This window comes from Pseudomonas sp. LBUM1663 (genome assembly GCF_059695905.1).
In genome coordinates, this window is sequence record NZ_CP166792.1 from 2,682,126 (window position 1) to 2,739,796 (window position 57,671).

The following is a 57,671-nucleotide window of genomic DNA, read 5'->3' on the forward strand; positions in this document are numbered from 1 at the left end:
TGATTGCGTAGAAAATAAATCTGTCCCCTATTTTCCTTTTTTCGCTTTTTTTGGAAGATTATTGGAGGGTGTCTTCTCCCTTTTGGAATTCCAAAAGAGGAAAAAATGTCTTTCCATTTTCTGCTCTAAGTTGCGACTCCACGATCTATTCCAGGTTTGATTATCAATAAATAGTCTACTTCTCGGTTTCGGCAGCGTTCGACAAATGCTAGTGCTGAAGCTGGATTTTTTATATATGTGTCAAAAGTGCTCTTATCAATTTCGAAATACTCTTCATAGTCAACCATTCGGTTGCTTACTGGTATCGAAACATAGAATTTTCCTGATTCTTCTTCAATTCCTATAGAGAACCGTTCGTTTTTGCTGAAAAAAATATCATTGAATTTCATTGTTTTGCCTATAAGTCCAGCGGTGATACTTCTAGTTTTGGAGGATGAATACCTCCAACATCAATTACTGCCTCGCTATTTCCGTTTGGCAGTTTACCACCAGGAATCCAAAACTCATTGGCACCCGCCTCATTTCCTGACGGAACTCTTAAGTTAAGCTCTCTAGGGTTGGTGATGTCAATTCGAACTAGCTTATTGCTTTCTAGAAAGCCTGGTGATAGTCCAAGTGAGTTTTCTAATGCTGACGCATTCCCTTTAGTAGAGGTCAGTAATTTATCCGCCTCCGTCTTAGGCATGATGAAAGACGTACCATCACGCTGACCGATACCATATTTGTCTAGATTCGATTGAGTCATAAATCTGGTAGCGCCGCTGTCAAACTGAGCCACGTGATTGGATATGTACTCCGACGAAAGATACTCGCTTGGATTTGGTCGAGACCCTTTCGGAATCGCAGTAATTTCCTCAATTTGTGACTGTGTCAGCGTAGGGGAGGCATCCGGACAGTCCCCCTTTACACACATCAACCCCAACGGATCCACCCACCCCGTAGGGTTAGGCACGTACTGGTAGTTATTCAACCCCCCAGCCAGCTTGATCGGATCCGGCGTCAGATACCGTCCAGTGCCCGGATTGTAGTAGCGATGCCGGTTGTAATGTAAGCCTGTTTCCCCATCGAAGTACTGACCTTGGAAGCGCAGCGGGTTGTCGATTTCAGCAATGTCGAGGGTGGCGAGGTTGCCGTAGGCGCGGTATTTCGCCGACCACATGATCTGGCCGCTGTAGTCGGTGAGTTCCTGCGGGGTGCCGAGGTGGTCGAGTTGGTAGTAGAACGGCTCGGCTTTGAGCGGGCCTTCGCCATCGAGCATGGCCAATGGGCGGAAGGTGCCCGGTTCGTAGATGTAGCTGCGATAGCGGTTGTCGGCGCTCTCGGCGATGAGGCGTTCGCCTTGCCACAGGAATTGCGTGGTGTGGCCATCGACGGTTTTGGAGATGCGGCGGCCAAAGGCGTCGTATTTGTAGGTTGCATTGCTGCCGCCGGGGAGGCTGACGCCGATCAGGCGGTGCTGGCAGTCGTAACGGTATTCGGTGACGAGTTTCTGGCCGGCTCCTCGACGTTCGCGCGCCAGGTTGCCGTAGGCGTCGTAATCGTAGTGGCGGTCGCCCTGCATGAGCAGGCGGTTGCCTTTGACGTTGGCCAGGTTTGCGGTTGGCTGGTCGCCCTGGCCCAGGAGGTTGCCCGCCGGGTCGTGGGCAAAGCTTTCCGGGGTGGTGCCGCGGACGTTGATCAGTCGGTCGAGCGGGTCGTAGTGGTAGCTGCGATTGCCTTTGCGGCTGTCGTCGATGCCCGCAAGGTTGCCATTGGCATCGTAGGCGTAGCGCCGCTGGAACAGGTTGCGATCTTGCTGACCCACCGTGTGGGCTTGCAGTCGGCCTTGTTCGTCGTACTGGTATTGACTGAGCAGCAGGCCTTGTTGACGTTGCTGCTCGCGGCCGGCGCTGAACTGGTGAGTGGTCAGGCGCGAGCCGTTGAGGTCGATGCTGCTCAGGCGACCGCCGGATTGGTGGCGGTAGTCGAGTTTGCTGCCGTCGGGGAGGCGGCAGTGGCTCAGTTGGCCGAGTTTGTCGTACTCGTAACGCGTGGTGCCCCAGCCTTGGTGTTCGGTGATCAGTCGGTCTTGCAGATCGTATTCGTAGGCGAGAGGCCAGTGGCCGTCGTCGACGTTAACCAGGCGACCCAATGCATCGTAGCTGTAGTGAATTTCTTCGCCATCGGCCAGGGTTTTTACCAGCAGGCGGCCCGCGGCGTCGCGCTGGTACTCGGTAATCAGTTCGCTACCGTCGTCGCCAAATTCGGTTTTCTTCAGCAGTTGGCCGTTGAGGTCGTACTCGTAAGCGGTGCGGCGACCGTCGAAGCCGGTTTCCTGCTGGATCAGGCCGTTGGGGTAGTAATCGAGATGGTAGTGCTCGCCACGTTCGTTTTCGATCTCGCTGAGCAACAGGCGCGAGTTGTCGTAGTGGTAACGCAGTTGGCTGCCGTCCGGGTTGATGCGACGGCTGACCAGATGCAGGTTATCCGCATACTCGTAGCGGGTGACGCGGCCCAGTTCATCGCGTTCGGCGGTGACTTTGCCGTAAGCGTTATAGGTGAACGCACGGGTTGCACCGCCGGGCAGAGTGATTTGCGCGAGGCGGTTCGCGGCGTCCCATTGATAGTGGAGGCCTCCTTGGAGGACGTCGGTCAGCAGCCACAGTTCGTTCCACTTGATTTTCGTGTGTTGGGTCAGGGCTCGGAAGTAGCCACTGACCAGCAACGGCTGATCGCTTTACCTTCGACCAGTTGGAAGTCACTGCGGTGACGATCCAGGTTGCGCTTCGCTAAATATTTGCCGCGCTCGCGGTCGATGAAACGTCCTGGTAATTACCGACATTTTGAAAGGCTTTGTGTGGGACTTTGTTGTAAGGGCAGGGGATGTTAATGTTCGGCCTTTGTCGCATTTTATAAGGATATTTCCAGTGCTACGTCAGCTCGTACTTGCCCTGCCAGCCATGATGTTTTTAGTCGGTTGCGAGGCGGAATCCGGTCCTTTGCCAAATAGCAAGAGTCTTGCGCCAGAGAAAGTATCCGCCATCGCTGCCACCATTGCGAAGACGTACCCTGATCTATCCAGCGAACTGCGCGGCAAGGTACTCAACACCGTCGTGCAGTCCATCGACAATATGGTGTTTGTCGAGGGTGGTCAGTTTGATATGGGAGACTTCGGTTGGATTTGTGAGTACGACGAAAAGGATGTGTGTACTTGGCCTTGTGGGCAAGATCCTGAGCAGATGTGCAATATCAGCCCAGATGGTAACGACGACTTTGTTCATCCGGTAAAACTAAGTAGCTATTATCTATCGAAGTTTCAAACTAACTTAGGTGATTTTGACCTGTTTTTTACCGCGCAGGGTAAGCCGGTGTTTGATATAAAATTCCGAGACAGAGCAGATCTACAAAATATGTATACGCCGAATTTACCGGCTCCTACAAAAAGCTGGCAGGAGGCCAAGGATTACTGTCAATGGGTTGGCCAATTGAGCGGTTATCCAATAGACTTGCCCACAGAAGCACAATGGGAGTATGCCGCCCGCAACCGTGGCGAGCATGTGCTGTTTCCTACAGATACCGGTAGTCTAGACTATGGGAAAAACTTTCCAGTAGAAGGCGGAGGCGAGACGTTTGCTGTTAACAGATTCACCCCAAATCCTTTAGGTATATACAATTTGTCAGGTAATGCTACTGACTGGGTTAATGACTGGTACGGTAAAGATTATTATCAAAACTCACCTCTAGAGAATCCGCAAGGACCTGCGACGGGAACAGAGAAAGTAAAGCGTGGCTCGAATTATCCAGAGGCCCCTTTATTTGCTGCTCCTATCGTACGGCGTTGGCCAGATAAACCTATCCAAAAAGCGTACTATCCAGGCACTGGTTTTCGCTGCGCTATTCAGTCAGGTAAACCGCTATAGCTAGATAAATAATAAGGGCGCCAGTGGCGCCCTTATTTAAATTGTAGAATCAAGCCAAGCCGTCAAACAGATTACTGCGTCGTGCGGCGACTAATACATCTTCTTTGCGCCATGATGGACCCGGCGTCCACGCCAGCATGCCACCTGAACGCGATGAAGTATTGTCGTTGACCGCTAAGCTTCCGATAAACTTATTGAATTCGCGTTGTTCTTGTCCATCTAATAGGGCATTGATACGACTCAGGCTATCCATGGCTAGGACTTTTTCACCACCCTTCGAGCAGTGTTCTAATACTTCGAAGAAGTGCCGCCAGCTGTGCAAATGAGACAGCAATAGTACGACTGCCTTTTGCTGGTCTTCAGCCCAGCTTTCAACAAAGCTTTCGGTTAGTAGATATACCATCGGTCCAATGGTTTCTGGTGGCAGCATCTTGAGCGGGATTTTTTTGTCATTCACGTTAATGGCTTGGTTTCTGAGCAGATACCTCGCCAAATTTTGTGCTTCCTGTTTAGTAGCCTCACGTTGTTTCCACCAAAGGCCCATGCTACGGGATCCATCCTCAAATGCCTTGCCCGCTGCTTGCCCTGGATTAGTTGCAATTTGGAATAGACCCCTGGCCATGTAATTGAAAGCATCCTGAGTCACCGCAAGCTGGTAGTGAAAATCCGCTTTCGACAATGCACTGCAAAACACATATGCCAGGTTACCGACCTGCTCTAAATCGACCGCCGTTCCAAAACCACCACCGGCCCCTGGACCAAATACCAGGCTGGCCTTGCAGTTAATTTCCAAGCGATCACTTCGAATGATAATGCTGAAATCAAAACCTGCTCCAACGCCAAGCGCCACATTGCCTTCAGCCTTGACCTCAACCAGACTCGCCCAGTCTGTACTGCCACTATCATTCGCCTGGCCCGCGACAATTTTGCCGCCCCCTTGCTTGGCTGGATCAAGCCACTTCAACGTTCCGGTCACTGTGCCGCCACCTTGTACACCGGCGAAGGCGTTGCCCTTCAAACCTACGCTGCCTCCGCGCTTTTTATCCACCGCAATGCTCGGCGTGCTGAGCAACGCTGTAGCCCCCGACGCCTCAACTTCTTTGGGTTTATATTGCGCTTTGACGCCAGCCTGGCCTTGGGCTGTCGCCCCGGCGAAGCACGACAATTCGACCTTGCCGTCAAGGCGGAAAATGCCGATGTCACTCACCACTTCTTTGCCCTCGGCATTGCGGTAAGGCATCCGCACCACGTAACCGCCCTGATCGGGGAAGAAGCTCTTGAGCGCAACAGAGCCTTCCGCCAGCGAGATCGCTGCACTGCCTTTCACGCCCACTTCGATGTTGCCTTTGCCGGGCTCCCAGCTGTTGATGCCGGCGCTGGCGGTGGCGGCGAAACGGAAGGCGTGGGCTTCGGCAGAGACGGCGTATTTCGTCGAGTCTGCCTGGTTGGAAGTCCAGGAGCATTCTTTATGCAGGGCATTAAGCAGATTGTCGTCTTTGCTCGTCCAGCTCGTAAACTTGGCTTCCAGACTACCAAGGGGGCTGGTTTTTCGGCTTTCATTGACGGCGGACTTGATGTCCTTGAACAGCTCTTTAGCCAGGTTTTTATCGAGTGGCTTGCCCTGCATTACCTTCGTGCTGACCTTCACTTTCCAGTCAAGTTGTTCCCGGTAACTCATCGGTATGTAGTGCCGGCGGCTTGGGTCGCTGAACGAGATGACTTCGATAACGGTAATGCCAGTTTTTACTTGTCGACCTTTTTGGCTTTCGGTGGCTTTTCCCTTGCCATGCTTGATGTCCGGCGCAGCGCTGTTGGCGCTGGTGGAACTGTCGCCGGCTTCGGCCTTTCCTTGCGCTGCGATCTTGGTTCGCAGTGATTCAATCTCGGCGTTCAATTCGAGTACTTTTTTGGCTTGCAGCTGTTTCCAGTTGCTCTCCAGGTAGTTGCCCCCAAGCGAAACTTTTGGCGTATAACGCTGATACCAATCACGTGCCTGCTGCACTGTTGCCAACTGACCTTGCAAGTCTTCTTTGCGCGTAACCGCCTTTGTGGTCGCTTTTTCCGGCGGTGGCTCTGATCGCTGCACCAACCCGGCATCTTCAGCCTTGGCGTTCCAGGCGTCTTTGACACATCGCGAGCAGGCGCAACTGGTCTGAGGATTTGATGCCTTGGTACATTTGCTCGCTTGGGTGGCCTTGGCCAGGTTCTGGTGCAGCTCGTCCATAAGGTTCTTGACGAGGTCAGTCTGCGTTTTGAGTGCTTTTGACTCTTTTTCCGTCAGAACATAAAAAGTGTCTTCACCGGTGATATGCACCACGTCCACCAGTTCGTCCTTGCATTGAGCTTCGCCCTTGACACTGGTGGTGCTCTGGTTGTCCGCATGCTTGGGTGGCGGCAACACTTTAGTGGCTGGTAACTGCAGCACCCAACCGGCTTTGATGTGGTTGGGGTCGGTAATAATGGGGTTAAGTGCCCGTAGATCCGCCACAGAGCATTTGTTTGCGCTAGCAATGTTGCCGAGGATATCGCCGCTTTTGACGGTATAGGTGTTGCTCATTGCTCATCGTCCTTGTGATTCAGAGGCTTTCCAGCTGAGTCAATTTTTCACCCAGCGCCACGTCGTTACGAGCCAGAAGTTCTGCATCCGGGGCAGTCGCCCAAAAGGAATCTCCACGGCTTATGGCGAGGCGTAGCCAGCGCTCCTGATCTGCCATTTGTTGGTAGCCCGCTTGTTGTCCGGCAAGCAATTGACGATGTACAAACTCGACAGTGTCTTGGGCAGGCAACACTTCGCGATAGTCTTCGGCAAAGCGTGCTGCAATGACCTTCAATCGACCTTGCTCAATCGACTCTTCGCGCTCCGGACTCAGGTACAGCCAAGCGGGCGGTTGCAGTGCGGCCGCTAGGCTCTGGGCCGCCCTGGCGTAGTACCGCCAGCCCATTTCGTTACGCCAGGCCATGGCGGTGAATGGCCCAATAAACTGGTTGCGCTCAGTTTCATTAAGGCTGCGCAGCAAGGGCTCTAACCATCGCGGATCGAAAAACCGCATCATCTGTTGCGGCGCGTCGTCGGTGCGCACAGTGAGCAGGCTTCGCCAATGTTCAACCCCGTTGTCCAAGTCTTGCTCGTTGCTCAGCCAGGCCACACAGCCGGCATCGGACTGCTCCAGCAGGGCACTGGCATACGCCGTTGATTCGCCTTTTGCAGGGCACACGACAACGTAAGGTCCAGCCGGTTGAAGTTCGGCATATGGCGTATTGAGGAACAGTGGAATACACCGAGGGCGAGATTGTTCGTCACCCTGAAACAGACGCGCCAGCAAATCCGCATCAAAGCTGCCATCCAGAATCAAGCACATCGTGCCCGGTGACGAGGGTCGTTCGAACGGCGAAGGAATAGACTCCATCATGCTGATTTCCCCGGCTGGTGAATGGGGCAATGGCCGGAAGCATCGAGGTGGCATGAAGGGGTAGGTAGTAGCACCCCCGTTTTTGCTTGCGCTTTATACGAAGCAAGGGAAGGGGCAACGACTTGCCCAGCCTTATCCGCATCCGCCTGCTTCAACACCCCCGGCAACAACGGCGCAGCCCCCGTCCCGCTTCCCGGCCCACCCCCGGAGTTCATGTTGATCACCGGCCCGCTCATGGTCACGCCGCCGGCATCGATCTTGATAAAGCTGCCACCGCCGATCAGTGTCAGTTCACTGCCCGCTTCAAGCACGACTTTCATGCCGCTGCTCAGGTGAATCTCCTGGCCGGCGTCGATGAATTGCCCGGTGCCGATCTTGATGTGCTGGTTCACGCCCACGGTCAGGTGGTCGTTCGCCCGGGCCTCGACTTTGCGGTCGGCGTAGACGGTGTGGTGTTCTTCGGCCTTGAATTCGCTGTAGCTGTTTTGCTCGACGGTGTCGTGGCGTTCGTTGCCGACGCGGATTTTCTGGTCGTGCTCGACGTTTTCGTCCCAGTCGCGCTGGGCGTGCAGGAAGATTTGTTCCTGGCCTTTCTTGTCTTCGATGCGCAGTTCGTTGAAGCCGCCACCGCCCTTGGAGCTGAGGGTTTTGAAGGTGCTGCGGGTTTTGTTCGCCGGCAGCGGGTACGGGACGACGTTTTCCTTGTGGTACAGGCAGCCGCTGATCAGCGGTTGGTCGGGGTCACCTTCGAGGAAGGTGACGAGCACTTCCATGCCGATCCGCGGGATGGCGATGCCGCCGTAGTGGGCGCCGGCCCAGGCGGAGGAGACGCGCAGCCAGCAGCTGGTCTTGTCGTCGGCTTGGCCTTCGCGGTCCCAGTGGAATTGCACTTTGACGCGGCCGTACTGGTCGCAGTGGATCTCTTCGCCTTTGGGCCCGGTGACCACGGCGCTTTGGCTGCCGAGGATGCGCGGCTTCTTTTGCGTCAGCGGCGGGCGGTTTGGCACGTCCCACGGGGTGGCCTGGAAGCGGTTGCGGTAACCCTGGTGGAAATCGCCCTTGAGGCTAGTGGTGTCGCTGGTTACCGACTCTTCCAGCACCTGCGGCTGTTTGCCTTCGTGCAGGACTTCAGTCAGCAGCCACAGGTCGTTCCATTTGGCTTTCGGGTGTTGGGTCAGGGCCAGGAAATGGCCGCTGACCAGCAACGGCTGATCGCTTTTGCCTTCGGCCAGTTGAAAGTCGCTGCGGTGACGTTCCAGGTTGCGCTTGGCCAGGTGTTTGCCGCGCTCGCGGTCGATGAAACGACCGGGGTAGTCGTAGTCTTCGAGGTCAGGCAGGGCGTCGCCGCGATTTTCGCTTTCGAGGGTAATGCGCGGTTTTTCGAAGTCGTAGTCGCGGCGGGTGGTGCGGCTGGTACGGGTTTCCAGGCGCAGGTCGAAGCGCTTGATCACCGGGTTGTTGGCGACCATGCCGGAGTCTTGCTGGTAGGCCACGGGGGCGAGTTTCGGGAACACCGTCTGGTCATCGCCGAACACCAGCTTGTGGGCCGTGGCGCTGTGCTGGAAGTGGTAGTGGATACCTTCTTCCTCGCACAGGCGCTGGATGAACTGCAGGTCCGATTCATCGTACTGAACGCAGTAAATGCGCTCGGGATAGATCGCCCCGACTTTGAATTCATAGGCATTGCTTTGGATGCCGTGCTCTTCGAGGACCATGCCGATGATTTTCGGCACGCTGAGGTTCTGGAAGATGCGTTGGTTGATGCGGTGCGCGAGGTAGGACAGTTGCGGGCGCAGGGTCACCGCATAGCGGGTCAGGCGTTTGCCGGAATCACCTTGGGCGGCGCGATAGATCTGGCCATGGATGCCGCTGCCGTCAGGCGAGAGCTGCAAAAAGGCCGGTTTGTGCAGCAGGGTCTCGAGGTCCAGGGACGGCTGTTCACTGACCAGCTCCACCTCAAACACAAAAGGCTGGCTGATGGCTTCCCGACCTTGCAGGGAAAAGACCTGAAAGTCGCTGGAAAGACCTTCGATGGTCAGGGCAAAGTGAGTTTGATTGGCCGGCGCGAACATCCCTTGTTCCTCGTGCAGTGCTGCGGCATGCGCTGACACCCGGAAACCGGGTCAACGGACGCGAAATTCTGGAAGGGCGGAAACAACATCGACCAGCAGAGCTGGCCGATGCTTGTGACGGTCGGCCTGACTTAGGCGACCGGCTGACGCCAGTCATCGGAACCCGAAGTACCGGATACTTCGTGGGTCCAGGTGATTTTGCGGTAAGTGAACTGTACTTCTTCCAGGTGGGTGAAGTGCGAGTTCGACGGATCCTGGCAGTTGTGCATGTAATCCTTGATGTCCACGATGATCGCGTTTTCCAGTTTTTTGTAAAAGTTCAGACTTGATCTAACGGTTATCGGGCCACCTGATTTTTGGCAGTTATATAGCTCAGCTATTTGTTGATTCTTCTGCCTTGCTTTCGTTTAGGTTTGCCTTGAAGTACGTCATAAAATCCTGCCCTTGAGCAAAGGCTTTTTCGATTTTCGAGCTTTGCTCTTTAAGCGCTGGGCTTGGCTTGGCCCATTGTTCAGACGGAAGAGGTTTGGACCACTCGGCAATGGAATCAGGTAGAGACTTCATACTGAAACGATGGTCCCACTCCGCCACCCAGTATGGAAAGCGCCACCAAGTGATCAGGTGTGTCAGGTACCACCAACCAACTCCTAAAGCGGAACGTTCGTTGTGCTGGTATTCCTCGTGAATGTCCTGTCGTTCTTGATCGAAAGTGTGGCGACCCTCGTAGGGTGCTTTGCCAGGGCAGAACTCTGGACCTTTTTCCATATAGATCCGTATGGCTTCCCACTTACCCAAGGCATGAGCAGAAGTCATCACGCCTTGTCTCACAAAATGCACTACGTCAGCTTTGGAATCGTCGAACGCCATACCAAATGTATAGGCGCTTGTTACTCCTACTCCAGTAACACCTGTACTGATTGAAAGCCAAGATACTGTCTCTTCCCATGGTTGAATGACGGGGACGTCAGAACCTTCGGGAAAGAAACAGACTTCACTACGTTGGCGGTTGAATCTAATAGGACGGGTGCGCGACTTCGCTCTGGTAGTGCTCAAGATAACGTAAGTACCCAAGAGCGCCGCTATTCCTCCTCCCCAAATACTAAAGGTCACACCGAAATGGAACATGCCTGCTGTTCTGTCCCAAAAGGACTCGGAAAATGGGTTTCCCCAGGTAGTAGATCCTGCAAGCAAAGGCAGAACAATGAGGCATGAGAAAATGAACATCATACCGAGCCCAATCATTGCCCTAGCTTGGAAAGCCTTGCCGAAATTACTACTGCCTACGTCGAGGAATGTGTCATTTACCTCAACAAAGCTTCCGCCCAAATCCATGGGGGCATTGCCCGTTGGTATCGGAAGCGGGGAGAGGAATAATGCTTCACCTGTCGCGAATCTGCGCTTCTCACCAGCCACGGGCCGCATTTTTTTGAGATTGAGATCGTCGCTGGATTGCTCATTTATTGAAGACATTAGGTTTGCCCGGCTTGTTTTGATGATTCGAGCACAGTCAGCGTGTCGGTGGTCACAATGACTGCTTGAGCGGTTGTATTTCGTGCGCTAAGAAACCCAGTTGTTGAGAATTCCTTCCCGCTTCCAACGTTCAGTGTCTTGGTTTCAAACATTATTTCCTGGTGTTTTTGGACTCCAGGGAGTGGATGGTATCGCAACTTTATCGCAAGACCATGCTGGGCGTTGGCCTCATGTGCAAAAATTGCTAACCCCAATTCGAGTGGCGCGTCTGGTGGGCTCAGTAAATTGAGTTGATATAGCAAAGGTTCAGTCCAAGGCTCCCAGTCATTGCGCTGGAGATTGCTTGACCAATACGCGGTGAGGCCAAATCCAACATCATCCAGCTCTCGAATCGTTATATTTGGAATGCTTATCACTGCAATAGGTCTGTTGTTTATTTGTCTCAGACGGACCTGAGGGGTTGAAGTGATCTCTGCCAATTGCATGCGGTCTTCTTGGAATCCGCGATTTTGGTTCTTCTTTCCCCACGCGCCCTGCTGAAGCCAGTTATCAAGCTTCGTTTTATTATTTCGGTTGTAAATCCACTCGCCACCTAGCTGCAACACCGTCAAGCCTAACCCTATTAAGTTGGCTCTCGCAGCAACGCTCAGAAGTTTGCCACCTGCTGTGACCCAAGCGACAGCTCTTGCTTGGCTAACATTTGAAGCCGCTTCAAACATATATTGCCCTGTTCGTGCAACTGCCCAACCGTTAACGACGAACTGTCCAGAGTCGCCTGCGATTGTCATGCTGGCACCCGCCAGCTTTGCACTATCTCCCGACCTCAAGGCTTCAGTCCAACGAGCGACAGACCCTTTTTCCCCATACAGACTTGTGACTGCCGCCGCCATACCGAACCCGTAAGCGGCTAGCCCCAGCCCCCCCGTGAGCTTTCCCATGCGCGCGGCTAGCTGAACTTTGCCGGCTGCACTTGAATAGTTGTTTTTGACTACGTTTAGAGTAGTAGCTGATATCCCCTGTGCAGCCGCGAAGCCTCCTCCGCTTGCAGAGAAGAAAGCATTGCCAAATGCAATGTAATCAGTTTTATCCCAGCTGGGTTTTCTTCTTAGCTCTGAATAAACAGTGACGAAGCTAATTAATTGCACGACAAATACAGCTGATGCGAAGATGTCGCCTCCCGCAGATTGAAATATATCTTTTCCTAATCCTCTTACCTTGTCGCCTGTGTTTAAGCGGTGATCTTCGGCCATTCGGTGGAATTCTGCTTCTTGGGCGCTGGTTAGGCCTTTAATTTTTATACTTGCTTTACTCGGGCCTTCGCCAACAGAAATCATTGCAGGCGCGATTTTTTTCTCTAACGGGGCGACGGATAGCTGAACAGATTTACGCTGTGCGACCAAAGATCGATAGCTTCCCTTGGGGGCTCGACCTTTTCGCTCGTTAGCCAATGTCTCCCTGATCTTGTTTTTGAGCGAGGACATCTGCTGGCGAAGTTCGGTGAGTTTCGCCATGTCAGCTTCGAACGCATGAAGCTGGCTTGCAGAAGCAAACTCAAGAGTAATTCCTTTTTTGCCAAATGTTCTTAGTACGTCGATCCATGCTGAGCCGGGAATATTTCGCAGAACTTTAGATGGGTCTATTGCCCGGCCGTTGCGTAGTCCTTCTATAGCTTCTTCTAGAGCATTCGCCAAGCGGAGTTGTTTGGCAGGTTCGTAAACTGTGTTTCGTGCTTGATCGAAAGTTATACCATCGTTGCTTAGATTGATTGATGCCGCGAGATCTTGGGTCAGGAGTGTTACGAACTCTCGACTAGTTTTTTGCAGTCCTTGGAAGTCCTTTGCTGAAAGGGGTATATCCCGAGCCGATTTTATTAATGAGCCAATTTTCGCAAACAGATCCTTCTGGTCGGTCAAACTTGCAGTAAAGAAAGTTGGAACTGTAAAACCTGGCTCTTTTTCTATTAGGTCTGCAATCGCTTCGGTAGCCTTGTCGGTGCGACATATATCTCTCATGCACGCGTATTCAGTAGCAAGAGCCGATTCAAGTTGGGTTCCAAATTTCGGATCAAAATACCAAGCAGATTTATAGAAGCGTTTTTCGCATACTATTTTTATTCGATCTTCAGTTATCAGATCCAGTCGCTTATTCCAACGGCTTAATTGTGCTCGCTGTTGTTTAAGAAAGGCTTCCATAGCCGGTCGGTCAATCAGGTCGTTGATACCTTCTTGTCCCATTTTTGCGCCATTGAGCGCTTCATGCGCATTGTCTTCGATGGTCTCGATCAGGTCTTCGTACTTGGAATGCAAAGGTCCAAGACTCGTACGCATCCGCGACTTTGAAGCTGCAATAGCCCCACGATGCGTACCAGCGCCTGAATACTGAGTTTGATTTTTAACGTTGACGTAATCGACGATGGCTTGCCGTTGCTCTTCGCTTGTTTCGTCCTTGAGTTTGGCAAAGCGTGGATCGCCTTGCGCAGCATTCAGGATGGTATCGCCGGTGACTGTGTACAAGGATTCGATGTAGCAACCAAATACATACTTCTTTTGGTTTGCCTCCGCATCACTCCAGTCACTGATCCATCCAGTTACCAAATCCTGATGTTCGGCGAGGTCGCGCAGCACACCGATGTCATCCTGTATGACCATATACAGATGGTCACGCTCGTTTTCTGCCTTGACCTGTTTTTTCAGCGCACCCAGCTGAGTCTTTTTGAAGTGCGATGCTTGCTCCCAGAGATAGTCTTTGCTTTCTTCGGGTTTGGCGCCCGTCGGCGCTGGACCTTTACTCGGCTGTTCTGCAATCTCCGCAATCCACCTTTCCGCCTGACTTGGAGTCAGTAGATTAGCTGCGCCTTTCTCAGGGTCTGCATTGGTGAGATCGACCTTTTGCATGAAGTACTCACGTTCAGACTTGTGCTTGATGACCTGCGCGCATTTGGCGGCGGTCCATTGCACCTCGGAGTAGTTGACATAGAGCTTGCTCAAACGCGGGAAGACCAGCACGGCTTCGCCCACGTTGCTTTCGCGTTTGTTGGCGGTGATTTCGCCTTTTTCCCACAGCAGTTGGGTCACGATGCCGTTCTGGATTCGGTATTCGTGCATGACGGCTTGAGGTTTTTTGTCGACGATGACGTAGAGCCAACCGTCGCGCATCAAGCGAATGCCTAGTGGGCGAGAAGTGGTTTTGTACGGCATCGCCAGTGCGCTGGATGGGTCTAGTCGTTCGACTAGACCGTAACGCAGTGGGATGAGCTGGATTTTAGCCTTCATCAGCGAGCAGCCGCCCATCGCACACTTGCCGTCGTCCCGGCTTTTTGCAACGTTGTTCGGGCTTTTGCCGGTCAATGTTGGCGTTGTCATCCTTGGCTCCTCAGCGGGGTTTCAGCCCGTTCCTGGGCAATATCAGCAACCCGTTCGAGTCGCTGAGCGGGCGTTTGTTCCGATGGGGTCTTGAGTATTGCATCCAGGTCGGGATGTTCCTCCAGCGCTCGCTCACCGAGAAATCCGTGAATGTTGGCATAAAGTGTGATGTCGAGTTCGGTGTTGAAGCCGCGATCATACGAGGTCGATGCCATTGCGTGCAGATGTTCCCAGCGCTGCAACGGCGTCGATTGTGCCTGATAGGTCGGAAAGTATTCGTGCATGTGTTGGTCGAGGCGCAGGACGATGCTTCGGAAATTCACTTCGTCCAGTTGGCTGAGTTGCTCGTCGCTCAAGCGGTAGCGTTTGCTGTGGTTGGGCTGGGAGGCTTTGCCCGGTCGCTGGTTGATGTGCCAGCAGCCCAGCGCCGCGTCGGCGGCGACGATCTGCGAGCAAGGGCCGAACAGGGTAGGGTCCTTGATGCTCTCGGCGTGGCTGAGCAATGCGTGGGTTACGGCAGGGTCGGCGACGCGCAGCAGGACTTCTTCACCCTGAGGGAGCATGACGCTGGTCAGCCAGCGGAAGTGCTCGACCATTTGTGCCCAGGGTTGATCGCTGAACACCAGGTAGCCCCATTCCTGGCGAGGCTCAGCCAGAAATTTTGCGAGGATGGGATTGTTCTGCGCTTTTATCTGAATCAGACACGGCGAAACGTCGCCCAATGCAGTCCATTGGGTACCGAGATAGAGAGGCTCGAACACCGGATCGTCCGACCATTGATAAAGGTGCTGGGGCAGTTTTTCGACGCTGACGCCATCCAGCAGCAAACCGACCGTGCTATTCCACGGCAATCCTTGAGGCAGCCCATTTTCCAGGGGCCAATCGGACTTAAGCATTTTGCGCCTCCAGTTTGGCCTTCTCGCAGATCGCGCAGATTGGCTTCTTCTGCATCAATGCTTGCCGTTGCGCAGGGATCAATAGTTGCCCAGCCTTATCCGCATCCGCCTGCTTCAATACCCCTGGCAACAACGGCGAAGCACCCGTCCCGCTTCCCGGCCCGCCGCCGGAGTTCATGTTGATCACCGGCCCGCTCAGGGTCACACCGCTGGCATCGATCTTGATGAAGCTGCCACCCCCGATCAGGGTCAGTTCACTGCCCGCTTCCAACACGACTTTCATGCCGCTGCTCAGGTGAATCTCCTGGCCGGCATCAATGAACTGCCCGGTGCCAATCTTGATGTGCTGGTTCACGCCCACGGTCAGGTGGTCGTTGGCGCGGGCCTCGACTTTGCGGTCGGCGTAGACGGTGTGGTGTTCTTCGGCCTTGAATTCGCTGTAGCTGTTTTGCTCGACGGTGTCGTGGCGTTCGTTGCCGACGCGGATTTTCTGGTCGTGTTCGACGTTTTCGTCCCAGTCGCGCTGGGCGTGCAGGAAGATTTGTTCCTGGCCTTTCTTGTCTTCGATGCGCAGTTCGTTGAAGCCGCCACCGCCCTTGGAGCTCAGGGTTTTGAAGGTGCTGCGGGTTTTGTTCGCTGGCAGGGGGTAGGGGACGACGTTTTCCTTGTGGTACAGGCAGCCGCTGATCAGCGGTTGGTCGGGGTCGCCTTCGAGGAAGGTGACGAGCACTTCCATGCCGATCCGCGGGATGGCGATGCCGCCGTAGTGGGCGCCGGCCCAGGCGGAGGAGACGCGCAGCCAGCAGCTGGTCTTGTCGTCGGCCTGGCCTTCGCGGTCCCAGTGGAATTGCACTTTGACGCGGCCGTACTGGTCGCAGTGGATCTCTTCGCCTTTGGGCCCGGTGACCACGGCGCTTTGGCTGCCGAGGATGCGCGGCTTCTTTTGCGTTAGCGGCGGGCGGTTTGGCACGTCCCACGGGGTGGCCTGGAAGCGGTTGCGGTAACCCTGGTGGAAATCGCCCTTGAGGCTAGTGGTGTCGCTGGTTACCGACTCTTCCAGCACCTGCGGCTGTTTGCCTTCGTGCAGGACTTCAGTCAGCAGCCACAGGTCGTTCCATTTGGCTTTCGGGTGTTGGGTCAGGGCCAGGAAATGGCCGCTGACCAGCAACGGCTGATCGCTTTTGCCTTCGGCCAGTTGAAAGTCGCTGCGGTGACGTTCCAGGTTGCGCTTGGCCAGGTGTTTGCCGCGCTCGCGGTCGATGAAACGACCGGGGTAGTCGTAGTCTTCGAGGTCAGGCAGGGCGTCGCCGCGATTTTCGCTTTCGAGGGTAATGCGCGGTTTTTCGAAGTCGTAGTCGCGGCGGGTGGTGCGGCTGGTACGGGTTTCCAGGCGCAGGTCGAAGCGCTTGATCACCGGGTTGTTGGCGACCATGCCGGAGTCTTGCTGGTAGGCCACGGGGGCGAGTTTCGGAAACACCGTCTGGTCATCGCCGAACACCAGCTTGTGGGCCGTGGCGCTGTGCTGGAAGTGGTAGTGGATACCTTCTTCCTCGCACAGGCGCTGGATGAACTGCAGGTCCGATTCATCGTACTGAACGCAGTAAATGCGCTCGGGATAGATCGCCCCGACTTTGAATTCATAGGCATTGCTTTGGATGCCGTGCCCTTCGAGGACCATGCCGATGATTTTCGGCACGCTGAGGTTCTGGAAGATGCGTTGGTTGATGCGGTGCGCGAGGTAGGACAGTTGCGGGCGCAGGGTCACCGCGTAGCGGGTCAGGCGTTTGCCGGAATCACCTTGGGCGGCGCGATAGATCTGGCCATGGATGCCGCTGCCGTCAGGCGAGAGCTGCAAAAAGGCCGGTTTGTGCAGCAGGGTCTCGAGGTCCAGGGACGGCTGTTCACTGACCAGCTCCACCTCAAACACAAAAGGCTGGCTGATGGCTTCCCGACCTTGCAGGGAAAAGACCTGAAAGTCGCTGGAAAGACCTTCGATGGTCAGGGCAAAGTGAGTTTGATTGGCCGGCGCGAACATCCCTTGTTCCTCGTGCAGTGCTGCGGCATGCGCTGACACCCGGAAACCGGGTCAACGGACGCGAAATTCTGGAAGGGCGGAAACAACATCGACCAGCAGAGCTGGCCGATGCTTGTGACGGTCGGCCTGACTTAGGCGACCGGCTGACGCCAGTCATCGGAACCCGAAGTACCGGATACTTCGTGGGTCCAGGTGATTTTGCGGTAGGTGAACTGTACTTCTTCCAGGTGGGTGAAGTGCGAGTTCGACGGATCCTGGCAGTTGTGCATTTTGTTGTTGATGGCGACGATGATCGCGTCTTCCAGTTTGGTGGTGTAGTAGTGCTCTTGGGTACCTTGAGCCGAAGTGCGGTACCACTGGATAACGATTTCGCTCATGCGCTCGCCGGAGGTCAGAGCAGCTTGCAGCAGTGGCGAAGCCTTGTCGTAGACCTTGGTGATCACGACTGGCTTGTGAACGCGCTGACCGGTTGGCTGGCCGGACTGTGGGTCACGCGGGATGATCACGTCGTGGCTGAAAGCCTGAACCATGACCTGGTCTTCGTGACCTTCTTGATAAGTGTTGCCAACCGAGTCGGCGGTGAACGCGCCGGCAGTGATCAGACCTTGTTTTTCGCCAGTGACGGAAATGTACGCTGGAGTAGCCATGGATGTGCTCCTTGCTGAATAAAGTGAGGTGCCCGGGAGGCGGTATCGCCCGGTGGGTGCCTGACTGTTATCAAGGTCCGTGCCAGAAATGTTGAGGGCTAGGTAAACCGGGTGGATGGCCGAGGTTTTCAATCGCTTAAGTGATTTTGAAGGGAAAAGCCCCCTCAAAGTGCGCAACTTCTTGCGCACCTGGCTGGAGGCCTTGGAGGCCTTGGCGGGCTTGTCGCTCAGCGATGCAGTAGGTTTTTTTGCGAAATAACTGCGCAACTTCTTGCGCATAATGGCTATTAGGAATCAGTGGGTGATGATGGTGTAGCCAAGCTGTTGCCGCTGGCCGAGCATTGACTTGATAACGGCTGTCCTGCCGGCTGAAAACTGTCCCAGGTATTCAATTTGCGCCCTTTAGCTTTCGAGTAGATGGCACGGCTCACCGGACTCGAAATCAGCAACCTGCCCTAGCTCAAATCACGATAGACAGGGTCGGTCAGTTTTAAATCCGTGCCGAGCCCCTCACCACAGACAGCAATCGGCCAGAAGCTGCCATTCCGCACCGAGATTCAGGCATCGGATGATCCAGCACGCCTACACAGCAAATGCCTCGAAACATATACAGAGTCGGACGTCGGCTTGGACAGCGTGGATCAATTTCATAAATACCCTACCGCTCCCAGAGCCTCAATCAAACGCAACATTGCTGGTTTTTCGGCTGGTTTTTCGCCGATGCAACACACTTCTGGGTCGCTGAGAGAGCACCAAACCGACACCGGGTCGCCTACCTTCAGCCCGTATGAGGCTTTACGGAGAGTTGCAGTTGACCAAGCGTCAATGGTTTCGTTGAGAGACTTGTGAAATCGCTTCCCATTGGCGCTATAGCTGAAGCTCATGAACTGCGCTCCGACCCACGATCCCTCACTCCCTACAAAGGTTACGTAGCCTCGTACCACTTGCCCCACAGGTACGTCGCCAGCGCTCATAAATTATCTCCTGAGAATGTGCCCGAAATGCAGGGACGACGCGGTCACCTATGTTCCGCTGCCAACATTGACCTGAACTGAGAAATGATCTCTGAAGATAGACCGGCACTTTCGAACACTGCGCAGGTGAAGCTAACGGGGGCGGCGCCTGGAGCAGTAATGATGCGGTCTGCAATCACAGCTACTGAACTGCTTCGATAAAGCGTGCGGCCTTCATAACTTACGGCATTCTGTTGTAAGAAGTCAGCGCTGTTCGAGGTATGAGGAACCGTGTCTAGAAGACCTGCCCTCGCAAGTGCCAGCGTTCCCCCACAGATACCGGCAATTGTCGCTCCACTTGAACGACTAACATGAAGAAAGTCTCGAATATCCGGTGCTTCTGCACGTTCCCAGACCATTCCTCCAATGACGACGACAACGTCCGGTTTCCAGTCCAGACATTGCTGCAAGCTGTTATCGACAGTTACAGCCAATCCACCCTGCGAACGAAACTGCCCCGTAGCAGAAGCGAAAAACCTGACGTCGATCCCGTAAAACGGGGACGCAGTTCCAGCAATGAAAGCATATTCCCAGTCTGCAAAACCGGGTGTCAGTATCAATCCCACACGTGCCATCAGTCAGAATCCTCCATGAATGCCAATAACATTTGGCGACAACAAACATACATCAAGGGTTGCTTTGGGTCGATTGAAGCCCCTTGCAACAGGCAGCGATCGGCCAGAAGCAGACCATGGACACGCAGCTAATACGTCAGTAATGTGCAAAGTAATATGTCGCTTTTCCCCTTCTTGATGTCGCGTTTACAGACTCGATTTTTTGATTGCTCAAGGGATTACGCATGAACATGGAATGTTATGTCGAAAGCCGTTCGGCACCTCAAAGTTGAATTTAAGGAGCAATAAAGTGGAAATCAAGCTTGATATATTGGGTTCTCCAACAAAAAAGGATAAAGGAGTTCTGAATAATAGGTTTTCAGAATATCTTCGAATTCAATATCCAAATCTACCACCAGAATCGGAAGATAAAATATTTATGGTGGTTGCACACGATGAAGTAGGCGACTACATCGGTGCAATAAGCTGTAATTGTTACTGGGATGGCTTAGAAATTGACACCTTTTGGGTTAAGGAATCTCATCGCGGTAAAAAAGTAGGATCGATGCTTTTGGAAAAAGCAGAAGCGATTGGTGCCAACAATGGGGCAGTAGTTGCATTCTTAAAAACCGTTGATGCTAAACAGTTCTATGAGCGGCATGGGTATGAGATTTATGGTGTTCTTGAGGATCGCCCAATCGGGACTAACCTGTATCATTTAAAGAAACGGCTAGTAAAACATGCATAACAACTGGTTCAAATCGTTCGCTTCGCTCAATGGGACGGGCTAAAGTCCCCCTCTTAACCAAATGCTGGTCAGAGTCCGCTTTGGGCGTTTTCAGCCGGTGACGACAGGTAGAAACGGCCAAAAGTGGACGGTGGACACGGTGATGGCAAATGGATAGCTTCGTTCGAGGGCTGCAGTCCTTGCCGTCAACCATGCTGCGTTTCTCCCAGAGCAATGTCGCATTTGCCGTGACCACTTCTAAACTACATAACCGTTACGGAGCATATAAGACATGTCAAACATCGTCGCATGGACCCTGTTCTCCTTGGGTGTGCTCCATATTCCATTCGGTATTTTCAAGTTCAAAGCAGCATTCGCCGCCGCTGTAAATACTGGCTTCGTTGACCAGTTCAGGGCGCACGAAGATCGGCGTGCAGCCCTCTGGTTTACCATGCTGGGGCCGCTTTTTATGCTCGCAGGGCAGACAGCGATCCACGCCGTAGCCGTTGGCGATCTCGCGCTACTTAAAATGGTTGGCATCTATGTGCTGATGATCTCGATCATTTGCGTCATTGCTGTTCCAAAATCTGGGTTCTGGGCAACGCTCCTGGTTTCTCCGCTGATCATCGCGGCAGGGTATGGCTTGTATGCTTGACAAACGGTACATCCTTCACGACAGGCAACAATCGACCCATAGCAGACATCAGTTTACAGGCCACTGGTATAGATGAGCCAGGCTATGAAAGCCGCGAATGGAGAGAGCAGTATCAAGCCGCCGACTGCGACTGCCCAGCCCCAGGCAAAACCACTTTCTCCCTTGAAACTGCCGCAACTCAGCAAGCCCAGCACGTAAACGCCAATGCGATGAGCTACCACATCTAAGATGAAGTCCATTTGTCCTCGTGTCTCCTTGTCGGTTTTCCTAGGCGCATCCGAATGATTTTTTCTGGCCGATTGCTGCCTGTTGTGAAGGGCTGCCATCGACCCAAATCTGACGCTAGCCAACGATGGGTGTCAGTCAGAGCCGGAGAGTACGCATTATGAGTGAGTGTGCTTCTCCCCTTTGCACACAACTACATCTCACCGCATTTCTTGAGTTTCTAGCCGTACTCATAAGGGCAGGGCTCGTTTCGGCCGACCAGGGCTATGGATAAGGCGTCGCGGGAGGTACTGAGAAGACGGGGGCGACCAACTTATACAAACCGCCTCGCACTGTAATTAATAACAGCAAGAAAAAAATCTTTGACAGACCATGCCCATCCACCGAGTAGTACACACGCAACAAGAACCGAAAAATACATATGGAAACCTGAATATGGACGTTTCACTACACTTACCCCTACTAAGGCGAGTATCAAAAGACATAACAAAAAGAAGCCAAATAGCCTTAAAAAAAGATACCCGATATCTGCGCAAGTTATCGTGCTAACCCAGCTTTTCGCAGGCTCGGAAAAAATGGCAGCCAAAATCAAGTGGAACAGGCTAGCGTATGAAAAGCTAGCCAGCTGATAAATCGCCATATCAGTACCTGAATTCAAAAAAGCCCAAGAATATAGGTTGTCGAGTTTCATCGCTAAGTGACCTAGAACATCGACCCATGGGTATAACGCGACCCCACCAGTCAGGTATATAATTAGCAGTATTATTTTTCTCATTTCCAGACTCCTTTGTTATTTACCTTCATGCTTTTTACTGAGTTTTATGACATGCAATACTGGGGTCAACGCCTGCTATGGAACATGGCGACATACAGACTGAATCACCCCGACTTCGTAGACGCAACTGAGTGCCTGTTTTTGGCCGGGAGCCGCCGATAAATGACCGTCCGCTCCTGGCCGTTTGCTGCCCCTCAAAGCCGTTAGTTTTACGGCAAATAATTTATCCCTTCGCTAATAAAAGTTAACGAATATTCATAGCTTAGCGTAGGCGGCGTCAAAATCCTTAAGAGCTTGATTGACCTTGTATCGAAGCATCAGAGATGCGGAAAGCTTGACCATTGACTCGAAAAGCACGTGACCTGATTGAATTTCACATTGACCAACGCATAGTCCACCATATCCGCCGGGCTCATATGCATAGACAGTATAGAAAACACCTCGAGACTCTCGGTTTAATCCGGCCGTGATATGCGTTACAGGGCTACCCTCGGCAGGACCGTTTGGCAGCGAAAACTCCAACACATCTTCAAAAGGAATGAACATAGCAGAAGCAGACATTACAAATAGACTCGCGATATCCAACGCCTCCTCAACTATTTTAAGCTCAGGAGTTTCGTATTCGTGTTCAAGAATATTCCGCATGCTAACTGCTTTACGCAAAAGACTCGGCGCCAATAAGCCGAGTGCTCTCAACTTCCCTATTTTTTTTCGGCACATTCCATCTGAATGACGGATAACCAAACGAGATCAACAACTGGTCAAGCTGACAGACAATCGCACGTTTAATATTAGTCGTTGCATTGACAAGGGCTGACAAACCGCCACGTTCAAAATCGTCTTCCGCCAAGCTCAAGAATTCGACAGGCGAAGTTTTCAGATCCGTCAACTCGAAGCTGCCACCACCTGATGCTACTGCGCATTTTCTCATATCGAATCGATGAGCGAGGCCAAACTCTTTGATATCCATTTCTCGGCCCAACTCATTGGCTGCCCAAAGGGCTGCTGTAGGAATAGTGTATCAGCGACGCCACAGGGATGATCGAACTGAGACGTGCAGACAGATTGGGAGGGGTTACCCGCCGGAGGGCTATATCCCATCAACGTCCTGCTGAAGTCAAAGCGCTTGCACCATTTTCCTCTTAGCATACGGCACTGCGGCTGTTTTTTGCCGGTTGCCGGCAGCTACGGGGCGCTTTCTGCCTCTCGTTACGGCCAGCAATAGGTCAAAAAACAGACGTTTAAACCAAGGAGTATAAAATTCTGTTTCCTTTCCGAATCGTCGTCCCAGCAGTGAATTGCTAATGCGCGGCAGCATAGGTTACGTCAGCGTGATTATGCGGACGAAATTCAGCGTGATACCGAATGACCTCTTCTGCCAACCCGAGATTACTTACCAGACTAATCGAAAACAGACTGGCGAGTTCTCTTTCTCTAGCCAGAACGACATCGACTGGCTCGCTGATATCTAGATTGGCCTCATCTGACCAGACTCCATGCTGCACTCGCTTGATATAGATGTTTACTGCGGGTGCCAGTTGAATTCGCCGCAACACCTGGCGCAGGCAAACACCTTCCACTACATAGCCTTCAAACTTCTCCAGCGTAGCCTTAAGCTTCAGGTAGTCGATGTGCTCAACATACCCTTTCATATCTTTCTCAAGGAAGGAGTCGAGGCTTATACAAGGAAGTCCAAGGGCTTCAGAGACTTCTCGGGCCAGCGTTGACTTGCCCGCGCCATCTATTCCATCAATGCCGATACGCGTTGTGCTCATTGTGCGGATCGCATTTACCACTTCCTGTGAACTTATGCAGTACGTTATATCGAGCCCGCTAACATGATGTGTTGCTGCCAGTGGACTGCTTTGGAAGAAGAGGGCGCGGTGAAAGAATTGATTAAATACGCCACTCCTGGAGATGCCTTCTCTGGCAGTGTTCAAGCTTACCTAAAGCTAGTGTCGGAGAGAGTAGCTCAAAATCTCCGTCCCAATGGCCCGTAACGACAGTCTGCTTTTGGCCGTTTTCAGCCGGTCGCGACGGGCAGAAAACGGCCAGAAGCTGCCAGTCAGATGTGTCTATAGATCCTGGGCAATTCAGGTTTCTGGAAAATTAGTATTGTTGCGTGGTGTGAGCTTTTCCGGGCATCTGATCTGCTTTTTTTAGTCTTTTCTGCCGCTGTTTTTTGGTCTGCCCGGCGTGCATAGTCGTCGCACCGCGACGATGAGGACGCCTTGCACGTATCGCTACGACGAGTACGATCGCGCGCTGGTGCGCGAGCGTGCTGCCCGTTCCGCGATCAGATGGAGCGGCGTATCGCAGGTCAACTGAGCGAGGAAGAGTTTCTGCCTCTGCGCCTGCAGAACGGCCTGTACTTGCAAAAGCATGCCCACATGCTGCGCGTTGCGATCCCTTATCTGTTACGTACTCGTCTGGGCTGGCGCGGTGAGCTGCGCGCAGTGGGTGATGTGCTGCGCGACCAGTTAACGCACATGCGTCAATGTGGTTTCGACGCTTTTGCCGTGCGTGCCGACAAGTCGCTGGGAGATGCGCTCAAGGGGCGGGCCGGGCTGAGTGTGCTGTATGGGCGCTCGGCAATCTAGCCGCGGCCGCTGTTTCGCCGTGAGCGCCTTAAGGGAGAATAAAGGCCGTGATGAAATTCGATTCGCTCAGAAGACGGAGCTGGAGCTGTATAGGTTTTTACGAAGCAATGCCGAAGTCGAGCTATTTTGGAGCCGCCAAAAAGCAGCTCTCTCAGAAACCGACTTTTTCAACACAACAGGTCGCTAGGTGACGCCTGAAACGAACTTATTCTGGCCGTTTGCTGCCCTGAGAACAGCCGATAACTGGTCGACGACTGCGTAGACGCTGCACGCTATTAATCTACAGGAAATTGTATATGAAAAACCTCAGCGTCAAGTTGAAGCTGGCTCTAGGATTTACAACCGTTGTGCTGTTGCTTGTGATCGTCGCTGGCAGCGGAGTCCTTAGCTTGGACTCGCTCACTGATCGCGGTGGGAAAGTCAAAACGGTCTCGGAACTTCTCAATCAGGCGAATGATATTCGCTATGCACAGATGGTGTATGACGCTACCGGTGATTCAGATCAGATTGGCAAGATTGATAGTGCGGTGCGCAAAATTGTGGACACGGTTGAAAAGCGCAAGGCAAACTTTACCCAGCAAGAAGACGTACGCCGGCTCGAAAGCATCACCTTAGCGGCGCAAGAGTATCAGCGCGGTTTTAAGCAGAAGGTTGGGTTGCGCGAAGCCAAGATAGCCAAGCGCGCCAGTTGGGTGGCGGCCGGTAATACGGCTGATGAGGCTGTTACTGCCATGGAACGCAGTCTGGTAGGTACGCCGACTGCACCGCAGATTCCGTTAGATAAGACTGAAGCTGGACTTGCGCTCTACGCGGCGGAACTGGGCAAGCAGAACCGCCTCATGCGCTATTCAATACGTGGCTACTTGATGGACGAGTCGCAAAAGTCATTGGATGTTCTGACGGCGCAGTTCGTCCAAGTGCGTGCGGCGGTGAAGCCGCTGGTAGGGCAGCTACCCGGGGCCCAAGCTGCACAACTTGAAACTTTTCAGAGCAACGTCGAACGCTATATCACTCTAGTGCAGGAATTTCCTCAACTGGTCGCCGGCGAAAAGGAAGTTCAGGGACAAATGGCGCAACAATTCGCCAGCTTTTATGAAAACACCGAAGCTATTGTTGAAAATCAAAACCTGAAAAGCATCAGCGAAGCGTCTACCAGCAAGCTGAGAATGATCGCCTTGACGGTGCTCGGCTTTGCCTTGGCCGCCTTGATCGGTTGGCTGATCGTCCGTCAGGTTACGCGCCCGTTGCAGGAGGCCCTGCAAATCGCCGAGCGCATAGGCGGCGGCGACATGACCGAGCACCATTTTGAGCAGCGCAATGACGAGTTCGGGTTACTGCTTCGCGCCATGGACAAGACCCGTCGTAACTTGCGTGAGCTGCTGTCGCATGTCAACGGTATCACCATCCAGCTCGCCTCGGCGGCGGAGCAACTTTCGGCAGTTACCAAGCAGACCAGCGCTGGTGTGACTAGCCAGCGGCTGGAGACAGATCAAGTCGCCACTGCGATGAATGAGATGGCGGCAACCGTCCATGAGGTCGCACAGAACGCTCAAGAGGCCTCGGTTGCAGCGCAGAGCGCAGACAAACAGGCAGTCCAGGGGAACGCCGCCATTCAGCGGGCACTGATCCAGATTGATAAGCTCTCCGAAGAAGTCAGCCGCTCCGCCGACGCAGTTGCCCACCTTAACAATGAGAGTGTAGGTATCAGCACTGTGCTGACCGTCATCAATGGCATCGCCGAGCAGACGAATCTGCTGGCGCTAAACGCTGCCATCGAGGCTGCTCGCGCCGGTGAAGCCGGGCGCGGCTTTGCGGTGGTCGCTGATGAAGTCCGTGGTTTAGCACAGCGCACCCAGCAATCTACCCGTCAGATTGAAGAACTGATCAGTAACTTGCAGGCGGGTGCACAGAACGCCGCGAACATGATGAGTGCCAGTAGCACGCTGGTTGATGAAACAGTGAACCGTGCCCATGAAGTGCAGACCGAGCTGGCAGCTATCACTCAAACTGTCTCACTTATCCAAGCCATGAACATGCAAATCGCCACCGCGGCGGAAGAGCAGAGTGCAGTGGCCGAGGAGATCAACCGTAGCGTATTGAATGTGCGCGATGTTGCGGAGCAGTCTGCGGCGGCATCCGAAGAAACAGCAGCCTCCACGATGGAGCTGGCACGGCTGGGCAATGAACTGCAGCAGCAGGTCGGACGTTTCAAGGTTTAAGCAATCATACGCGGGCTCATCTCGTTACTCTCCCGGTCGAGCGTTCTGGTAGGGAAATGTGCGGCGCCCATCCAGAACTTCAGCGTACCGACCGTGTGAGCCCAACGTTCAAGGCAGCGACTGGACTGAATATGATTGAATCGCCCCTAGTTTCGTCGACACTCGATGGCTGCTTTTGGCCCAGAGTGTGTAAAAACGCTTAGTCAAAATTGAAGTCTGCGCTTCTATGTGAAATCTGAAGTTATCGGCTGGTTAGCAGGCCTAGATTTTGCGTAGATGCGTGATTTTCAGCCCTGATTTGGGCGCCGATCTCGCTGAAAAACGTTTTTACACACTCTGGGCCGATTGCTGCCTGTCACCACCGGCTGCAATCGACCCATAGCGGTCATCCAGAGCAAGTGACTATTCCTGTGCTTTCTTCAGCCCTTTCAAGCGCACATTCGCCCTTTGCACCGCGGCCATTTTTTCAGGCCGCTTCATGCGTTTCCACTTTCTGATGTCTTCCTTGCTTCGCCCGCAGCTCACACACAGATCACCACTGAGCTGGCAAACTGAGATGCAGGGATTCTCGATTTCTTTAGCCATTGTCAGCCACCTTTGGCCATACGTGATTGAGTCAGGCGGATTTTCCAGTCGCCTCCGTGAGTTCGCTGACACTCCTCCTCAGAGTCGAAGCGGACACTGTGGTCTGAAGGGATCAGGTAGATGTTGGCGTCATTCAACGCGATGGACGTCAACTCAAAGATGCGCGCCTTAGCGTCAACCAGGGCGAGCTTTCTGCAGCCAGGGTCTCGAATACTCAGATTACCTTTAGGGTTTCAGCCAACGCGTTCAGGTCAGCGATGTGGGTGAGCCAAGCAAAGCCTTTGATTTCACCCTTTGCTGTCTCGCATGCTTCGGTAAGCGTGGTTATCAACCGACGTTCGATTCGTGCCAGTTCACGTTTCCCTAGAGGCATTGCGGGTTCCTTTGGAGACAATGGTGGGGAGGCGCTTAATCAGACAGGTCGAAACTCGACCGTCAGATGGCTGACTTCGTGAACCGGCTTGAGACGTTCACGAATGCTATCGGCGTTCGCAGTGGCCTCACCAAGGACGCTGACGATGGCCGCATGGGCTTGCGGTCCAACCCGCCAGACGTGCAAGTCCGTGACAGTGGCATCCCCCGGTTTCTCAACCAGTTCGCGGATTTCCTCGGCAACGTGTGCATCTGTCTGATCCAGCAGTACTCCTGCGGTGGCCCCCATCAAGGTCCATGCCCAGCGCGCAATAACAATGGCGCCGACAATGCCCATGACCGGGTCCAGCCACACCCAGCCGAGATACCGGCCGGCGAGCAATGCAGCAATGGCCAGAACGGAAGTCAGCGCGTCTGCAATGACGTGGACGTAGGCCGATTTCAGGTTGTTGTCGTTCCCGTGATGGGCGTGGGCATGGCCGTGATCGTGATCGTGCCCATGACTGTGCCCGTGGCCCAGCAGCAGGGCACTGACAATGTTGACGATCAAACCGGCAATCGCGATGAGCGTAGCGGTGCCGAACTGAACTTCCGTTGGCTGCAAGAGGCGCATGACAGACTCAACGCCAATTCCCAGGGAGACCATACCGAGAATCAGCGCCGAGGCGAATCCGCCCAAGTCTCCAACCTTACCGGTACCGAAACTGTAGCGCTGGCTGGAAGCGTGGCGTTTTGCGTATCCATAAGCGGCCGCCGCGATGCCCAATGCGCCGGCATGAGTTGCCATGTGAAAGCCATCAGCCAGTAACGCCATCGAGCCCGTGATATAGCCAGCGGTGATCTCGCCAACCATCATCACAACGGTCAGCGCCACAACCCAAAGCGTACGCTTGGCATTTTCGTCGTGTGCTGAGCCAAGGAACACATGGTCGTGTGTGTAGTTGATGTTCGTGCTGTTCATGAGCGTGTTCCTGGATGCGTTCACTTGGAGTAACGGCGAATGGCTTCAAGAAGCTCCTCGACGCCTTTGTTACGCTCTTCTTCGCTGAGAGCAGGGTTCGCGACATGCTCCCGCGCGTGTTCCTCGATGATTTCCTCCATCAAGCCATTGATGGCTCCGCGAGTAGCGGCAACAAGGTGCAGTGTTTTGGCGCAATCGAGGTCCGAGTCCAATGCCCGCTCAACGGCTTGGATTTGTCCGGCGATGCGTTTTACGCGTTTGAGAAGATCGTCTTTGTTTGCTGCAATATGACCCATTGGATACCCCCCCTACCTATGCATTGCGCATGATAGGCATACCCCCTATACCTATGCAAGGTTCGGCGGACGGAGGGATTATCTACGCGCCCTTGCGGGAAGGAGAGACTTCAATTTCGAGGGGAGAGCGAGGGGGTTTGGAGGGTCCGTATATGGACTCCTCCTCGTTGGGAAGCTTCCTTCGCTTTGGCGCCCGTGCCGACTGCACACGTATATTCGGCCTCTTGATACACCATCGTTTCGATGCAGGGCCATGATGGGCTATTCGCGCGTCAGCTCCCAATCGCTTCTACGTGCTTCGCGCACTTGGACGCTTGAGGGGTTTGCTGACGCCGGTTCGACCGGTTTGCCATCGTTAGGGTTGCTTCGCAATCGTGGGAGGCAGTTTTTTACTCGTTAGCATTTAGGTCTGTGGGTCAGGCGGCGGCCCTGTCCGGTTGGTAATCAGTGTCGTTGCGCAGCATTGCCCAACCCATACGCGCAGTTTTGTTGGCCAGCGCGATAGCGGCCACATTGGGATGTGAGCGCTCGGCTAAACGGACAGCCCACTGGCTGAGACGGTCGTATTTGGATTTGGCCGTGCGTAGTGCCGATCGAGCACCATGGACCATCAACGTTCGCAAATAGGCATCTCCTCGCTTGCTGATGCCAAGTAATCGGTCCTTTCCGACAGAACTGTGTTGTCTGGGTGTCAGCCCTAGTGAGGCCGACAATTGTCGGCCGTTGGCAAACTGACTGGCATCACCGATGGCAGCAACCAGCGCGGTGGCAATCATCGGGCCGACGCCACGCAGCTGTTGCAAACGGACCGCCGTTGGCTCACTTGCCGCGATCGCAGATATCTCGCCATCGAGTTCGCTTACGCGCTCATCAAGTGCGTACAGGTCATTCCACAAGCCATTCAGCAGACGACGAAAGCGTGCCGTCAAACCGTTATCTGCATCTTCTAGCCAGCACGGTATTGCGCGACGCAGCATCAGTAATTCCTTCGGCGCAATGAGGCCGTACTCGGCGACCAGCCCACGAATCTGATTGGCTTTGGCCGTCCGCTGTTCGATTAAGCCGGCCCGGATGCGATGCGTCGCCTGGATATCCTGTTGTTCGATGGTCTTGACGGCGACGAAGCGCATGCTGGGGCGGCTCATCGCCTCACAGATCGCCTCGGCATCGTTGGCGTCGTTCTTGTTGCTCTTGACGTACGGTTTGACGAACTGCGGCGCGATCAGCTTCACCCGAAATCCGCGTGCTTGTAGTTGCCGCGCCCAATGGTGCGCACCACCGCAACTTTCCATGCCGATCTAACATCCGGGTTCGATCTTTTCCAGCACCGTTTGCAGCCAGCGATCGCGCGATAAACGCTGCCGCCAGACGGGTAGCTCATGACAATCCACGCCATGGATCTGAAACACGTTCTTGGCCAGGTCGACCCCAATTCGCATAAGCTTCATGTGTGGACTCCTTCTCACCGTTGACTGTGATTCGCACTTTCAGTCTGGCACTTAAGATGCCGAAGTGAGGAGGAGTCCATCCCATTGCTTCTGGCCGATAGCTACCAACTTTGTTGGATTACCGAGGTTTTTAAATAAGGTTTTTCGGAAAGTAGACAGTGAACGTCGTACCTTCCTCGGCGCTTGAGCTGACCGAAACATCTCCACCATGTGACCATGCGATTTCCCTCACGATAAACAACCCAAGTCCTACACTACGCGAATCGCTGTAGGTCTTCGTGCCACGGGTCATAGGCTCGAACAAAGTGGCCATCAGCGACTCTGGGATCACCGCACCCTGGTTACACACCGACACCACGGCTTGATCCTCTTCGAGTCGTGAAGTAACAATAATCGGCTGTTTCAAATCACCATAAGCCACACTGTTGGCCACTAGATTGCCAATAATCTGCTGCGCACGATCCGCATCAAGATAAGCGCTACCCGACCCACTGCGCTGATGCAGCAACGTGGCGTTAGGAAACGCAATGCGCAATTCATCGACGCTCAGGCTGACGAGTGCGTGTAGATCAACCGAAGCAGGAGTGATCGAAATCCCGCGTCCGACTCTGGCCATGGCGAAGTCCAGCAGGTCGGCAATCATCCGTTGGGCGCGGTCCGTCGACTGACTGATGTGGCCGAGCATTTTGACTTGCTTGGTGGTGTGTTCGCCTCGGGCGAGGATGTCAGAGGCCATTTTGATCGCGGTCAGCGGGTTTTTTAGGTCGTGGCTAACGATGGCGACCATTTGTTCGGCGAACAAGGCGCGACGTTTGGCTTTTTCATAGGCCTTGCTCAGTTCGCCTTGGGCTTGCTGGAGCGCAGTTTCAGCGGCGGTTTTCTCCCGCAACAGACCTTCGGCGATTTTGCGGGCGCTAAGCAGTTCACGCTCGTACTTGTCGCGGTCGGTGGTACCGAACAGCGCCAGCTCATAAAACGCGCCACTGGCGTGCTCGCGCCTTACACCGTTGAGCAACATGGTGATGGAGCGTTTATCTTGGTGAACCAATTCTAGTTTCACCTCGGCCACAGAGCCTTGCATACGCATCAACGGCGCCCAATGGGTTTGATGGAAAATGCGGCCGCCCATGGTCAGCAGGTCTTGGAAACGCCGGCCGATCAACACGTGGGAATCGAAGCCGATCCAGTGACTGAAAGTCAGGTTGGCGCGCAAGATCGTGCCATCCTCTTTCGTCACTACCAGGCCGCAAGGCGCGCCTTCAAATAGCGTCTGCGGGTCGGGCAGTGGCGGCTCATCAGTCGACACGAGCGCCTACCCACGGTGACAGGAAGCTGTCCATGGCTTCGGAACAGGCACTTGGTGCGCTCATGTGCGGGCAATGACCGACGTTGGCCACCAGGCAGAGCGTGCTGTTGGGGAGTACAGCGTTTAGGTATTCACCCACGGCAACGGGCGCGATGAGATCGTCGGTGGATTGCAGGATCAAGGTTGGTGTAGTCAGGCCCGCGACGTCCTTGCGGTTGTCCGACATGAACGTCACCCGCGCAAATTGCTTGGCGATCTCGGGTTCGGTACGGCAGAAACTGTTTGTCAAATCTTCGGCCAGCGCCGGTTGACCGGGCGCACCCATGATCACGGGTGCCATGGTGCTGGACCAGCCGAGGTAGTTGCTGTCGAGGGTGTCGAGCAGAGAATGGATGTCTTCGAGTTTAAATCCGCCCACGTAGTCGCCTGAATCGATATAGCAGGGAGAAGGACCAATCATCACGTGAGCGGCGATTCTTCCAGGGGACAGGCGGTCTGCCAACGCACCGATCATGGCGCTGACGGAATGGCCGACCAGAATCACCGGGGCAGTGGCGAACTGATCGATGATTTCGCTTAGGTCTTGGGCGTACCCAGCCAGCGAGTTGTATTTTATTTTGTCATACGCACCGAGATCGGACTGACCCGCACCGACCAGATCATACAACACGACTTTGAACCGCCCTGTGAAGTGGTCGACGATATAGCGCCACATGGTTTGATCGCAGCCAAAGCCGTGGGAGAAGACCAGCGTAGCCGGCCCGTCGCCCTTCACGCGTGCGTTGTTGCGGTATTGAAGGTCCATGCGCGTTATCCCGAGCGTGCTGAAGGTGTTTTTGACGTCTCAGGCAGTGTAGATAGTGAGGCGGTTGCGGTCACGTAGAACCGCCGATGGGAATCGATAAAAGGCAGTTCCGGGCTGTCATGTCCTTCGGTCTCTCTTTTACGGTGTCGCGTATTTAGGAGAGTTGGCGTCTAGATCGAGCCGGGCGGATGATTATGCCGAGGAATCAGTCTTCCCGAGTGCTGCTTTTGGCGACTGACTGCTTCTGGCCGATTTCTGCCTGTCGCGACCGGTTGAATCCACAACCCAAAGCTGCCTCATCTACGTCTACTTTCGGCCCAGAAACTGCCGCCGCTGGAATTCGATAACTACACCCGCCTGGCCACTCCCCCAATTCACGCTTACCATACTCGCAACTCGTATTACCGCGGCTGCTGAACCCGGTACTCACGAGGACATGATCATGGAAAGAACCCGCGCCTGGAGACGCACACAGGCCCGTAAACGCGGCAATGACAAAGCGGTTCGTCCGCTGAAGTTCAAGCCGGAAAAGAACTGGAAGCTGATGTACAACCGCGCCGACAAGCTGGTCAGGGCACGCCAACTCGGCATGAGCTATCCCATCCGCACCACCCGCCAATTGTTGGATCAAGTGTGACTAACCTCCTGTTCGTCTGCAGCCGTAACCAATGGCGTAGCCCTACTGCGGAAGCAATCTGGCGCCGTCGACCTGGCTTCAGTGCCCGCTCAGCGGGCACTAGTCCGAACGCACGCCAACCCATCGACGCAGCGGATAATCGTTGGGCCGATGTCATTTTTGTCATGGAGCGCAAACACCTGAATCGCCTGCAGGCCGAGTATGCTCGTCTGCTTGAACACAAGCGGATTCACTCTCTGGATATTCCCGACGACTTTCGCTACATGGATCCTGAACTGTTGGGCATGCTCGAGGATTCAGTGAATCCCTACCTTTCTTCTTAGCCTCGCGCTTCGGAATCCGCACCGGCCCACAATGAAACATGGCGCTGGCCATCCGGCAGATGATTTCCCTCCCAGAGTTGTCGGTGAATCGGGTGTTGGATCAGGTGGATCCGCAGGATTAAATAAGGCCGTTGTTTCAACGCGTCACGCAGTAAAAAGCCCACTGCACCGGTAACGGTCAGTGGGCTTTTTGTATCCGGTTGTCAGATCGATCATCCGCCACTGACCTTCCAGTGTTTGACGTCATCCGCAAACACCATCTGCTTCATCTCATGCGCTATGCCATAGGCCAGCGATTCATGTGCGGCGATAACCTTTTCCTCCGCGGACAAGCAATGAAAAATATCGAGTTTGGTCGCTGCATCAGCGGTTTCGATCATGAAGATTTGCACGTAGCGCGCGAGGTCATTGTCGAGGCTGGACAGATATTCCCTCAGCCGTTGGTGGTCGACGGATTTTTGGCTGAAGTACCAGTTCATCGGGTGAATCAGAAAGCGTGCATGAGGTGATGTGATGCGCCGACCTGCCGCCAGGAACATGATGATGCCCATCGACTCGATATTGCCGGCGTTGATTGCGCAAAGTGGTACTGGCAAGGACTTCAGGAACGTGTAGAGCGTGAAGCCAAAATTGGTGCTGCCCCCGCAAGTGGACAGGTTCAACAAAAGGGAGGTGGCACCTTGGTCGATGGCCTCAAGGCAGCAATCCCTGAAGCGTTCGGTTGTTGCCTGGTCGATCTGGCAATGAAAATGCACGATGTGTTCAGTCATTGATTGACCTCCTGAGTGCGATGCAGGGAGGGCTTGCAAGCGCTATTCAGTCTAGTAAACATCGATTATCTGGTGTGAAAAGCCATCGTAAGGTGGCATCGACGAATGGGACAGCCGTCAGTCGAATGAGCGCCATTTCAATGGAACCAAACGTTCAAATCCGCTCGTCGTGAGCCCCGTATTTCCGTTCAAACTTTCCCTTTTGCGTGTCCTCCGAATTGTACGGGCCCATGCTCGTGCCAACGATGTAGAGGTGAACCAAAATGGCCAATACAGGAAACAACAATCCAGGCAATTTTTCCAATGACCGGGACAAGGCTTCAGAAGCCGGCAAGAAAGGCGGAGAAGCGTCTGGCGGAAACTTTGCCAATGATCCACAACGGGCGTCTGAAGCAGGCCAAAAAGGTGGTCAAGCTTCCGGCGGACAACCATCGCGCGATAAAGACCGCATGTCCGGAGGTGGGCAGGGTACAAATCGCGGAGGGGAATTTGCCGACGATAAGGAAAACATGTCCAAGCCAGGCCAAAAAGGCGGCCAGGCTTCCGGTGGACAGCAGCCCAACAAGGCTGATCAATCGTCCAGCGGCGGGCAAGGAACCGGACGCGGTGGCAATTTCGCCGATGACCGCGACAAGTCCTCTGGAACAGGGCGCAAGGATGATGGGATGAGTGGAGGTGGAGGACGTAAATCCTGATGTCGTCTGACCCATCAAGCCCCGAATTTTTCGGGGCTTGATTTCTATGGTGCTGCTCGTCTTATTTTGCATAAGTTGTCGTTTGCGACTGGAGGAGGGGAGTCGAGTTACGTCGAGCTGGCCGCCTAGCGATTAAGGATTTTTGATCATTGCACGTCCATCTGTGCGGCTGTTTCAACGCGCCTCTCAGTAATACGCCCACCGAACCGGTTACAGTCAGCGGGCTTTTTTGTGGGCGCTGGTTTTCAAGGAGAAAACTCATCTCGGCGCATATGCCTGCAACCCAAAGTAAATGTTCAAGAGAGGCACCGCATGGCTGGGAATCCGTGCGATGGCGATTATTTCACTGCTACGTAAGGTCAAATCGCTCTAACGCATAATCCTTACCTGCCAAAGTAAGTTCAAAAATGGTGGCGCCAAACGTACCTCGGGTCACTTTTTGCGTCACGAGACGTTTAGCCTGGAGTTGCTTTAGACCGGCTTCAACTTCTAACGTGCTGAGTGAGACAAGTTTGCAAACCGAGTTCAGGTTGGCAACTTTTCTGAAGTTCGCATGGTAGGCTAAAACTTCCATCAGTAGCGTTTGGTTATCTGTCAACCTTGGAAACTGAGGGTTGTTCTTTTTGTAAACCTTTCGCTCTATCTCGTGTAACTCGCCGTCAGTTCCATCAGGGAGGCGGACGTAGTAAATCGCTACAGACAGCGTGCTGATTAAAATCGCGATAATCATCAGCAGCGACCAATTTGGCATTGGCGTTTCCAGCAAAAGCCAATCCCCCAAACGTAGCAGCCAGCTCGTGGTATCGGCCAACAATGTCAGTTCGAAATAAGTTTCGAGCGAATTTATGGCAACCCAAGCGACAACGAAAATACCAGCCAAGTAGGCCATGGCCTTGAGCGTGAACGAGGATTGCTTGCCTTGTACTGCCATGCTACTCGTCTCGATCGCAGAAACAGATGCTATCAGCATAGCAGTGGAATAGCGGCCGTCTGGCAGCTCACCTGCAAGGTCCAGCATTTGGCCTCATCAAACAAACTGACTCCCACGCATCCCCCGCGCCGGATCATCCAGCAACCTGAATTGCTCCACCATAAAATCAATCAACATCCGCATCGACGGCAGCATCCCATGCCGGTTCGCAAACACCGCATAGATCATCTCAGTCCGCGGCGCCCAGTCAGGCAATACCACCACCAGTTGCCCGCGCTCGATAAAGTCATGCACCAGCGACATCGGCATCTGCGCAATGCCAACGCTGTCTATCGCCGCGCAGCGCAGCATTGGCAGTCCCTTGGTGATTAATTGCGGACGATGCTGGATCGTAAATTCCGCGCCATCTTGATGGAACAACGTCCAACTGTAATCACGTTGCGGGCTGCCGTGATGGACGCTGGGGAAACGTGCCAGCTCTTCCGGCTCGTGGGGTACACCCAGGCGGTTCAATAACGCGGGACTGGCCACCAGGCATTGTGGCCGCTGGGACATGACGCGGTTGACCAGGTCCGAATCCTGAAGGGGAGGCGGGCGTACTCGCAGGGCCAGGTCAACGCCCTCGGCGACCACATCGACCTGGCGGTCGCTGGCTTCCAGATGCACTTCGACACGCGGGTGCATGGCCATGAAGCGGGTGATGATGCCGCCGACGCATTCTTCCAGTAACACTGTCGGGCAGGTGACGCGCAACAAGCCGCCGGGTTCTGTGCGGGTCATGGCGACGGCGGCTTCAGCGGCTTCTGCCCCTTTGAGCATGGCCCGGCAATGGGCGTAATACGTGAGCCCTAATTCCGTCACTTTGAAGTTGCGGGTGTTGCGAATGATCAGGCGCACGCCCAGGCGTTCTTCGAGCAGTGCAATGCGGCGGCTGAGGTTGGATTTTGGAATGCCCAGCGCCCGTGCGGTCGGCGCGAAGCCGCCGTGGTCCACCACCATCACAAAGTACTGAAGGTCATTGAGATCGAGCACCGGGCGGCATCCATTTGGCCAAAAGAGGCCAACTATACAAGAACGATCGTCCAATGGATGGGAAAGACAAACCCGTTTTTCGGGACTGGTTCACACGACAGCAAAGCGCCTAGATTGCCGCCGTTTGGTTGGTTCATTAAAGGAGCTTCAGATGTTACGAAGGACGATTCTCGCCATGTCTTTGGGTTTGGCCACACTGGGTTCGGTGGGTTACGCCAACGCTGCAAACGATCCTTGCGTGGTGCTGGTGCACGGTGCGTTTGCCGACGGTTCAGACTGGGCGAAGGTGATCACGTTGCTGCAGGCCAAAGGCGTGAAAGTACGGGCCGTGCAGAACGGTTTGAATTCGCTGGCGGATGATGTGGCCACGACCCGCCGCGCGATTGAAGCGGCACCGGGCAAGGTGGTGCTGGTCGGGCATTCGTGGGGCGGGAGCGTGATCACCGAGGCCGGTGCGAGCGACAAGGTCGCGGCGCTGGTCTACGTGGCCGCCTTCGTCCCTGACGTCGGGCAGACCACGGCCGAGGTCGGCAAGGACTATCCGCCGTCGCCGGGCATGGGCGAATTCGTGGCTGACAAGGCCGGGTATCTGTCGCTCACGCAACACGGTATCGAGCAGGACTTTGCCCCGGACGTGCCCGCTGCCCAGGGGCGGGTGATGGCCGCCACCCAAGGCGCCATCAATTCCCGGGCGTTCGACGAGCGCATCAGCGTGGCCGCCTGGCAGCAGAAACCCTCGTGGTACATCGTCAGTGAGCGCGATCGCATGATTGCGCCTGATCTGCAACGCGCACTCGCCCGGAAAATCAATGCCAAAACGACGGCGCTGCCGACCAGCCATGTGCCGCATCAGTCTCGACCAGCCGACGTGGCCAGGGTCATTACCGAAGCGCTCAACACCACGCGCTGAACGTCGCTATCGATAGGGAAATAAAGATGACTGTGTACAGCAACGTATTCGACTTCGTCATTCTAGGTGGCGGTTCTGCCGGTGCCGTACTGGCGGCGCGTTTGTCGGAAGACCCACAGCTTAATGTGCTGCTGGTTGAGGCGGGTCGAGCCTTTGACCCCGATGAATACCCGGCAGAGATCTACAGCAGCACTATCATCGCGGCCAACGGTGATAAACGTTACGAGTGGGGGTATTTCGCAACCCCGGTCGAGCAACCGCAAGCGGTCTACGCCCCGCGTGGAAAAGTCTTGGGTGGAAGTTCTGCCATCAATGGCGCCGTCGCGTGCCGAGCGTTGCCCTTTGACTTCGCGCGTTTCACCGCCAAAGGCCTGAAAGGCTGGAGCTTTGAAGAAGTGCTGCCCTATTACAAAAAAATGGAGCGCACCGCCCACGGCGAAGACAAATGGCATGGCCGCAAAGGGCCGCTGCCGATTCACCAGATGTCTATGGAGTACATCACCCCGGTACAGCGCGCGATGGTCGAGGCGGCATGGGCGTGCGGCGCCAACAAAGTCGACGACTTCAACAACCCCGAGGCCAATAACGGCGCCGGCCCCAACCCGATGAACGTGATCAACGGCGTCCGCGTTAATACCGGGATGGCCTACCTCACGCGTGAAGTACGCGCTCGCCACAACCTGTCGATCCTCGATCAATGCCTTGTCGACAAGGTGTTGTTCGAAGGCGGCAAGGTTCAGTCGGTGCTGTTGGCAGGCGGTGAAAAAGTCCACAGCAAAGAAGTGATTCTGAGCGCTGGCGCCTATGGGTCTGCCGCGGTTCTTTTGCGTTCAGGCATCGGCCCCAGGGCAGACCTTGAAGCGTTGGATATTCCCTTGGTAAAAGATGCGCCGGTCGGTGTGCGGCTGCTCGATCATGCGTTCTTCTGGATGAATTTCAGTGGGACAGAATCGTTGAAGGGGCAAGACCGTCCGGTAGTGGGGGCGCAGTTGTGGACCCATTCGTCCTACGCCAGTTCGGATAAGGAACTGGACATCGGGATTTCTCCCTCGCATCTGCTCGATCCTGCCATCAGTTCAACCGGTGTCGCTTTTTCGCTGGGGCTGGAGTTGATGCATTGCACATCCCACGGTCGCTTGCGTTTGAACAGTCGCGATCCCCAAGACGCACCGGTTATCGAACTCAATCACCTGACGACTGAGGATGACATGAACCGGATGATCGAGTGCTTCCGTCTGGCCCGTAAACTGACCAACACCGAACCGCTTAAGAGCCTGATCGTGGAAGAGCTTTTTCCGGGCCCAGCGACTGACGACAGCGACGAGCACATTCGTGCGGCGCTGGCGAAAGGCGTGGGCACCTTGCAGCATCCGTGTTCAACGGCGCCGATGGGCTTACCGGCTGACCCGGGTGCCGTGGTGGACGAGGAAGGGCGCGTTTATGGCCTGGAAGGATTGCGCGTGATTGATGCTTCCATCTTCCCCGAGATCCCGCTGATCAACTTGAACCCGACCGTCATCATGACGGCGGAAAAGTTGGCTGATGCCATTAAACAATCCCGTCAGTCAGTTAAGCCATAACGCAATCCGTAGCAGCTGGCGCAGCCTGCGTTCGGCTGCGCAGCAGTCGTGAAATCAGACGATGAGGTGTTTCAGGAAGACCGCAAACTCAGGTTTCACGACTGCTGCGCAGCCGAACGCAGGCTTCGCCAGCTGCTACAAAGTCTGCGTTAAGGCTTAACTGGCTGGCATTAGGGCATGCCCCCGATTTTTCTCTGGATGACTAAAACTTGAACAAGCTGTCCGAGATGCATTCTTTCGTCATGGTGGTGGACACCGGCAGTATTTCCGAAGCCGCTCGGCGTCTGGGTATCGCAAAATCCATGGTCAGCCTGCGGATCCAGCAACTGGAAAAGCGCCTGGGCAGTATCTTGCTGGAGCGGGGGCGTCAGGCCCGGCTGACGGAGTCGGGCGATGTGTTTTACCGTTATTGCGTGCGTATTCTGGCGGATGTCGAAGACGCCGAAGACGCGGTGCAGGCGTTTCAATCGAGCTTGCGCGGTGTGCTGCGGCTTGCCGCGCCGATGGCCTTCAGCATTCGCTACCTGACACCGATCCTGTCGTCCTTCGCGGTGCGTTACCCGGAGTTGCGGCTGGATATCGAGTTCGATGACCGCCACGTCAATCTGCACGAAGAACGCTTTGACGCGGCCATCCGCATCGGCGAGTTGCCGGACTCCTCGCTGGTCGCCAAGACCATCACGCCCAACCGCCACATCATCTGCGCGAGCCCGGAATACCTGGCCGCTCACGGCACACCGCAAACCCCGCAAGAGCTGTCCCGGCATTTCGCCATGCTCTATGTGAATCGCGAACCCCACGGCATGTGGACGCTGCCGGTGAACAACACCCTGGAATCGTTCCGTGTGCGCTGCCGGATGCGCACCAACAATGGCCATCAACTCATGGAAGGCGCCAAGGCCGGCATGGGCCTGGCGATTCTGCCGACCTTCCTGGCAGCGCCGGCGATTGTGGCCGGTGAACTCAAGGAAGTGCTGGCGCCTTATGCCCCGCGTGGTGGCAATATTTCGGCGGTCTACCGGCAATCCCAGCGAGCGTCGCCCAAGCTTCATGCGCTGACCAGTTTCCTCATCGAACAGATCGGCAACCCGCCGGTGTGGGAGCAAATGCTTGCGGCTCACACGCGTTCAATCGTTCTGGAAAAACGAAACCGGGAATCGTCTTTTGCCGGCTTATGAGCCTGCGCACCGTCCCATATGCTTTTTCCCAACAGACGCATTCTGACGTCTGACAGGGAAGAAAACGGATGAAGAGTACCCTTGAAAATCCTGCTCGCCGGGCGGTTCTGGCCGGCGGAGTTGTGGCCGCTGCGACGTTGGCGGCGGGCAGTGGTTTGGCGCAGGCGTTGGAGTCCAGCGGTATGGCTGGCAAGCGTGGCGCTGATCGCGCGCCAGTGGATGTGATCATCGTTGGCGGTGGTTCGGCGGGCGCGGTGCTGGCCCGTCGCTTGAGCGAGAGCACCACGCGTCAGGTGTTATTGCTCGAAGCCGGCCATGGCTACGGTCCGCATAATTACCCCGAGATAGTGGCCAGCAGCGACATCGTCGGCGCTAACGCCAATCCTGAATTCGAATGGGGTTACAAGACCCGTCCCGGCTACATCGACCACCCCATCGGCGCCTTGCGCGGCAAGGTGTTGGGAGGGAGTTCGGCGATCAACGGCGCGGTGGCCATCCGTGCCCGCGCCACCGATTTCAAGCGTTGGGATTTGCCAGGCTGGAGCTACGAAGAGCTGCTGCCGTCGTTCAAAAAACTGGAAACCCACAGCGGTGGTGCCAGCGCGTTGCACGGCCATGAAGGGCCGTTGCCGGTGCATCAACTCGGCAAGGCCGATGTCACCCCCATGCAGCGCGCGTTCATCTACGCGACCTTCGCCAATGGCTACCGCGTGATCGAGGACTTCGACGGCGCTGACGCCCATGGTGTGGGCCCGTACCCAATGAACATCGTCAACGGCGTGCGGGTCAACACCGGCATGGCGTACCTCACCGACGAGGTGCGCGCCCGCGACAACCTGCAGATCCAGACCGACAGCCTGGTGGACAAAGTGCTGTTCGACGGCAAACGTGCGATCGGCGTGCAATTGGCCAACGGTGAAAAATTGTTGGCCGCTGAAGTGATCCTTTCCGCCGGCAGCTACGGCAGCGCCGCGATCCTCTTGCGTTCGGGGGTTGGCCCTGGCAAAGACTTGCGTGCCTTGCAGATTCCACCCGTCGCTGAGCTACCGGTCGGGCAGAACCTGGTGGATCACCCGTTCTATTACAACGCCTATGCCGCCAGGCCTGACGCAATCGGCAGCCAGTCGCCCGCCATCGGCGCCAAGCTCTGGACCCACAGCCGTTCCGCCGAGAATGGCGAGCTGGATCTGCACATCACCGCTACCCACTTGTTTCCTCATGATCAGAGCCCGACCGGCGTCGGCTTCGTGCTCGCCGTCGCCCTGACGCGGCCACTGTCCCGGGGCAAGGTGACCCTGGCCAGCCGTGATCCGTTCGTGGCGCCGATCATCGACCTGAATTTTCTCGCCGAGCCCAAGGACCGCCAGCGCCTGCTGGATGGCATCCGCCTGGCCCGCAAAATCGGCAGCACGGGACCGCTGAATGCGTTGATCCATTCCGAGCTCAACCCCGGTCAAGGCAACGACTCGGACGAGGCGTTGCTGGCCAGCGTCAAAGCCAGTCTCGACACCTATCACCACCCGACCTCGACGGCGCCGATGGGCAAACCGGGGGATGCGCGGGCGGTGGTCGACCTGCAAGCGCGGGTCATCGGTGTGCAGGGGCTGCGCGTGGTGGATGCGTCGATCTTCCCCGACGTGCCCTCGGTCGCCACCAACATCACCGTGATTGCCACTGCCGAGCACATTGCCCGTCTCTACGCTTAATCCTCAGGAACCTGCCTCTATGAACAGCACCCCGGTATTGAACTGGATCGACGGCCAATGGCTGGACTCCGGTGTTTACAAAGACTCCATCGACCCGGCGACCTACGAGCAGATTGGCCGATACGCCGAAGGCGGCTTGAACGAAGCGCAAGCCGGCATCGAGGCCGCGCAACGGGCATTTGCCGAATCACCCTGGAAAGATGACCGCCACTTGCGCGCTCAGGTCTTGCTGGAGTTGGCGGACGCCTTCGAGCGCAACGCCAATGAGCTGATCGACACCCTGGCACTGGAGAACGGCAAGATTCGGCCCGAAGCCGCGTTTGAAGTCGGCATGGTGCCTTCCAAGTTGCGCTATTACGCGGCGCTGGCGCGTGCCGAATACGGGCGTGCGGCGGAGCCCAAACCCGGCAAGATTTCCCTGGTGATTCGTCAGGCGGTGGGCGTGGCGGGCATCATCGTGCCGTGGAACTCGCCGGTGGTTTTGATGATTCGCTCGCTGGCACCGGCGCTCGCGGCCGGTTGCACCACAGTCATCAAGATGCCGGGACAAACCGCCCAGACCAACTGCCTGGTGGCCCGGATCATGAGCGAGGCGCTGTCACTGCCGCGCGGCGTGATCAATCTGTTCAGCGAGCAGGGCGCGGCGGGCTCGATCCATCTGGTGGAGTCACCGCGTGTTCCGGTGATCAGCTTCACCGGCAGCACCAGCACCGGGCGGGCGATTTCAGCCTCGGGTGCCCAGCACCTCAAGCGTTTTGGCCTGGAGCTGGGTGGAAAAACGCCGATGCTGGTGTTCAACGACGCCGACCTGGACGCCGCCGTGCCGACCCTGGTGAAAGCCCTGACGGTATTCGCCGGCCAGTTCTGCATGACGGGTTCGCGGCTGTTGGTGCAACGGGATATCGCCACGGCGTTGACCCAGAGACTGGCCGCAAAACTGGAAGCAGTGCGCGTCGGGCCCGCTGCCGATTCGGCCAGCGACATGGGGCCGTTGATCGATAAGCCCAACGTGCAGCGGGTCGATCAAATCGTCAAAGAGGCGATCACCGCCGGCGCCCAAGTCATCGTTCGCGGCGGCCCGGTGACCGAGGGGCCGTTGGCCAAGGGCGCGTTCTATCGCCCGACGCTGCTGCGGGTCAGTGACCCCGAGATGGCCATCGTCCAGCGCGAGACCTTCGGCCCGGTGCTGACATTGCAGGTGTTCGACAGCGAAGCCGAAGGCATCGAACTGGCCAACAACAGTGAGTTCGGCCTGGCCGCCAGTGTCTGGACCCGCGATGTCGACCGCGCGCTGCGGGTGGCTCGCGAACTGGAGGCGGGCACGGTGTGGGTCAATGACTGGGCCGTGGTCTACGACGAGTTTGAAGAGGGTGGTTTCAAACAGTCGGGGCAGGGGCGTCTGAACGGCGTGGCGGCCATGGATGATTTTGTCGAGTACAAACACATCGCCCTCAATCCCGGTCTGCGCAAGGGCTGAATCTAATGCGGCCCACCCGATTATTGATCGGCGCGCTGCTGGCGGGGACGCTGACCGCGTCCTCCGCTTTTGCCGCCCACGAGAATGATGTGTCACCCATGAGAAGTGCCCCCATGTCCAAGGACAGACTTTACGACGCGTTACTTGACGCGCTGACCGCGACGTTCGGCCACCATCCGGGCTTTCGCGCGACCCATGCCAAGGGTGTTTTGCTCAGCGGAACCTTCATGGCGTCGCCACCCGCGCCGGTATTGAGTCGAGCTGCGCATTTGCAGGGTCAACCGGTGCCAGTGTTGCTGCGGTTCTCCAACTTCAGCGGCGTACCCGCCACCGAGGACGGCGACCCAATGGCCAGTCCTCATGGCCTGGCCATTCGTTTTACCCTGCTGGACGGTGAATCCACGGATATCGTGACCCACTCGTTCGACGGCTTTCCGGTGGCCACGCCCGAAGACTTCCTGAGTTTTCTGCAAGGCATCGCCGCCAATGTCGCCACACCGCCGGACCCGCTGCCGCTGCAAACCTTTCTGGCCAGCCATCCGCGAGCCGAGCATTTCCTTCAAACGCCCAAGCCCGCACCGAGCAGTTACGCCGGTATCGAGTACTTCGGCATCAATGCCCTGGTGTTCACCAACCGTCAGGGTGAAGCGCATGTCGGTCGCTATCGGATTGAACCGTTGCGGGCAGAACCGGCATTGAGTGAGCAGCAAGCCGCCGCGATGCCTGCGGATTATTTGCAGGACGAGATCGGCGCACGATTGGGCAGGGGCGCTGTGAAGTTGCGTCTGGTGGTGCAATTGGCTGCGCCCGGGGATGCCATCGAAGATGGTTCGATCCCATGGTCGCGCAGCCATGATGAAGTTGAACTGGGGATTCTGACCCTCGATGCGCTTGTCCCGGCCGGGGAGCAGCAATCCGCCCAACAGCGCCTCGACTTCAATCCCGGGCGCTTGATCGACGGCATTGCACCGAGTGACGACCCGATGATTCTGGCGCGTGAACGCATCTATCAGCGGGCGCTGCTCCGGCGGCAACAACCATGAGCCTCGACGCCGAGATTGGCGTCAGCGTGATTGTGCATGAGGTGAATCCGCAGCATCAGGCGTTGTATGAGCAATGGATGAACAAGGCCATCGACGCACACCGACAGTTTCCGGGTTACCTGGCGACGGACGTGGTCATGCCGGTTGGCTCGCACCTGCGTTACGCGATCATTTTGCGCTTTGTCAGCAAGGGGCACGTTGTGGCGTGGCTGGAATCTCAGGTTCGGTATGCGTTGTTGCGCGAGTCTTTGCCTTGGTTGCGGCAGGATTATCACCGTACTGACGATGATTCGAAATTCTGGTTTGAGCCGGTGCAGGGGCGGGTGGTTGTTGCGCGATGGAAGCAATGGGTGCTGTCGTGGTTGATCGTTCTACCGTTGACGGTGTTGTTGCCTTGGGGGTTGGCGGTGGTGCTTGAACTGGCTGATCTGCGATGGCCGGGCTGGGTATTCAAGGTAACGGTTGCCGGGTTGGTGTCGTTCAACATGGTGTATTGGCTGATGCCTTTGACGACGCGGTTGATGTCGCGGTGGTTGTTGAAGTGACGATCGAATGAGGATTGCCCGCAGCCTGTTTAAACAAAAAATCAGACACGTTTAAATGAAGCTTGCTGTTACCGCATGGAGGCTACAACGCCTTGCGCCACTCCCTACACGTAAGACAGAATCCGCCGGCTTGTGCGTCTGGGGTGAGGGTTTTATCGTTCCTGGGTCACTGAAAAACAGTGATCGGGTTTGGTAGCCCGGTATGTCCAGGCGCATAGCGCCACCTTCTTGCAGAGGTCGTTTTCATCTCTGTTTTTTATGGTGGCCATGCGCAGGGCTCTTTCGGGGGCGCCGGGTTCCTGGACCGGTCTACCAACCTGTGTATGGCCACCACCCTACGTTTGGTAGCGAAGGGTGATGGCTCCTCATTAGTTATCCAGGAGTTCCATCTATGATCAAACCAACGCCAAACCCACCGGACACCGATCCGGCATCCCCCTACGAATCCCTCGATTCGAAAAAACTCCACGAAGCCGCCGAGCGCGCCCTCGACCACTACCTCAACCCGGGCGCCCACATCATGGCCAGCAACCACGAACCGGAACCCATGTTCCTTGCCAACCCCAAGTACGACACTGAATCCCTGCTGGCCAACGCCAGCGAATCACTGGGCTCGGCCACCACCATGCTCAGCAATTTCGCAGCGCTGTTGGACAACTCACACCGCAAGACCCTGCTGGGGATCACGCAAGTGGTGATGTTGGGAGAATTGGCCGTGAACCAGGCGCTGGATAACGTCGAGCCAAAAGCGTAACTCCACCAACCCCCTGTGGCGAACGGACAGACCATCGCCACAGGAAAATCTGCACAAGTCTTATGTAGCAGCTGTCGAGTCTGCGAGGCTGCGTCCGAGGACGAAGTCCTCGCCATCCGGTAAACGCGGTGCTTCTGACAGAACCAGTCGCATGATTTTACGACTGCTTCGTCCGAACGCGGCCCGAACCGAACGCAGCCTCGCAAGCTCGACAGCTGCTACACATCCGCCGTTCTGATCCGTATTTTCCTTCGCCATCTGCCTCTGTAATGCACCCACCCGCACGCTCACAATGACAGCACGGCCCGCAGTCGCGCAGTCACTGCACCGTAAACTCATAATGTAGGAGGCCCTATGGGCAAGATGGCAATTTTCCTCGGCGGATTTCTGGTGTTAACCATTTTGATTGGTGCCCTGGCGACGATCTCTCCCGTGTAGTCCCTTCCTCCCGTCAGCACACAGCACAACGCCTCCAGACCGGGAGGCGTTGCGGGTTGCGCGCAAGCAATTTGTTTAGCGTCGATCTGCCGTTCTCGGCAATCACTCTGCCCGCCAGCGCCGCGCCTGCACGATCAGCGCCGGTGCAAAGTGCAGCACGACCATCCGCACCAAATGATGCGTCAGGATAAACACCACGTTCAGTTTGGTATCCAGCGGCATGCCTGGTGTGTCAATCGTTCGCGCAAAATCTTCCCAGGTCTGCAGAATTGGCTCAATATTTTCGTTGATAAAATTGCTCAATTATGGGGCTGCCTGTTCGCCCTAGTCTTATGCGAGGTTAGCGGGAGCAATATCCGCTCGCTGGCAGGTTTATGGGACAGCCGGTATTTGCGCCGGTAATCAATTCGAACGCATCACTCGTCCTGACGACGGGTGTAATGCAGCAGGCGGTCGGTTTCCGTCTTGACCACCAGGTAGCACTCGCAACTGAGCCGTTCAAGGCGGGTTCTATCCAGGACCGTGATCTGGCCTCGGCTGTACTCGATGACGCCTTGGCGCTGCAGTTTGCCTGCCGCTTCAGTGACGCCTTCGCGGCGTACGCCCAGCATATTGGCGATCAGCTCCTGGGTCATGTTCAGGCGATTGCCGTGCAGGCGATCCAGCGACAACAGCAGCCATCGACACAATTGCTGATCGATCGAATGGTGGCGATTGCACAAGGCGGTCTGTGACATCTGCGTGATCAGCGCCTGGGTGTAACGCAGCATCAGCAGGAGCAGATCGCCATGACGGTTGAACTCTTTCTTGAGTTTTTGCCCCGGCAGGCGAAATGCACCACCGGCACTTTGCACCACAGCCCGACTGGAGGTGCTTTCGCCGCCCATGAACAGCGCAATACCGATCAAACCCTCGTTACCGACCACGGCGATTTCTGCTGACGAGCCATTTTCCGTGACATGAAGCAGGGAAACGATGGCGTCAGTCGGAAAGTAAACGTGCCGCAAGGTATCCCCCGGTTCATACAGCACATCGCCCAGCGCCAGGCTGACTTGCTCCAGGTGCGGAACAAGGCGCTGGAGGTCGACGGCCGGTAGCGCCGCAAGTAGATGATTGTCGCTTGGTGCGTGGGAGGCATGCATGGCAGAGCATCCTTGGCGGAGCAGGGGTGTGCCGGCTCAGGGTACTCCCATGCACGCCAAGGTTGGCGATCAATGTCTACTCATCGGCGGCACGTTCGTATTCCAGCGCCCGAGGCCTGGGTGTTCGGGCGCGGCAATCCACCCGAACCCAACGCTCCAGGCCGTCGTCATCCAGTGTCAGCGCAGCGTCACTCAAGGGCTGGCCGTCGAGCGTCATGGAGGTGAAGGTCGAACTGCCCTGACGCACATCAAAGTGGTAGAGGGTTTTGCCGAAGCGGTAGTGCAAGATAAAGCCCGGCCAGTCGACGGGCATCAGCGGTTCGATTCTGAGCGTGCGGCCGCTGCGTTGTACACCCAGCAATGACTCGACTATCAGCCGGTACATCCAGCCGGCAGATCCGGTGTACCAGGTCCAGCCTCCACGCCCGGCATGGGGCGCAGCGCCGTAGACATCAGCAGCCATGACATAGGGCTCGACCTTATAGGTGTCGATTCGGACATTGTTCGCAGGGTCGGCGGGATTGATCAGATTCAACAGTTCCCACGCTTTGCCGGCTTCACCCAACTGCGCAAACGCCATGCCCGCCCAAACAGCAGCATGGGTGTACTGACCTCCGTTCTCGCGCACGCCAGGAACGTAGCCCTTGATATAGCCCGGGTCCAGGGCACCCTTGTCGAACGGCGGATCAAGCAGCAACACGGCACGGATCTCACGTTTTAGCAGATGCTCATCCAGTGACTGCATGGCCTGGATCTGGCGCACTGCGGAGCCGGCACCTGACAGGACTGACCAGCTTTGAGCAATGGAATCAATACGACATTCTTCATTGCTCGCCGAGCCGAGCAGTTGCCCGTCATCGAACCAGGCACGGCGATACCAGGCGCCGTCCCAGGCACTGTGTTCGAGGTTGCGTTGCAGTGTCACCGCGCTGTCGCTGCAGCGTTTGGCAAATTCGTGATCACCGTGCAGGCGGGCGGTCACCGCAAATTGCTCCAACACTTGGTAGCTGAAGAAGCCCAGCCAGACACTTTCACCTGCACCCAGATGGCCGACGCGATTCATGCCGTCGTTCCAGTCACCGGAGCCCATTAGCGGCAGCCCGTGATGGCCGCGGCGCAGGCTGTGTTCGATGGCACGCACGCAGTGTCGATACAGCGACTCTCGCAGGTCCGACACCCCGGGGAGGTCATAGTAGGACTCTTCGCCGGCCCCGAGTTGGCGTCCTTCCAGATACCCGGCGTTCTCTTCCAGTACGCCCACATCTGCGGTCATTTCAACATAGCGGTTGGTGGCGGCCACCAGCCACAAAAAGTCATCGGAGCAGGCTGTGCGAACCCCTCGATTCATCGGCGGGTGCCACCAGTGTTGCACGTCGCCTTCCACATACTGATGGCCGGCGCACAGCAACAGATGGGCCCGCACGGCTGCCGGATCGGCATGGATCATCGCCATGCTGTCCTGCAACTGATCGCGGAAACCGATGGCACCCCCTGACTGGTAGAAACCGCTTCGGGCCTGGAAACGGCAGGCGATGACCTGGTACATCAACCAGCCGTTGACCATGACGTCGACCGCAGACGCGCCCGTTTCAATACGAATCGCACCGAGCAATGCGCGCCAGTGTTCCCGTACTTTATGCAATTCCTCTGCGGCCGCCAGACTGCCCCGATAACGCTGCACCAGCTTTGTGGCGGCGTTACTGGAAGACGCTGCCCCCAGACGCAGAATGACTTCCCGAGTATCGCCCTCGCCGAGTTCGATCGACACTTGCAGGGCGGCACAAGGGTCCAGACCACCGCCCATGCGCCCGGACAACCCGGCATGCTGCATCGCTGCCGGTGAGGCGAGGGTGCCATGGCGGCCAATGAATTCAGTACGGTCACCGCTGACACCGTGATCGATCGTGTCGGTGTCAAAGAACGCCACCCGCTCGGAAAACTCAACCGAATAGGCGTTGCGGGCAAAGAAGGCCCCGCTGGCGGGGTCCGATTGGGTAACCACATGCATCGCCGATTTGCTGCGCAGATCGCCCAGCACCCATTCCACATACCCTGTGACCGACAATGACCGGCGGCGTCCCGAGCGGTTGCTCAACAATAGCCGAGAGAATTTGATCGGCGCATCCAGCGCCACGTAGATCCACAGCTCGCTGTAAATGCCGTCTTCTTCATGTTCGAACACGCTGTAACCGAAACCGTGACGGGTCTGGTACGGGCCTTGTCCCGGGCAGGGTTGAGGCGCTGCAGACCAGAAGTGCCCGGTCTCTTCATCACGCAGGTAAATGGCTTCGCCGCTGCGATCGGTGACCGGATCGTTGTGCCAGGGCGTCAGGCGAAATTCATGGGCGTTTTCGGCCCAGGTGTAGGCGCTGCCGGCCTCCGATACAACTGTGCCGAGATGTGCATTGGCGATCACGTTGACCCAAGGCGCGGGTGTCGGATCGGGCGCGAGCCCGGTGATGATGTATTCACCGCCATCGGCGCTGAAGCCGCCATATTCGTTGTTCAACAGCAGGAAGGGACGGTTCGGTCGTACCGATGCCGGCCGAGCCTGAAAATGCCGGGTCGCCACAAACGGCGCGTGCACCGGTGATACTTTGCGGCGGTGAATCTGTTCGGCAAGGCTGCCCAGATCTTCGTTCAGCACCAGCCTGGCAACCGAGAGGAACAGCACGCGATCTTCATTCGACATCTGCTGCGCGGGGCGCACAAAAATCCCGCCCGGGCGATCCAGCAGAGTGGCTTCACTGCCTGAGGTGATAAGGCCCAGAATCGCGTCTTGCAGTTGCTGGCGATAACCCGCCTGATCTTCGTTCCAGATCAGCAAATCGACCACCAGGCCTTTTTGTCGCCAGTAGGCGTGGGCCTGAATCAGTTGCCGCACCAAGGCGATGTTGTCCAGGCTGTGGACTTGCAGCAAAACAATAGGCAGGTCACCGGAGATGGCCTGGCCCCAGAGTCCCGGCTGATTGCGGCGATTGGCAATCAGCACCGCATTGTCGGCGCGCATCGAGGCGTTCGCATACAGCAGCGACGAGGCCATCTGCTCGAACAGACGGGCATCCGACAACGAGGCGTTGAGCTGACGCAGAAGCACCTGGCTATGCGTCCAGGACAGGTCAAACACCCGGTCGGCCAGGTGGCGGTCGCGGTATTTGTTGATGAGGTAGAGGCAGCCGTCCCGATTGTCGGCTACGCCAGTGACCAGGTCGATGGTGGCCTGCTGGCCGGGTTGCAGGGTAATCCTGCAGCGAATCGCGACCACCGGATCGAGCACAGGGCCCGCACTTCCTGACAAGCGCTGACAATTGGCATCCAGGGCGGCAGGTGACACAAGGCTGCGTCCTCGACCGATGAACCGGGCGCGATCGGTTTCGTACGAGATCGCATCGATGTCCACCCCGTGTGCCGCCAGCAAATGGCACATCCACGGCGTTGGTTCATCGCTGGCGCGGGGGCGGCGGCTGCAGACAATGGCCTGAAGCGCAGGCAGTAATTCGGTCTGCACGAACAACTTGCTGAATGCCGGGTGCATTGCGTCGCTGGCTGGGGATGTCAGCACAACTTCGGCGTAGGTGGTGATCTCCAGGGTTTTGGCAGATGAGGCTCGGTTTGTGACATGCAGGCGGCGCAGTTCGATGTCGTCTTCAGGTGAGACGACAATTTCCAGGTGCGTGTCGAAATCCAGATTGCGCGCGCGGAATTCTGCACGGGAATCGCAGAAGATCGCCTCGTGGCTCTCGGGTTTTTGCAACGTCGGTTGGTGCGCCGCCGACCAGACCGTGTTGGTCTGGACATCGCGCAGGTAGCAGAACATCCCCCAATTGTCTTGAGAAGTGTCCTCCTGCCAACGGGTGACGGCCATTTCATTGTGCCGGCTGTAACCACCGCCGCCGCTGGTCAGCATGACGTGGTAGCGACCGTTGGAAAGCAACTGCACGGCCGGGCGTTTGCGTCCTGGATCAGAGAACACCCGAAGCCCCGTATCCTGGCCCTGACCAACTTCGCCGAGCACTGGCGACTGTGCGGTTTGCAGGTACGGCGCGGCGGATTTGGGCACCCGCTCCTGCAACAGCAGCAAGGCTGATTGCAGCGCCGGTTGAGCCTCGAATCGGCGTTGCATGGGTTGATCGAGCAGCAGGCTGGTCAAGGCCAGCAGGCTCATGCCCTGGTGGTGAGCCATGAACGACCGGACCACGGCGAAGCGCTGGCCGCGCGGTAAGCGGGCCTCGGTGTAATCCACCGCTTCATACAGGCCAAAACGCCCTGAAGATCCCTGTAAGGCCAGGCGTTGCAGGTTTTTGCAGGCTGCATCGGCATCGACCATCAACGCCAAGGCGCTGGCATAGGGCGCTATCACGACGTCATTGCTCAGCCCGCGCTGGAGCCCCAGGACCTGAACGCCGAAAGCGCGGTATTGATAATTGAAGTGCGCGTCGACGGTGTTGTAACCCGACTCCGAAACGCCCCAGGGAATGCCGAGCCTGTTGCCATGGTCGATCTGCACCGACACGGCGGCGCGGCAAGTCTGGTCCAGCAGGCTGCCGTCATAGTTGGGCATTAACACCATCGGCATCAGGTATTCAAACATCGAGCCCGACCAGGACAGCAACGTCGGTACGCCAGCGTTTTCACTCAGTAGCCTTCCCAAGGTGAACCAGGCGCGCTGGGGGATCTGTCCTTGCGCGATGGCCACGAAATTGGTCAGCCGCACCTCGGACGCCAGCAGGTCGTAATAACCGGTGTCGAGCCTGCACTCCTCGGCGTTGTACCCGATGACGAACAGGTCACGCTGGTTGTCGTAAAGCCACGAGAAATCCATCTGCGCCAGCGACGTCGCCAATAGCGCCAGCTGCTCCAGGGTCTCCAGGCGCTTCCCGGCGTCACTGCGCACCTGCTCGATTTGAGGATGATGGTCGTTTGCCCAGTCGGCGGGGTTCAGACCTGCCAGCTGACGCAAGGTGCATGGAGCTTCAGTCGCGACCAAGGGGGCAGGGAGTTGATAGCGCTGCAGTTCCTCTGTCCAGTCGATGCATTGCCGGGTAAACGCTTCTCGCCAGTACAGGCTTTCCTCGTCGGTGTCCGTTAGCTTGCTTGTGGCCGTGACGTGAGCCGTTTGTAGCAGGTCTGCCAGCGCCTCGGTAGTCTCCGCTTGCGAGGCATGTTCAAGGCCTTCTCTTAGTTGATTCAGGGCGTATTCATCCGCCCCCGAGGCGCGCTGGGAGTCTGCAAGGATATCCAGGGTATCGCGCAGGCCCTTGATCACGGCAGGGCCAAACATCGGGGCGTCTGCAAGTTGCGCAATGCCGGTGCTCAAGGTCAGCAGCACGCCCGCCAGGTTCCCGCTGTCGACGGTGGAGACGTAATGCGGACGCAGCGGCTCGAGGGTCTGCGTGTCGTACCAGTTATAGAAGTGCTGCCGATAACGCTCCAGACCCTCCATGCTGTCCAACGACGGCGCAAGCCGGGACAGCAGCCGTTCGGTACTCAAGTAGCCGAAATCGTGGGCGGCCAGGTGGGCTAGCAAGGACATGCCCATATTGGTCGGCGAGGTGCGGTGGGCAATGGTAGGCCTGGGTTCTTCCTGCACGTTGTCCGGTGGGAGCCAGTAATCCTGAGGCCCGACGTATTGATCGAAGAATGCCCAGGTCTTGCGCGCCAGCACCCGCAGGAAGCGCAAATCCTCCGTTGACGGTGCGAACTCCGACTGCTTGGGTGCTGAACTGAGCCACCAAGCGATCCAGGGGCCTGCCAGCCACGACAACAGCAGCGGACTGGCAATGGCCAGCGTCTGCGGATCCTGTGCCAGCAGGGCCAGTGAGATCAGGGCCGACACCGGCGCGATCCACATCTGGCGATAGAGGCCAAGCAGCTGATTATCGGTGGTGCGCTCCACCTCGCGCGAGGGCTGCCATTGCAAAAGCCGGCGTCTGCTGAAGCCGATTCGCCAAAGCGAGCGCAAGACTGCATCGGCGTTGTAGAACATCTCGAAGGGCAGCCAGGCGAGCGTCAGACACGCCCGGGCCAGGTCCTGTGCCAGATCTCCCAGCAGCGCCCTGAGGTATTGTCCGAAGGGCACATCGGCGGGGGGCTGCATCAGGTCGGTCACCGCGCGAAGCAACGGTTGAATCACCATCAGGCCGATGACTGTCAGGGTCCAGTTCATCGGCTGACTGCTGGCAAACCAACCCCATGCAAACATCAGCAATAGCGCCAGCGGCTCCAGGCTGCGTCGCAGATTGTCCAGAATCTTCCAGCGTGCCATGACGCTCAACCTGTTGCGCACCCATTTCCCGTCGGCGTTGCGCGCCCAGGGCAATGTCCACGGCAGCAATTGCCAGTCACCGCGGACCCAGCGATGCCGTCGTTTGACATCGGCACCATAGCGCGAGGGGTGTTGCTCGTAGACCTGCACGTCGCTGAGCAGGCCGGATCGTGCATAACAACCTTCGATCAGGTCGTGGCTGAGAATCTGGTTATCCGGCAAGCATCCTTCCAGAGCGCAGGTGAACGCGTCCACGTCGTAGATGCCCTTGCCGATGAAAGAGCCTTGCTGGAACAGGTCCTGGTAAACATCCGAGACCGACCGAGTGTAGGGATCGACGCCGGCATCACTGCCAAACAGACGGGCGTAGATTGAGCGCGTGGCGCTGGTCAGGCTGATGCCCACTCGCGGTTGCAACACCGCGTAGCCGGAAATGATCTGCTCGCCCGCACTGTCAAACAACGGACGATTCAACGGGTGCATCATGGCCGCCACGCATTGGCGAGCGACGTCGCGCGGCAGCAGGGTGTCGGTGTCCAGGGTGATCACGTAACGCACCCCGCGCAACGGCGTGAGGTCGCCGACGATGGCGTTGAAACGATCCAGTCCATTGCCGCGCAACAGGGCGTTGAGTTCAATCAGCTTGCCGCGTTTGCGCTCGTGTCCCATCCACACGCGTTCGCTTGCGTTCCAGCGACGCGGCCGATGCAACAGAAAGAATCGGTCGCTGAGTCCGTCCGCGTATTTTTCGTTGAGCAGGGTGATTGCACGGGAGGCCCGTGTCAGCAACTCGGCGTCCTGGGGCAGTGACTCTTCAGTCGCATCCAGAAAATCGCTGAGCAAGGCGAAATACAGGTTGCTGTCGCGGTTGGCGAGAAAGCGCACTTCCAGACCTTCCACCAGTTCGTCCACATCTGCCGGGCTGGCGATCAGCGTCGGGATCACCACCAGGCATCGCGCGTCATCGGGAATGCCGTTGGCGAAATCCATTTTCGGCAGTGTCGTCGGCAGCATGCTGAACGTGACCAGCCAATTGATCAGGCTGATCGCCAGTCGGCTGGTCATGATCAGGCATGGAATCGCCATCATCAGAAGCGCCGTATCGGGCATCCCGTCGCGCTGCGCAGAGGCCAGTAGAGGCCAGGCGAAGATGAGCGTCAGAAAAGCCACCGGCGCCAGATAAAATACCAGCGGTGACTGTTGCAACAAACGTTTCCAGCGCTCATGAAGCGGTACCCGGGCGTTGAGCCGTCGCTCGAGCGTCGGCAACCCTGCGCTGATCAGGTAATACCCGACATGGTGGGCCAGCAATTGGCTGGAGACTGACGCGGTTCCGGTTGCGGCGAGATTGATCGCGGCGCGGGCGACCTGGATTTCCGAGTGCTGGGGGCTTCTTCGAGCAAGGCGTTCAATGACATGCCGGTAGCTGTCACGGGTTTTGAAATCCATCGCCCGGTAAATCGCCGCCGGGTCTTCATTAAGAATCTGTTCGACATGACTCATCGACTCGACGAACTCGCGCCAGTCAGTGGCGGACAAGAGGCGCAAGCTGCCGATGCTGTTACCAATGGACACCTGATCCGCTGCCTGTTGTTGCGCATCAAGCTGCACCTGGCGTTCGATGCTGGAGCCTGTCTCGCTCAACATCTGTTCGATCCAGTTCAGCGCCAGAGCCAGGGCTGCGTTCTGACCCTGCAGGCTGCGGGTGAATTCGGCGACAAAGGCGGGGGTCATCGGCGGAGCGGAGCGCGCCATGTCAGCAACGGTCAGCACCACGTTTTTGGTGTCTCGTTCTGAGGTTTCGATCAAGCGCTCGGTCCAGTCATCAGCCAGATTGCGATCATCGGCATTGGCCATGACCCGGGAGGCCACTCGCCGCAGGTTTTCGATCAATGCCAGACGCAGCATGATCGGTATCGCCCACAGCTCGCCCAGCGCAAGTGGCATCACGGTCTGATAGGAAAGAATGAAGCGGCTCAGACTGTCCTCATCGACTCGACCGTCGCCATGGGAGATGGTCTCCAGGGCGATGTCATAGACGCGAGGCAGCCCCGCGGACGGGCCGTTGATCAGCCGTGGCAACTCACGGCTATAGCCTTTAGGCAGGTGCGTTCTGGCGGCGCGGATGTGGTCCTCGACCAGATAGTAATTGTCCAGCAGCCATTCCGCTGCCGGCGTCACGCGTCGGCTGGACAGTTGCGAGTTGGACAGCGCCGTGCAGCTGCGCTTGAGCAGCTCCTCGTTATCGTCGAGCCTGTGCAGCATCGAGTCACGTGCGGACAGCGTGGTCAAGCGATGTTGGCCGGCAAGTGCGATGCCATGACTGGCCATCTGGTCGGCGCTGAAAAGCTCCGAGCGCAATATCGGCTCGTATTCGAATCGCGGTTGGGAAAACTGTCGGGTTCGCCAAATGCCGGACGAGCGAGAAATTACTTTCTGTATGCGAGTCCATATGCTGTTCATAAGGTCCTGAGCCTGAAACGCACAATGCAATTGCGTGCGTTTTGATAGGTGCGCCAACGCAGTGCGCCAGCCCCGAGCAGCGCTTGGTGGACGTAGCTTTTCAGCTTCAGTGTGGAGACTTGAAGGGTTGTTCGTCTGTTCGCTGGCGAACATAGCCGGCGCTCTTTGAATGCGGTCAAGTTAAATGGAACGCGTGAGCGCTGTTGATATCTACTCCCCACGAGAACCGGGGGGGAGCACGATGAAAGAGGCGCGAAGAAGGCTGGCCGTAACAACGTGGCAAGAGCTCTTTACACTGCCCGAAAACCGCATCGATGCTGAAGACAGGTACGACAGGCTATTGAAGTCTGCTGACACCATGGAGTGCGAAGGCCTGATTACCAGTACCGAGTGGCGCAAACTCGTTCAACAAGCCGGGACATTGTTTGCAAGTAACGCAGAGTGCATGCGCGAGGCACGTGCGCGGCAAAATCGGCAGGTTGCCATTCAATGGTGGGCTCCGGCGAAAGTAGCGCGCTTCTAACCAGAAGCTGCCTTTTGCCGGGCCCTCACGGCTGACCTTGGCTGTTTTCAGAACGACGCTGATCAATTCTCTAACACGGTGGTGTCGAGGGCCCAGTGCAATGACTGCTCACTCGGAAGCAAGCGCGACGTTCAGGCACCCTTCAATAGCCTGGGGACTGATGGCTTCGGCCGTAGCGACACACGCTCGGCATTACGCGACTTTTTTGAAGTGGATCGCTATCACATCGTCCTGGCGGCGCTTGCCATGGTGGATACGCAGGCGCATGCCAAGGCTCGCGCGCAATACGGCATCAATGCTGTTGATGACGTGCCTTGGCATCGTTGAGTGCCTTGGGATGAAAAGGGCTGCGGCGAGTGGCCGTCCTTGGGACGGCCCCCTGTCGATCAGAAGCGGGTTATAGCGAACTCTCCTGACTTCATTGCCGGGCCTGGGGTGAATGCGGGTTGTGTGCGGTGTGTTTCGGTCCAGCCAATGCCCACGCCACCACCCCAATCAGCGGCACAAATACGATCGCTACGATCCACAAGAGTTTGTTGCTCGATTTGCCTTCGGCTTTGCGCACTCGGTTGATTGCCCATAGCTCGACCAGCAACAGAACGGCTGTCAGCACGATCCAGATTGTTTCGATTTGCATGAGTCACCCTCCAGATAGTCCTTCTCTTAGGTGAGTCGTGGTGGGCAGGGTTCATTAAATTTGGGTGGAGATTTGATCAGGGTTGCTCGCGAGGGTGGTCTGTCAGAAAAATTTGTTTTGGCTGTCAGGGCCTCATCGCGAGCAGGCTCGCTCCTACAGGGATTGCGGGGTGAGTTAGATCGAGTTGGCGAGTTTTCCGGTGGATAGGCGGCGCTTGTAGGCGGTGTCGCGGTTGGCCAGCCAGTAGTAGAGCGGCGAGGTGATGAGCAGGCCGACCAGCCAGGACAAGT

At 56.3% G+C, this 57,671-nt stretch carries 45 protein-coding genes and 10 pseudogenes (1 of these 55 only partly in view); 21 read left to right on the forward strand and 34 right to left on the reverse strand.

Translation table 11 applies throughout. The features are described 5' to 3' along the window. Positions 1-125 precede the first annotated feature (125 nt). The 3 genes and pseudogenes from ACA075_RS12255 to ACA075_RS12265 all read right to left on the reverse strand — a co-directional run. On the reverse strand, positions 126-389 hold the full coding sequence (locus ACA075_RS12255; RefSeq protein ID WP_497298699.1) for a hypothetical protein: 264 nt from the start codon (positions 387-389) through the stop codon (positions 126-128). A gap of 8 nt (positions 390-397) precedes the next feature. Then, positions 398-2,608: pseudogene (locus ACA075_RS12260) on the reverse strand (RHS repeat-associated core domain-containing protein); the annotation flags it as partial. Between the two features lie 3 nt (positions 2,609-2,611). Then, positions 2,612-2,808, reverse strand: a pseudogene (locus ACA075_RS12265) (contractile injection system protein, VgrG/Pvc8 family); the annotation flags it as partial. A gap of 98 nt (positions 2,809-2,906) precedes the next feature. On the opposite strand from ACA075_RS12265, the gene ACA075_RS12270 reads away from it, so the two are divergent. Then, positions 2,907-3,899: a formylglycine-generating enzyme family protein gene (locus ACA075_RS12270; RefSeq protein ID WP_257605396.1), complete on the forward strand. Its 993-nt coding sequence runs from the start codon at positions 2,907-2,909 to the stop codon at positions 3,897-3,899. 49 nt (positions 3,900-3,948) lie between these two features. Here the strand turns inward: ACA075_RS12270 and ACA075_RS12275 are convergent, their stop codons facing one another. From ACA075_RS12275 to ACA075_RS12315, 9 genes and pseudogenes are all read right to left on the reverse strand, one after another. Next, on the reverse strand, positions 3,949-6,456 hold the full coding sequence (locus ACA075_RS12275) for a LysM peptidoglycan-binding domain-containing protein (protein ID WP_219097518.1): 2,508 nt from the start codon (positions 6,454-6,456) through the stop codon (positions 3,949-3,951). Between the two features lie 19 nt (positions 6,457-6,475). Next, positions 6,476-7,309 carry a DUF4123 domain-containing protein gene (locus ACA075_RS12280; protein ID WP_219097519.1) on the reverse strand — a complete coding sequence of 278 codons (834 nt, stop codon included), beginning with the start codon at positions 7,307-7,309 and terminating at the stop codon, positions 6,476-6,478. Then, a complete protein-coding gene (locus ACA075_RS12285) occupies positions 7,306-9,381 on the reverse strand; it encodes a type VI secretion system Vgr family protein (RefSeq protein WP_497298700.1) in 2,076 nt (691 codons plus the stop codon). Before ACA075_RS12285 ends, ACA075_RS12280 begins: the two co-directional genes overlap by 4 nt. A 131-nt stretch (positions 9,382-9,512) precedes the next feature. Next, positions 9,513-9,686: pseudogene (locus tag ACA075_RS12290) on the reverse strand (Hcp family type VI secretion system effector); the annotation flags it as partial. A 67-nt stretch (positions 9,687-9,753) separates the two neighbouring features. Next, positions 9,754-10,851, reverse strand: a complete 1,098-nt coding sequence (locus tag ACA075_RS12295; protein ID WP_497298701.1) for a DUF6708 domain-containing protein — start codon at positions 10,849-10,851, stop codon at positions 9,754-9,756. Beyond that, positions 10,851-14,213: a toxin VasX gene (locus ACA075_RS12300; RefSeq protein ID WP_497298702.1), complete on the reverse strand. Its 3,363-nt coding sequence runs from the start codon at positions 14,211-14,213 to the stop codon at positions 10,851-10,853. The genes ACA075_RS12295 and ACA075_RS12300 overlap by 1 nt, the downstream gene beginning before the upstream one ends. Continuing rightward, a complete protein-coding gene (locus ACA075_RS12305; RefSeq protein WP_497298703.1) occupies positions 14,210-15,109 on the reverse strand; it encodes a DUF4123 domain-containing protein in 900 nt (299 codons plus the stop codon). The genes ACA075_RS12300 and ACA075_RS12305 overlap by 4 nt, the downstream gene beginning before the upstream one ends. Next, the gene (locus ACA075_RS12310) at positions 15,102-17,144 is read right to left on the reverse strand and encodes a type VI secretion system Vgr family protein (RefSeq protein WP_497298704.1); all 2,043 of its coding nucleotides are present in this window, start codon (positions 17,142-17,144) and stop codon (positions 15,102-15,104) included. The genes ACA075_RS12305 and ACA075_RS12310 overlap by 8 nt, the downstream gene beginning before the upstream one ends. A 131-nt stretch (positions 17,145-17,275) precedes the next feature. Beyond that, positions 17,276-17,791, reverse strand: coding sequence for an Hcp family type VI secretion system effector (locus ACA075_RS12315; RefSeq protein ID WP_497298705.1), 516 nt, complete (start codon positions 17,789-17,791; stop codon positions 17,276-17,278). Positions 17,792-17,906: 115 nt separating this feature from the next. Here ACA075_RS12315 and ACA075_RS12320 point away from each other — a divergent pair, with 115 nt between their 5' ends. Next, the gene (locus ACA075_RS12320; RefSeq protein WP_497298706.1) at positions 17,907-18,050 is read left to right on the forward strand and encodes a hypothetical protein; all 144 of its coding nucleotides are present in this window, start codon (positions 17,907-17,909) and stop codon (positions 18,048-18,050) included. Positions 18,051-18,438: 388 nt separating this feature from the next. Here ACA075_RS12320 and ACA075_RS12325 read toward each other — a convergent pair whose 3' ends face one another. After that, complete coding sequence (locus ACA075_RS12325; RefSeq protein WP_259674717.1) at positions 18,439-18,675, reverse strand: hypothetical protein; 237 nt, start codon at positions 18,673-18,675, stop codon at positions 18,439-18,441. A gap of 134 nt (positions 18,676-18,809) precedes the next feature. Next, positions 18,810-19,379: a DJ-1/PfpI family protein gene (locus ACA075_RS12330; RefSeq protein ID WP_497298707.1), complete on the reverse strand. Its 570-nt coding sequence runs from the start codon at positions 19,377-19,379 to the stop codon at positions 18,810-18,812. A 289-nt stretch (positions 19,380-19,668) separates the two neighbouring features. Between ACA075_RS12330 and ACA075_RS12335 the strand changes: the two genes are divergently transcribed. Beyond that, positions 19,669-20,106: a GNAT family N-acetyltransferase gene (locus tag ACA075_RS12335; protein WP_497298708.1), complete on the forward strand. Its 438-nt coding sequence runs from the start codon at positions 19,669-19,671 to the stop codon at positions 20,104-20,106. Positions 20,107-20,377: 271 nt separating this feature from the next. After that, complete coding sequence (locus ACA075_RS12340) at positions 20,378-20,740, forward strand: DUF6463 family protein (protein ID WP_497298709.1); 363 nt, start codon at positions 20,378-20,380, stop codon at positions 20,738-20,740. 53 nt (positions 20,741-20,793) lie between these two features. On the opposite strand, the gene ACA075_RS12345 is transcribed toward ACA075_RS12340, so the two are convergent. The 5 genes from ACA075_RS12345 to ACA075_RS12365 all read right to left on the reverse strand — a co-directional run bounded on the left by ACA075_RS12345 (position 20,794) and on the right by ACA075_RS12365 (position 23,515). After that, a complete protein-coding gene (locus ACA075_RS12345) occupies positions 20,794-20,979 on the reverse strand; it encodes a hypothetical protein (RefSeq protein WP_497298710.1) in 186 nt (61 codons plus the stop codon). 299 nt (positions 20,980-21,278) lie between these two features. Next, entirely contained in the window at positions 21,279-21,740 is a 462-nt protein-coding gene (locus ACA075_RS12350) for a hypothetical protein (protein ID WP_497298711.1), read from the reverse strand. A gap of 255 nt (positions 21,741-21,995) precedes the next feature. Further along, on the reverse strand, positions 21,996-22,385 hold the full coding sequence (locus ACA075_RS12355; RefSeq protein ID WP_497298712.1) for a hypothetical protein: 390 nt from the start codon (positions 22,383-22,385) through the stop codon (positions 21,996-21,998). Positions 22,386-22,395: 10 nt separating this feature from the next. Then, a complete protein-coding gene (locus ACA075_RS12360; protein WP_497298713.1) occupies positions 22,396-22,710 on the reverse strand; it encodes a hypothetical protein in 315 nt (104 codons plus the stop codon). 331 nt (positions 22,711-23,041) lie between these two features. Beyond that, entirely contained in the window at positions 23,042-23,515 is a 474-nt protein-coding gene (locus tag ACA075_RS12365; protein WP_497298714.1) for a shikimate kinase, read from the reverse strand. 627 nt (positions 23,516-24,142) lie between these two features. Between ACA075_RS12365 and ACA075_RS12370 the strand changes: the two are divergent. The 3 genes and pseudogenes from ACA075_RS12370 to ACA075_RS12380 form a co-directional block, all read left to right on the forward strand. Further along, positions 24,143-24,340 (forward strand): annotated as a pseudogene (locus ACA075_RS12370) (DUF934 domain-containing protein); the annotation flags it as partial. Positions 24,341-24,636: 296 nt separating this feature from the next. After that, positions 24,637-25,704 (forward strand): annotated as a pseudogene (locus tag ACA075_RS12375) (methyl-accepting chemotaxis protein); the annotation flags it as partial. Next, positions 25,687-26,559, forward strand: a complete 873-nt coding sequence (locus tag ACA075_RS12380; protein ID WP_497299243.1) for a methyl-accepting chemotaxis protein — start codon at positions 25,687-25,689, stop codon at positions 26,557-26,559. The pseudogene ACA075_RS12375 and the gene ACA075_RS12380, both read left to right, overlap by 18 nt. A gap of 402 nt (positions 26,560-26,961) precedes the next feature. On the opposite strand, the gene ACA075_RS12385 is transcribed toward ACA075_RS12380, so the two are convergent. From ACA075_RS12385 to ACA075_RS12415, 7 genes and pseudogenes are all read right to left on the reverse strand, one after another. Continuing rightward, positions 26,962-27,144, reverse strand: a complete 183-nt coding sequence (locus ACA075_RS12385) for a DUF1289 domain-containing protein (protein ID WP_497298715.1) — start codon at positions 27,142-27,144, stop codon at positions 26,962-26,964. 2 nt (positions 27,145-27,146) lie between these two features. Then, positions 27,147-27,517: pseudogene (locus tag ACA075_RS12390) on the reverse strand (hypothetical protein). A gap of 39 nt (positions 27,518-27,556) precedes the next feature. Continuing rightward, positions 27,557-28,477 carry a CDF family Co(II)/Ni(II) efflux transporter DmeF gene (gene dmeF, locus ACA075_RS12395; protein WP_497298716.1) on the reverse strand — a complete coding sequence of 307 codons (921 nt, stop codon included), beginning with the start codon at positions 28,475-28,477 and terminating at the stop codon, positions 27,557-27,559. 20 nt (positions 28,478-28,497) lie between these two features. Further along, a complete protein-coding gene (locus tag ACA075_RS12400) occupies positions 28,498-28,773 on the reverse strand; it encodes a metal/formaldehyde-sensitive transcriptional repressor (protein ID WP_497298717.1) in 276 nt (91 codons plus the stop codon). 416 nt (positions 28,774-29,189) lie between these two features. After that, positions 29,190-30,221 (reverse strand): annotated as a pseudogene (locus ACA075_RS12405) (IS110 family RNA-guided transposase). Positions 30,222-30,351: 130 nt separating this feature from the next. Beyond that, on the reverse strand, positions 30,352-31,527 hold the full coding sequence (locus tag ACA075_RS12410) for a PAS domain-containing sensor histidine kinase (protein ID WP_497298718.1): 1,176 nt from the start codon (positions 31,525-31,527) through the stop codon (positions 30,352-30,354). After that, positions 31,517-32,332 carry an alpha/beta fold hydrolase gene (locus ACA075_RS12415; protein WP_497298719.1) on the reverse strand — a complete coding sequence of 272 codons (816 nt, stop codon included), beginning with the start codon at positions 32,330-32,332 and terminating at the stop codon, positions 31,517-31,519. Before ACA075_RS12415 ends, ACA075_RS12410 begins: the two co-directional genes overlap by 11 nt. A gap of 442 nt (positions 32,333-32,774) precedes the next feature. Between ACA075_RS12415 and ACA075_RS12420 the strand changes: the two genes are divergently transcribed. The 3 genes and pseudogenes from ACA075_RS12420 to ACA075_RS12430 form a co-directional block, all read left to right on the forward strand. Further along, on the forward strand, positions 32,775-32,969 hold the full coding sequence (locus ACA075_RS12420; protein ID WP_497298720.1) for a hypothetical protein: 195 nt from the start codon (positions 32,775-32,777) through the stop codon (positions 32,967-32,969). Beyond that, positions 32,966-33,292, forward strand: a complete 327-nt coding sequence (locus ACA075_RS12425) for a low molecular weight protein tyrosine phosphatase family protein (protein ID WP_497298722.1) — start codon at positions 32,966-32,968, stop codon at positions 33,290-33,292. The genes ACA075_RS12420 and ACA075_RS12425 overlap by 4 nt, the downstream gene beginning before the upstream one ends. A 35-nt stretch (positions 33,293-33,327) precedes the next feature. Further along, positions 33,328-33,414 (forward strand): annotated as a pseudogene (locus tag ACA075_RS12430) (DUF6124 family protein); the annotation flags it as partial. Between the two features lie 90 nt (positions 33,415-33,504). Here the strand turns inward: ACA075_RS12430 and ACA075_RS12435 are convergent. Further along, on the reverse strand, positions 33,505-34,062 hold the full coding sequence (locus tag ACA075_RS12435; protein WP_497298723.1) for an ATP-dependent Clp protease proteolytic subunit: 558 nt from the start codon (positions 34,060-34,062) through the stop codon (positions 33,505-33,507). Between the two features lie 263 nt (positions 34,063-34,325). On the opposite strand from ACA075_RS12435, the pseudogene ACA075_RS12440 reads away from it, so the two are divergent. Further along, positions 34,326-34,487, forward strand: a pseudogene (locus ACA075_RS12440) (con-10 family general stress protein); the annotation flags it as partial. Positions 34,488-35,106: 619 nt separating this feature from the next. Here ACA075_RS12440 and ACA075_RS12445 read toward each other — a convergent pair. Together ACA075_RS12445 and ACA075_RS12450 are read right to left on the reverse strand one after the other, a co-directional pair. Further along, entirely contained in the window at positions 35,107-35,688 is a 582-nt protein-coding gene (locus tag ACA075_RS12445; protein ID WP_497299244.1) for a hypothetical protein, read from the reverse strand. A 96-nt stretch (positions 35,689-35,784) separates the two neighbouring features. Continuing rightward, a complete protein-coding gene (locus ACA075_RS12450; RefSeq protein ID WP_497298725.1) occupies positions 35,785-36,720 on the reverse strand; it encodes a LysR substrate-binding domain-containing protein in 936 nt (311 codons plus the stop codon). Positions 36,721-36,871: 151 nt separating this feature from the next. Between ACA075_RS12450 and ACA075_RS12455 the strand changes: the two genes are divergently transcribed. From ACA075_RS12455 to ACA075_RS12490, 8 genes are all read left to right on the forward strand, one after another. Next, on the forward strand, positions 36,872-37,630 hold the full coding sequence (locus ACA075_RS12455) for an alpha/beta fold hydrolase (protein ID WP_497298726.1): 759 nt from the start codon (positions 36,872-36,874) through the stop codon (positions 37,628-37,630). 26 nt (positions 37,631-37,656) lie between these two features. After that, positions 37,657-39,210: a GMC family oxidoreductase gene (locus tag ACA075_RS12460; RefSeq protein ID WP_497298727.1), complete on the forward strand. Its 1,554-nt coding sequence runs from the start codon at positions 37,657-37,659 to the stop codon at positions 39,208-39,210. A gap of 209 nt (positions 39,211-39,419) precedes the next feature. After that, positions 39,420-40,388: a LysR family transcriptional regulator gene (locus ACA075_RS12465; RefSeq protein ID WP_497298728.1), complete on the forward strand. Its 969-nt coding sequence runs from the start codon at positions 39,420-39,422 to the stop codon at positions 40,386-40,388. Positions 40,389-40,456: 68 nt separating this feature from the next. Next, complete coding sequence (locus ACA075_RS12470) at positions 40,457-42,094, forward strand: GMC family oxidoreductase (RefSeq protein ID WP_497298729.1); 1,638 nt, start codon at positions 40,457-40,459, stop codon at positions 42,092-42,094. 19 nt (positions 42,095-42,113) lie between these two features. Next, entirely contained in the window at positions 42,114-43,571 is a 1,458-nt protein-coding gene (locus tag ACA075_RS12475; RefSeq protein WP_497298730.1) for an aldehyde dehydrogenase family protein, read from the forward strand. A gap of 113 nt (positions 43,572-43,684) precedes the next feature. Beyond that, positions 43,685-44,614 (forward strand): catalase family peroxidase, encoded by a 930-nt coding sequence (locus ACA075_RS12480; protein WP_497298731.1) that lies wholly within the window; start codon positions 43,685-43,687, stop codon positions 44,612-44,614. Then, complete coding sequence (locus ACA075_RS12485; RefSeq protein ID WP_497298733.1) at positions 44,611-45,159, forward strand: hypothetical protein; 549 nt, start codon at positions 44,611-44,613, stop codon at positions 45,157-45,159. The genes ACA075_RS12480 and ACA075_RS12485 overlap by 4 nt, the downstream gene beginning before the upstream one ends. A gap of 391 nt (positions 45,160-45,550) precedes the next feature. Continuing rightward, complete coding sequence (locus ACA075_RS12490; protein WP_497298734.1) at positions 45,551-45,913, forward strand: DUF6124 family protein; 363 nt, start codon at positions 45,551-45,553, stop codon at positions 45,911-45,913. A 540-nt stretch (positions 45,914-46,453) separates the two neighbouring features. Here ACA075_RS12490 and ACA075_RS12495 read toward each other — a convergent pair. The 3 genes from ACA075_RS12495 to ACA075_RS12505 form a co-directional block, all read right to left on the reverse strand. Beyond that, positions 46,454-46,654 (reverse strand): hypothetical protein, encoded by a 201-nt coding sequence (locus tag ACA075_RS12495; RefSeq protein ID WP_497299364.1) that lies wholly within the window; start codon positions 46,652-46,654, stop codon positions 46,454-46,456. Between the two features lie 113 nt (positions 46,655-46,767). Then, a complete protein-coding gene (locus ACA075_RS12500) occupies positions 46,768-47,493 on the reverse strand; it encodes a Crp/Fnr family transcriptional regulator (RefSeq protein ID WP_497298735.1) in 726 nt (241 codons plus the stop codon). Positions 47,494-47,569: 76 nt separating this feature from the next. Beyond that, a complete protein-coding gene (locus ACA075_RS12505; RefSeq protein WP_497298736.1) occupies positions 47,570-56,221 on the reverse strand; it encodes a GH36-type glycosyl hydrolase domain-containing protein in 8,652 nt (2,883 codons plus the stop codon). A gap of 184 nt (positions 56,222-56,405) precedes the next feature. Here ACA075_RS12505 and ACA075_RS12510 point away from each other — a divergent pair, with 184 nt between their 5' ends. Further along, positions 56,406-56,744, forward strand: a complete 339-nt coding sequence (locus ACA075_RS12510; RefSeq protein ID WP_497298737.1) for a hypothetical protein — start codon at positions 56,406-56,408, stop codon at positions 56,742-56,744. A 144-nt stretch (positions 56,745-56,888) separates the two neighbouring features. Next, positions 56,889-57,071, forward strand: a pseudogene (locus ACA075_RS12515) (hypothetical protein); the annotation flags it as partial. 91 nt (positions 57,072-57,162) lie between these two features. Here ACA075_RS12515 and ACA075_RS12520 read toward each other — a convergent pair. Both ACA075_RS12520 and ACA075_RS12525 read right to left on the reverse strand, forming a co-directional pair. Beyond that, a complete protein-coding gene (locus tag ACA075_RS12520) occupies positions 57,163-57,381 on the reverse strand; it encodes a PLD nuclease N-terminal domain-containing protein (protein ID WP_497298738.1) in 219 nt (72 codons plus the stop codon). Between the two features lie 174 nt (positions 57,382-57,555). Then, on the reverse strand, positions 57,556-57,671 hold the 3' portion of the coding sequence (locus ACA075_RS12525; RefSeq protein WP_497298740.1) for a purine-cytosine permease family protein. The gene runs 1,300 nt beyond the window's last position; only the last 116 of its 1,416 coding nucleotides appear in the window; its start codon lies off the right edge, out of view; it ends in the stop codon at positions 57,556-57,558.

Bases quoted from the DNA above. Each gene is read 5' to 3' on its own strand.
- ACA075_RS12400 (WP_497298717.1), bottom strand. From the start codon at position 28,773: ATGGGTCATATTGCAGCAAACAAAGACGATCTTCTCAAACGCGTAAAA.
- dmeF (WP_497298716.1), bottom strand. From the start codon at position 28,477: ATGAACAGCACGAACATCAACTACACACACGACCATGTGTTCCTTGGC.
- ACA075_RS12285 (WP_497298700.1), bottom strand. From the start codon at position 9,381: ATGTTCGCGCCGGCCAATCAAACTCACTTTGCCCTGACCATCGAAGGT.
- ACA075_RS12305 (WP_497298703.1), bottom strand. From the start codon at position 15,109: ATGCTTAAGTCCGATTGGCCCCTGGAAAATGGGCTGCCTCAAGGATTG.
- ACA075_RS12255 (WP_497298699.1), bottom strand. From the start codon at position 389: ATGAAATTCAATGATATTTTTTTCAGCAAAAACGAACGGTTCTCTATA.
- ACA075_RS12385 (WP_497298715.1), bottom strand. From the start codon at position 27,144: ATGGCTAAAGAAATCGAGAATCCCTGCATCTCAGTTTGCCAGCTCAGT.
- ACA075_RS12280 (WP_219097519.1), bottom strand. From the start codon at position 7,309: ATGATGGAGTCTATTCCTTCGCCGTTCGAACGACCCTCGTCACCGGGC.
- ACA075_RS12365 (WP_497298714.1), bottom strand. From the start codon at position 23,515: ATGAGCACAACGCGTATCGGCATTGATGGAATAGATGGCGCGGGCAAG.
- ACA075_RS12500 (WP_497298735.1), bottom strand. From the start codon at position 47,493: ATGCATGCCTCCCACGCACCAAGCGACAATCATCTACTTGCGGCGCTA.
- ACA075_RS12435 (WP_497298723.1), bottom strand. From the start codon at position 34,062: ATGACTGAACACATCGTGCATTTTCATTGCCAGATCGACCAGGCAACA.
- ACA075_RS12300 (WP_497298702.1), bottom strand. From the start codon at position 14,213: ATGACAACGCCAACATTGACCGGCAAAAGCCCGAACAACGTTGCAAAA.
- ACA075_RS12485 (WP_497298733.1), top strand. From the start codon at position 44,611: ATGAGCCTCGACGCCGAGATTGGCGTCAGCGTGATTGTGCATGAGGTG.
- ACA075_RS12350 (WP_497298711.1), bottom strand. From the start codon at position 21,740: ATGAGAAAAATAATACTGCTAATTATATACCTGACTGGTGGGGTCGCG.
- ACA075_RS12380 (WP_497299243.1), top strand. From the start codon at position 25,687: ATGGACAAGACCCGTCGTAACTTGCGTGAGCTGCTGTCGCATGTCAAC.
- ACA075_RS12505 (WP_497298736.1), bottom strand. From the start codon at position 56,221: ATGAACAGCATATGGACTCGCATACAGAAAGTAATTTCTCGCTCGTCC.
- ACA075_RS12315 (WP_497298705.1), bottom strand. From the start codon at position 17,791: ATGGCTACTCCAGCGTACATTTCCGTCACTGGCGAAAAACAAGGTCTG.
- ACA075_RS12330 (WP_497298707.1), bottom strand. From the start codon at position 19,379: ATGGCACGTGTGGGATTGATACTGACACCCGGTTTTGCAGACTGGGAA.
- ACA075_RS12360 (WP_497298713.1), bottom strand. From the start codon at position 22,710: ATGGATATCAAAGAGTTTGGCCTCGCTCATCGATTCGATATGAGAAAA.
- ACA075_RS12310 (WP_497298704.1), bottom strand. From the start codon at position 17,144: ATGTTCGCGCCGGCCAATCAAACTCACTTTGCCCTGACCATCGAAGGT.
- ACA075_RS12470 (WP_497298729.1), top strand. From the start codon at position 40,457: ATGAAGAGTACCCTTGAAAATCCTGCTCGCCGGGCGGTTCTGGCCGGC.
- ACA075_RS12455 (WP_497298726.1), top strand. From the start codon at position 36,872: ATGTTACGAAGGACGATTCTCGCCATGTCTTTGGGTTTGGCCACACTG.
- ACA075_RS12415 (WP_497298719.1), bottom strand. From the start codon at position 32,332: ATGGACCTTCAATACCGCAACAACGCACGCGTGAAGGGCGACGGGCCG.
- ACA075_RS12340 (WP_497298709.1), top strand. From the start codon at position 20,378: ATGTCAAACATCGTCGCATGGACCCTGTTCTCCTTGGGTGTGCTCCAT.
- ACA075_RS12345 (WP_497298710.1), bottom strand. From the start codon at position 20,979: ATGGACTTCATCTTAGATGTGGTAGCTCATCGCATTGGCGTTTACGTG.
- ACA075_RS12490 (WP_497298734.1), top strand. From the start codon at position 45,551: ATGATCAAACCAACGCCAAACCCACCGGACACCGATCCGGCATCCCCC.
- ACA075_RS12475 (WP_497298730.1), top strand. From the start codon at position 42,114: ATGAACAGCACCCCGGTATTGAACTGGATCGACGGCCAATGGCTGGAC.
- ACA075_RS12510 (WP_497298737.1), top strand. From the start codon at position 56,406: ATGGAACGCGTGAGCGCTGTTGATATCTACTCCCCACGAGAACCGGGG.
- ACA075_RS12320 (WP_497298706.1), top strand. From the start codon at position 17,907: ATGGCCGAGGTTTTCAATCGCTTAAGTGATTTTGAAGGGAAAAGCCCC.
- ACA075_RS12520 (WP_497298738.1), bottom strand. From the start codon at position 57,381: ATGCAAATCGAAACAATCTGGATCGTGCTGACAGCCGTTCTGTTGCTG.
- ACA075_RS12480 (WP_497298731.1), top strand. From the start codon at position 43,685: ATGTCCAAGGACAGACTTTACGACGCGTTACTTGACGCGCTGACCGCG.
- ACA075_RS12355 (WP_497298712.1), bottom strand. From the start codon at position 22,385: ATGCGGAATATTCTTGAACACGAATACGAAACTCCTGAGCTTAAAATA.
- ACA075_RS12460 (WP_497298727.1), top strand. From the start codon at position 37,657: ATGACTGTGTACAGCAACGTATTCGACTTCGTCATTCTAGGTGGCGGT.
- ACA075_RS12295 (WP_497298701.1), bottom strand. From the start codon at position 10,851: ATGTCTTCAATAAATGAGCAATCCAGCGACGATCTCAATCTCAAAAAA.
- ACA075_RS12325 (WP_259674717.1), bottom strand. From the start codon at position 18,675: ATGAGCTTCAGCTATAGCGCCAATGGGAAGCGATTTCACAAGTCTCTC.
- ACA075_RS12420 (WP_497298720.1), top strand. From the start codon at position 32,775: ATGGAAAGAACCCGCGCCTGGAGACGCACACAGGCCCGTAAACGCGGC.
- ACA075_RS12445 (WP_497299244.1), bottom strand. From the start codon at position 35,688: ATGGCAGTACAAGGCAAGCAATCCTCGTTCACGCTCAAGGCCATGGCC.
- ACA075_RS12275 (WP_219097518.1), bottom strand. From the start codon at position 6,456: ATGAGCAACACCTATACCGTCAAAAGCGGCGATATCCTCGGCAACATT.